Source organism: Robertmurraya sp. GLU-23 (genome assembly GCF_052983275.1).
This window is the reverse complement of record NZ_JBRKCV010000013.1, coordinates 1-56264: the sequence shown is the minus strand read 5'-3', so window position 1 is coordinate 56264 and position 56264 is coordinate 1. Positions and strand designations below refer to the sequence as shown.

The following is a 56264-nucleotide window of genomic DNA, read 5'->3' as shown; positions in this document are numbered from 1 at the left end:
AAATGGAAGGGGGAGAAACCTTTGATCTCGATAAAAGACGTAAAAAAGATTTATTCTTCAAGACAAGGAAAAGTAACGGCTGTTGATAATGTAAACTTAGAAATTACTGAAGGAGAAATCTTCGGTGTAATTGGTTATAGTGGCGCAGGGAAAAGTACGCTTATTCGTATGCTGAATGGGTTAGAAATTCCTACTGAGGGATCCGTTATTGTGGCAAATAATGAAGTATCGAAAATTAAAGGTAGTAGCCTTCGTAAAGCTAGACAGGAAATAAGCATGATATTCCAACATTTTAACCTTTTATGGTCTCGAACAGTAAGAGAAAATATTGCATTTCCACTTGAAATTGCAGGAGTTCCTAAAGGGCAAAGAATGAAAAGAGTAGACGAGCTTATTCGTTTGGTTGGATTAGAAGGAAGAGAAGACGCTTACCCTTCTCAATTGAGTGGTGGGCAAAAACAAAGAGTAGGAATTGCGAGAGCACTTGCTAACAATCCCAAAGTTCTCCTTTGTGATGAGGCAACATCTGCTCTTGATCCACAAACAACAGATTCGATTCTAGAGCTATTAGTTGATATTAATAAGCGTTTAGGTTTAACCATCGTCCTTATCACTCATGAAATGCACGTCATTAGAAAGATTTGTCATCGTGTAGCTGTTATGGAAGGTGGAAAGGTTGTTGAACTCGGCCCAGTACTTGACGTATTTAAGCATCCTAAGGAAGAAATTACGAAACGATTTGTTCAGCAAGTAACAGAACCTGAAGAAACGAAGGAAACAATTGAACACTTATTAGAACTGTATCCGCATGGTACAGTCGTTCAACTAGGTTTTGTTGGAGAAGCAGCAGAGCAACCGCTGATTACGAACCTTATTCGCCATTACCAGGTAACTGTAAATATCCTGCAAGGGAAAATATCACAAACACAAAATGGTTCTTATGGAACGCTTTTTATCCACTTAGATGGGGAAAGGGAAGAGCTTTCAAAGGCCATTGCATATATCGAATCACAACAGGTTGGAGTGGAGGTGATTTCGAATGCTTGAGACACTTTTACCAAACGTGAACTGGGAAAAAATGATTGAAGCAACGAATGAAACCCTGTATATGACAGCTATATCAGTTGTTATTACATTTGTTCTTGGTTTAATTTTAGGACTTTTATTATTTTTAACAGCTAAGGGTAATATTTGGGAAAATACATTAGTGAATAAAGTGATCAGTTCTGTCGTGAACGTCTTCCGCTCGATTCCCTTTATTATATTAATTGTTCTTTTGATTCCTTTTACAAAGCTTATACTAGATACGATGATTGGTGAGAATGCAGCTTTACCGGCTTTAATTATTGGTGCCGCTCCGTTTTACGCGAGAATGGTGGAAATCGGATTGCGTGAGATTGATAAAGGAGTTATTGAGGCAGCTAAATCAATGGGTGCTAAAACTAGCACGATTATCTTTAAGGTGCTTATTCCTGAATCATTGCCAGCTTTAGTATCTGGTATTACGGTTACGGCTATTGCTTTGGTGAGTTATACAGCAATGGCTGGTGTGATTGGTGCGGGTGGTTTAGGAAACCTAGCATATCTCGAAGGGTTCCAGAGAAGTCGTAGTGACGTAACCCTTGTGGCTACTGTTATCATTTTAATAATTGTGTTTATTATCCAATTTATTGGAGATTCTATAACATCAAAACTAGATAAAAGATAGGAGAGACAAAAATGAAGAAATTTTTAAGCTTATTTTTATCATTAGCAGTTGCTTTAGTTCTAGCAGCTTGCGGTACAGCAAATGATGATGAGTCAAACGGTGGTGAAGGTGAAGAAGCAGCAGAAACAACTGAATTAGTAGTGGGAGCTTCTAACGTACCTCATGCTGAAATTCTAGAAGAAGCAAAATCGCTTTTAGAGGAAAAAGGAATCGAATTAAAGATTGAAACGTTCCAAGATTACATCCTACCTAACCAAGCGTTAGAATCTGGTGATCTTGATGCAAACTATTTCCAACACATTCCTTACCTTGAGTCTCAAATGGCTGAGCATGGCTATGATTTTGCTAATGCTGGTGGAATTCATATCGAACCAATGGGTGTGTACTCTAAAAAGTACGAGAGCTTAGATGACCTTCCTGAAGGAGCACATATCATCATGAGCAGCTCAGTAGCAGACCACGGTCGTATTTTAACCATGCTTGAAAAAGAGGGATTAATTACTCTTAAAGAAGGCGTAAACAATGTAGAAGCAACGGTTGAAGATATCGCAGAAAACCCTAAAAACCTTCACTTTGACACAGAGTATGAAGCATCATTATTACCACAAATTTATAACAATGATGAAGGTGATGCAGTACTTATCAACTCAAACTATGCAATCGATGCAGGTCTGAACCCAATTGAAGATTCAATCGCAATCGAAGACAAAGAGTCTCCATACGTAAACGTAATCGCAGTACGTAAAGACGACGAAAACTCTGAAGCAATTAAAGCTTTAGTAGAAGTGTTACACTCAAAAGAAATTCAAGATTTCATTCTTGAAAAGTATAAAGGTGCTGTAGTACCTGTATCAGAATAATAAAAAATGCAGATGTCTCTTTAAGAGGCATCTGTTTTTTTGTAATAATTTGTGTTGTTTCAAGGATACTAACATATGTGATACTACATAACTTAAAGACTGGAGTGGGACAAATGGATCAAGGATTTATTGCAAATAATCCGAGTGAAGAAGCTCTACATGATTATAAACTAGGACTTGGCACGTTTACGCAAAAAATGCCAGATATCGCTAGCCATTTTAATTCATTTACAGAAGCATGTTTTAAAGAAGGAGTCTTGTCTCAAAAACAAAAGCAATTAATTGCATTAGGAATTAGCTTATATTCTCAGGATGAATATTGCATCATCTACCATATCAAAGGATGTATGGATCAAGGGGCAACTGAGCAAGAAATTCTTGAAGCAGTGGGCGTTACAGCAGCGTTTGGTGGTGGAGCCGCTCTGAGCCAGGCTGTTACACTTGTCCAAAATACAATGGATGATTTTAATCAATTAAAACAGTGAGTTAAGCTCCTATCGAGAGTATTTGGCTAGAAAACACTGGAAATCATAAGGTGAGTTTTTCTAACAAAGTCTTAGCTGTATACATCCTTAAATATCGTGTTTTTTCGGCTTTGTTCCAAAGAATTGACCTGTGTTACGATAGATGTGACCAAAGAAAGTCGAATAAAGCGATATTTGGAAGGGATGGATTCATTATCAGTCAACTAAGGTTGAACTACACGAGTGAGATGGAAAAGGCGATGTATGCAGCTCATGGAGTGGGATTTGAAACCTACAGTCGAAGGCATAAGGTTAGAATGAAAATTGAAAAAGCAAGGCAACAAAACTATCTGCATAGTCAAAGAATGATTGCAGATTTGGATCGTAGGGTTCATGCCTAGTAGCTTGTATATTATATAGAAGAAAAAAGAGCCAGTGGTGAATTCCACTGGTTTTTTTGTTGAGCCAGTGGTATCGTACATAGAAAAGATAGTCGGAGAAAAAAATAGGTAGGTAATATGTCGAGATGAGGTTCATAAGAGTTGATATCACATTTCATTTGTTATAAGATTGTAATGAGAATAAAATGAGAATGAAAATAAAGTTTTTATAGCAAAGAGATAACTAATTTTCTTTCAAATTATGGAGGTAATAGATATGTCAGGGTCAACTTTATCCATTAAGGATTTACATGTGTCAATCGATGAGAAAGAAATTCTAAAAGGGGTAACTCTTGAAATTAAGGGTGGAGAAATCCATGCAATCATGGGACCTAACGGAACAGGTAAATCTACTTTGTCTTCTGCAATTATGGGACATCCTAAATATGAAGTAACTTCTGGTTCCATCTCTCTTGATGGAGAAGATGTACTTGAAATGGAAGTGGATGAGCGTGCACGTGCTGGTCTATTCCTAGCGATGCAATACCCAAGTGAAATTAGTGGGGTAACAAATGCGGACTTCTTGCGTTCAGCTGTTAACAGCCGTCGTGAAGAGGGAGACGAAGTTTCTTTAATGAAATTTATCCGTCAAATGGACAAAAACATGGAGTTTTTAGAAATGGACCCAGATATGGCTCAACGTTACTTAAACGAAGGGTTCTCTGGTGGAGAAAAGAAGCGTAACGAGATTCTGCAATTAATGATGATTCAGCCAAAGATTGCAATCCTTGACGAAATCGACTCTGGATTAGATATCGACGCGTTAAAGGTTGTTTCAAAAGGAATTAACGAAATGCGTAGCTCTGAGTTTGGTTGCTTAATGATCACTCACTATCAACGTTTATTAAACTACATCACACCTGACTTCGTTCACGTAATGATGCAGGGACGTATCGTTAAATCTGGTGGCCCTGAGCTTGCTCAACGTTTAGAAGCTGAAGGATATGATTGGATTAAAAAAGAGCTTGGCATTGAGGACGAAACTGTCGGGCAAGAAGCGTAAGTTAGGGGGACCAGACATGACTACAGAAACCGTATTACCATTCGATAAGGAATATGTGACTTCTTTTTCAAAAGAGATGGGTGAGCCAGCTTGGTTAACAGAACTTCGCGTAAATGCGTTAGCCTCAGCTGATAACCTCTCATTTCCAAGACCTGATAAAACAAATATTACAAAGTGGAACTTTACTCAGTTCGATAAGCATATCGTTAAGAGTGAAGATTATTCTACTCTTGCTGATCTTCCGGAAGAAGTAAAATCATTGATCGGTACAGAAGAAGGCGAGAAAACATTATATATCCAACGTAATAACCGCCCAACAATTCTTTCTGTTTCAGAGGAATTGAAAAATCAAGGCGTGGTATTCGTAGATATCTTTACTGCTGCTCGTGAGCATGGGGATCTTTTACAAAAGTACTTCATGAAAGACGGTGTAAAGGTTGATGAGCACAAGCTTACTGCTCTTCATGCGGCATTAATGAACGGTGGAGTGTTCCTATATGTTCCTAAAAACGTAGAAGTTTCTGCACCAGTTCAAGCGGTATTTATTCATGATGACAAGGAAGCAAATGTGTTCAACCATGTTCTTGTAGTGGCTGAAGATAATAGCTCTGTGACTTATGTTGAAAACTATATTTCAACGATCGAAGAAGCAAGCTCAATTTTTAACATCGTAACGGAAGTAATTACAGGTACAAACGCGACTGTTCAATACGGTGCAGTTGATACATTAGCTAAAGGTGTAACAACGTATGTAAACCGCCGTGGAGTAACAGGACGTGACTCTCGGATTGAATGGGCACTTGGTTTAATGAATGACGGCAACACTATTTCTGATAACGTGACAAACCTTGTTGGAGATGGATCAGTTGGCGACATGAAAATGGTAACTGTTGGACGTGGGGAGCAAACACAAAACTTCACGACAAGTGTTGTTCATTGGGGCAAGCACACGGATGGCCAAATCCTTAAGCATGGTGTAACGAAAGACAGTGCTACTTCTATCTTTAATGGAATTGGAAAAATTGAGTACGGTGCAACTAAGTCAAATGCGGAGCAAGAATCACGCGTATTAATGCTTAGTGAAAAAGCACGTGGGGATGCTAACCCTATTCTTCTTATTGATGAAGATGATGTAACGGCAGGACACGCGGCTTCAGTAGGACGCGTGGATCCACTTCAACTTTACTATCTAATGAGCCGTGGAATTCCTAAAACAGAAGCAGAACGCCTTGTTATTCATGGCTTCTTAGCTCCTGTTGTTAACGAGCTTCCTATCGAAGGTGTGAAAAAGCAACTAGTGGAAGTTATCGAAAGGAAAGTAAGATAATGAATATTCAGGATATTCGCAGTCACTTTCCGATTCTACATCAAGAAGTGAACGGCAAACCATTAGTGTATCTTGATAGCGCAGCGACTTCTCAAAAGCCCATTTCGGTCATCGAATCGTTAGAGAAATATTATAAAGAATATAATTCGAATGTGCACCGAGGTGTTCATACGCTTGGGACAAAAGCAACCGACGCTTATGAAGGGGCACGTGAAAAGGTTAGAAGGTTTATTCATGCAAAATCTACCGAAGAGATAATCTTCACTCGTGGAGCAACTACAGCCTTAAACATGGTCGCCCACAGCTATGGTTCAGATAATCTTCGTGAGGGTGATGAAATTGTGATCACCTTTATGGAGCATCATGCGAATATTATTCCTTGGCAACAAGTAGCCAAAAAAACGGGTGCTACTCTTAAGTACATTCCTCTACAAGAGGACGGAACAATTAGTTTAGACGATGTAAGAGCAACCATTACGTCAAATACCAAAATTGTATCCGTGATGAAGGTTTCAAATGTTTTAGGTGTTATGAATCCGATTAAAGATATTGCCAAGATCGCTCATGAAAATGGTGCGATCATGGTGGTTGACGGTGCCCAAGCTGCTCCACATATGAAGATTGATGTACAAGATCTAGACTGCGACTTCCTAGCTTTTTCTGGCCATAAAATGTGTGGACCAACTGGAATTGGAGTTCTTTATGGGAAGAAACAGCATCTAGAAAAAATGGAGCCGGTTGAGACAGGTGGAGAAATGATCGACTTTGTAGATTTATACGAATCTACTTGGAAAGAGCTTCCTTGGAAGTTTGAGGCAGGTACTCCAATTATTGCGGGTGCTGTTGGACTTGGGGCTGCGATTGATTTCCTTGAGCAAATTGGCTTAGAAAATATAGAAGCTCACGAGCATAAGCTTGCTGCTTATGCGATGGAGAAGTTATCACGAATTGAAGGCATGACGATATATGGCCCGAAAGATCCAGGTCTTCGTGCTGGTGTGGTTACTTTCAATATCGATGATGTTCATCCGCATGATGTGGCAACAGTGCTTGATGCAGAAGGTATTGCCGTACGTGCTGGTCATCATTGTGCACAGCCACTTATGAAATGGCTTAAGGCAACGGCAACGGCTCGTGCCAGCTTTTACCTGTACAACACCGAAGAAGAGATTGATAAGCTTGTGGAAGGGCTTATCAAAACAAAGGAGTATTTTAGCGATGTCTTCTAATCATTTAGATACCCTCTATAGACAGGTAATTATGGATCATTACAAGAACCCTCGTAATAAAGGGGTTTTAGAAAACGATAGCCTAACCATCAACATGAATAATCCAACATGTGGAGACCGGATTCAGCTTACACTTAAGCTTGAGGAAGGTGTCGTGAAGGATGCGAAATTTGAAGGAGAAGGCTGCTCCATCTCTATGTCATCTGCTTCTATGATGACGCAAGCTATCAAAGGGAAAAAGCTTGATGAAGCATTAAAGCTTTCGGAAGTGTTTTCTCAAATGATGCAAGGTAAAGAGTACGACGATAGCTTAGACTTAGGTGATATAGAAGCGTTACAAGGTGTGTCCAAATTTCCAGCGCGAATCAAATGTGCGACTTTAGCTTGGAAGGCAATGGAAAAAGGCATGAAAGAAGAACAAGAATAAGGGGAAGCATAAACGCATGCTCCTACGAATGGAGGAACACGACAATGGCTAAAAAAGCGCCTGAAATCGGTGATTATAAATATGGTTTTGCCGATAAAGATGTGTCTATCTTCCGCTCGAAGCGTGGATTAACACGTGAAATCGTGGAAGAAATCTCAAAAATGAAGCAAGAGCCACAATGGATGCTTGATTTCCGTTTGAAATCACTAGAGCATTTTTACAATATGCCAATGCCACAATGGGGTGGAGATTTAGCGGCATTAAATTTTGATGAAATTACGTACTACGTAAAACCTTCAGAAAAGACAGAACGTTCTTGGGATGAAGTTCCTGAAGAAATTAAACAAACATTTGATAAGCTTGGTATTCCAGAAGCTGAACAAAAGTACTTAGCTGGAGTATCTGCTCAGTACGAATCTGAGGTTGTTTATCACAACATGCAGGAAGACCTTGAAAACTTAGGAATTGTGTTTAAGGACACTGATTCTGCCCTTCGTGAAAATGAAGACATCTTCCGTGAGCATTGGGCAAAAGTGATTCCTCCAACGGATAACAAATTTGCTGCATTAAACTCGGCTGTATGGTCAGGTGGATCTTTCATCTATGTACCAAAAGGTGTAAAAGTAGAAACTCCACTTCAAGCATATTTCCGGATCAACTCTGAAAACATGGGTCAGTTCGAGCGTACCCTTATCATTGTTGATGAAGGCGCACATGTACATTATGTAGAAGGTTGTACAGCACCTGTTTATACAACAAACTCCCTTCATAGTGCAGTTGTTGAAATCATTATCAAAAAAGATGCTTACTGCCGTTATACAACGATTCAAAACTGGGCAAACAACGTGTTTAACCTCGTTACAAAGCGTGCGGTTTGTGAAGCAAATGCAACAATGGAATGGATTGACGGAAACATCGGTTCTAAGTTGACAATGAAATACCCAGCGGTAATCCTTAAGGGTGAAGGTGCTCGTGGAATGACCTTATCTATCGCACTAGCTGGTAAAGGTCAACACCAAGACGCTGGAGCGAAGATGATTCACTTAGCTCCAAATACGTCTTCTACAATTGTTTCAAAGTCGATTTCGAAGCAAGGCGGAAAAGTAACGTACCGTGGAATCGTTCACTTTGGACGTAAAGCAGACGGAGCACGTGCGAATATCGAGTGTGACACACTAATCATGGATAACCAGTCTACTTCAGATACGATTCCTTACAACGAAATCCTAAACGATAACATCTCATTAGAGCATGAAGCGAAGGTTTCAAAGGTTTCTGAGGAGCAATTGTTCTATCTAATGAGCCGTGGTATTTCTGAAGAAGAAGCAACAGAAATGATCGTAATGGGCTTTATTGAACCATTTACGAAAGAACTTCCGATGGAATATGCAGTTGAAATGAACCGTCTAATCAAGTTCGAGATGGAAGGTTCTATCGGTTAAGAAATAAAGGAAACGTTCACCCTAGAAGGTGAACGTTTTTTCATACATATGATATGATGATGACAATAGTTGGAGGGGTGTAATGATTTATATCGGAGTGACTGGTTGGGGTGACCAGGATCGCTTGTATGGTCCACATACCTCACCTAGAAATAAGTTAAAAGAGTATGCTGGTTTTTTTCCAACTGTCGAAGTTGATTCCTCCTTTTATGCTATACAGCCTACTAAAAATGCGCAAAGATGGACCGAGGATACCCCGTCTTCCTTTCGTTTTATTGTAAAGGCATATCAAGGGATGACAGGACATTCGAGAGGAGAGATTCCTTTTGAAAGCAAAGAGCAAATGTTTCAAGGGTTTAAGGATTCTCTTACACCTTATATAGAAAGCAATAAGTTAGCTATGGTCTTGTTTCAGTTTCCGCCTTGGTTTGATTGTAAAAGGGAGCATGTTGAATACTTGCGTTGGTGCAAAAAACAGATGGGGAATATCCCATGTGCTCTCGAATTTCGTCATCAATCGTGGTTTCGTCCCTCCTTTTATGAACGAACCATTCAATTTATGAAGGAGGAAAAGTGGATTCATAGCATTTGCGATGAACCGCAATCCGGAGAGGGTTCTGTTCCTACTGTGCTCGAATCACTAGGGGAAGAGAAGCTTCTAATTCGTTTCCATGGAAGAAACGTGCATGGTTGGCAAAAACGTACAGAAAACTGGCGGGAAGTCAGATACTTATATCGGTATAATCAGAATGAATTGCGACAATGGGTAGAGCATATAAAAAAACTAGAAAAAGAAACGAAACATCTATACATTGTTTTTAATAATAATTCTGGTGGAGATGCCGCTGATAACGCGCTTGAGCTGATTGATCTACTCGGAATCGAGTATGAAAACTTAGCTCCTCGCCAGCTTGATTTGTTTTAGCATTTTTGTAAGGGGAGAGACAGTATGACCTTAGAAGATATTCATATTTATCACACGAACGACTTACATAGCCATTTCGAGCACTGGACAAGAATCAGCTCTTTCTTACAGAGAAGAAGAGACCTTCACCAAAGTGCAAACGAAGACGTTCTTCTATTTGACATAGGTGATCATATGGACCGGTGGCATCCACTTACAGATGCTACACGGGGAAAGCGGAACACCCTGTTATTAAATGAAGTGGGATACACGGCCGTAACGATTGGAAATAATGAAGGAATTACTCTCTCCTTCGAAGATTTAGACACTCTATATCAAAAGAGAACATTTGATGTGATTGTAGCCAATTTTTTTACAGCTAAAGGTACTCGTCCTAAGTGGGTAGAGCCATATCATATTTATGAGCTGAAAAATAAAGCACGCGTGGCTGTTATCGGTTTGACCGCCTACTTCTCCCATTTTTATGGACAGCTGGGCTGGGAACTATCCGAACCGATGGAAGAACTACAGCGACAGCTAGCCCTAGTAAAAAAAGAGGCAGACATCATCATTCTTCTCTCTCATTTAGGCATAAATGAAGATGAAGCTATTGCTGAACAATTTCCTGAAATTGATGTGATTTTAGGGGCGCATACCCATCATGTGTTTCATGAAGGAAAAGAAATAAATGATGTCATTCTAGGTGCTGCAGGAAAGTACGGAATGTTTGTTGGCCATATTACACTTACGATTGATAGCAAGACACTTCGCGTGATGAAAAAGCGAGCAATTGCTTATGATTCAAATAAACTTCCCTTTGTAGATAACGAAAAGGAAGAGGAGAATCGGCTGTATGAGGAAGGAAAGGCTTTGCTATTTACCGAAGTTGCTAGAATAAAAGAGCCTTACCGATCCAGGGAAGTGCTAGCACGCCTTCTTTGTGAAACTCTTCGCAGCTGGTGTAACGTCGATAGTGCCTTTTTAAATGAAGGGTTAATACTGCATGATTTACCAAGTGAAATGGTTACGGAATACGATTTATTAACAATTTGTCCACATCCCATAAATCCCACGGTGGTCGAGCTCTCAGGTGCTGAATATCAAGAAGTCATTCGACTTGCGTTAGATGAGAAGTGGAAAAATATGGTAATTAAAGGGTTTGGATTTCGTGGTACTTTCATGGGGAAAATGATCTTTGAGGGTGTCGAGGTGAAGCATGAGAATAATGGACTCTCTTTTTATATTAATGGTAAGAAAATGGAAAGAGAAACACGTTATCAATTAGCCATTCCAGACATGTTTACTTTTGGTCAGCTGTTCCCTGAGATTAGAAGAGCGGAGCATAAAGTATTCTTTTTCCCAGAATTTATGCGTGATTTATTACGCTGGAAGCTTCAAAACTTGCAATAGCTAGGCAAATGAAACTCACATTTTTTCTTCCTATTTCATAAATTGATAAGGAAGAAAGGAGAGTGTAGCAAGTGATTGAGCTTTCACCTATTGAAATCAATGGACACACTTTTTTAAGTGTATCAGTAAAACTCCCAAAAACAAATTTGCTCGTTGTGAGCAATGATAAAGGATACATCATGTGTGGTGCTCTTGATGTGGCACTTCTCAATGACAAGCTTAAGGATAGAAAAGTAATTGCCGGTAGAGCCGTTGGCGTTAAAACCATTGAGCAGCTTTTGGAGGCACCTTTAGAATCTGTAACGTTTGAAGCAGAAAATTTAGGGATTACAAAGGGTATGCTTGGAAAAGATGCCATGTTAAAAATGATTTAAAAAGGCGCAGGGTATGCGCTTTTTTTAGTTTTAATTGGAAATAATGGTAATAGGAAATTAGTTTGTTCTAATTGATAAGCAAATATAGTCAATTGACCTATTTATTTTTTAAATTAGGTACTAAAGTATGTTGATATTTAGTCGATAATAGAGTTATCTTAGTAGATAAAGTAGGAATTTGTCAGGACTTGTTGAATAATGTCAGTCTGACTAATACAGGAGAACTATAATGAGACTAGTAGCTACCGCTAATGTAGAATCTGGAACTATACTTGGAAAAACAGTTAGAAGTGATAAAGGTCAGATTTTACTAAGCGAGGGAGTAGAGTTAAATGATAAAATGCTTAATCGCTTACAACTGCTGGGCATCACCTACATATATATAAAAGATTCTGTAACAGAAGGGATCGAGTATATCGAGGTACTTCCCGATTCGATTCGCAGACAGGCTGTCCAAACGATTGAAACCACTTTCCATGAGCTTCAAATGGATAGCAAAATTAATTCTACATTTGTTATTGAAAAAGCGTCAAAAAGATTTAAAGATCTGATTCGACAGCTTTTATTTGAGTTGAAAAATAATAAAAATTTGTTAACCATGTTAGCTGATGTCTATACATATGATAACTATATCTTCACACATTCCTTACATGTGACTATGTATTCTCTAGCGATTGGAATGAAGTTAAAGTTAACTCCAAAAGAACTTGAAATACTTGGGATGGGAGCCATACTTCACGATGTAGGGAAAATGAAAGTACCATGTGAAATTCTTCAGAAACCAGGAAAATTAACAGATCAAGAATACGATGAGATTAAAAAGCATCCTGAAGAAGGATTTCAAATGCTTCGTAATGTTCCAGCGATGTCCCTTATTGTTGCTCATTGTGCGTATCAGCATCATGAACGGCTAAATGGGACTGGATATCCACGAGGCATCGAAGGCGAAGATATTCACCAGCTTGCGAAGATTATTGCGGTAGCTGATGTGTTTGATGCGGTTACCTCAAATCGAGTGTATCGTGATGCTATGCTACCCCATCATGGTCTAGAAATTTTGTTTGCAGGGTCAGGAACCCTTTTTGATCCAAAAATAATAGAGGCATTTCGTAAAGGGGTAGCCATTTACCCTGTAGGAATTACGGTGATACTTGATGATGGTCGTAAAGGAGTTGTATCCAAACAAAACATGGGAGTCAGCGACCGGCCGGTTGTAAGGATCATTGAAGAAGATGGTAAAAGCATTGACCCATACGAACTTGACCTAAGCAAAAGCTTATCAACAATGATTGTTGAATGTGATACAACCTTTCCTAAAAAAGCGTAACTAGTCTATCAAAGTTAAAAAAATTCATATTTTTGCGCTAGTTCCCTCCTTTACAGCATACATATAGCTTGTAAAGGGGGGATTTGTCTTGCGTAAATTTCGCGGTCGTCTGCCGCGGAGAGGTCCATTGCCGTTCAGATATGTTTTTTTACTTACCTTCGTGTTTTTTATTTTTTCAACAGCAGCTGGTCTTTGGATTATAAATGAGGGGCTAAAGCCTACACTTGTTAGCTATGCAAACTCACAAACTCGAAAAATTGCTTCACTCGTCATAAATAATGCAGTAAGTAAAAAAATAACAAATGTTATGGATATAAAATTCGAAGAGACCGGTGATGGCGATGTGGTGTTCCTAAACGCAGAACATCTAAACCGTGTGAAAGCAGAAGTAACTGAGTTGGTACAAGACAATATTAAAAAGGCAGAAAAAGGAGATCTCTCAGAGCTTGAATCTTTCACCGATATTGAAATCAATACGGATAAAAAGGAAAACGGTATCGTTTATTATGTTCCATTAGGTCAGGCTACCAATAATGCCCTATTAGGTAACTTAGGACCAAAAATACCAATAAAATTTAACTCAATCGGTTCTGTTACCTCCACCTTTAAGACAATAAAAGAAGAATTGGGAATTAATAATACTTGGGTGGAAATACATGTTCAAGTAGAAGTAAAGGTACAGATCATCATACCGTTTGCTACGGAAATTATTACCGTTAAAGAGGATGTGCCGGTTGCGACTGGTTTGATCAAAGGTGAGGTCCCACAGTTTTATAACGGGGGCGGCGGTGATTCTGGTGCATCAATTGAGTTGCCAATGGACAATTAATCAGTTAGTGAAAAAGTCAGAGGAAATCTGTGTTCTTCTGACTTTTTTTCTATAGAAAAGTTGAAGAAAGGGGTGGCTGAAATGGAGAGAGGAGGGAGAAAAGTATGTGAGAATAATATTCTGAAATGTTAGTTTTTTCACAATTTTCGCATCTTCTACTATATTAACGTGTTAAACAAAATTATTATTCTAAAAATAAAGTTTTGACAGATGGACAAAAACTAGCTATACTAATTTTAGATTAAATCAAATAATCAGAAAATATAAAAAGTTCCAATTATTTTCTAAAATAAGGAAAAAAGTTTGGGACTCAGTAGGAGGTCATTTTTACTATGGATAATCGTCCACAATGGGGGACTCGTGCAGGTTTTATCATGGCAGCAGTTGGATCAGCTGTAGGACTAGGAAATATCTGGCGTTTTCCCGCAGTAGCTTATGAAAATGGAGGAGGGGCATTCTTTTTACCGTACTTATTCGCTATCTTAACTGCTGGTATTCCGCTTCTCGTTCTAGAGTTTACATTAGGTCATAAATATCGCGGATCAGCTCCATTAACATTCGCTCGTCTAAACAAGAAATCTGAATGGCTTGGCTGGTGGCAAGTTGCGATTTCATTTGTTATCTCAACATATTATGCTGTTATTATCGCTTGGGCAATGTCATTTGCTTACTTCTCTTTCGGAGAAAAATGGGGCAAGGACCCAGGAGCATTCCTATTTGGTGACTATTTAAAGCTTGCTGAAGCACCAGGTCAGGTTGGAAGCATCGTTCCTAGTGTTTTTATTCCATTAGTACTAGTTTGGGTCATTGCACTAGGTGTTCTTTTCAAAGGTGTTAAAAAGGGTATTGAAGCAGCAAACAAGATCTTTATTCCGGCACTTGTTATTTTATTCCTTGTAATCGTCGTTCGCGCTGTAACATTAGATGGAGCTGCTCAAGGTTTGGATGCATTCTTCAAGCCAAACTGGAGCTTAATTGCAGAACCTAAGGTTTGGGTTGCTGCATACGGTCAGATTTTCTTCAGCTTATCGATTGGTTTTGCGATTATGGTTACGTATTCTAGTTATTTACCAAAGAAGACAGACTTAACAAATAATGCTTTTATCACAGCTTTTGCTAACTCTGGTTTTGAATTATTAGCAGGTATTGGTGTATTTGCTGCCTTAGGTTTTATGGCTCAGCAGCAAGGTGTCGCTGTTAGTGAAGTAGTTGCAGGTGGAGTAGGGTTAGCTTTCGTAGTTTTCCCGCAAATCATTAGTGAATTCCCTGCGTTTAACGGTTTATTAGGATCAATTTTCTTCTTATGTTTGGTATTAGCTGGTTTAACTTCACTAATTTCAATCATTGAAACGTATGTAGCTGGTATTCAAGACAAATTTAAAGTATCACGTAACAAGGCAGTAGCCATTGGTGGAGGAATCTCGGCGGTCATTTCGATTCTATTTGCTACTCAAGGTGGATTATACTTCCTTGATGCTGCAGACTATTTCATCAACCAGTTTGGTATCGTTGTGGCTGGATTTGTCGAAGTAGTGTTAGTAGCGTGGGTACTACGTGAAATAAAAGATCTTCAACAGCATGCTGATAGCATGTCAGATATACTATTAGGTGCATGGTGGAAAATCTGCTTAGGAGTTATTACACCAGTTGTTTTAGGATATATGATGATTCAAAACTTCATCAATAACTTAAAAGACAATTACGAAGGATATCCAACAAGCTTCCTATTATATACAGGTTGGGGAGTAGCATTAGCTGCCATTGTTGTTGGATTTGTATTCGCTGCTTTCAAGTGGCAAAAAGGTGCATTAGATTTACCTTCAACTGAAAGCAAGGGGGTTTCAAAATAATGTCAACGAGTGCGATTGTTATGATGGTTGTTGGTATGGTTATTCTTTGGGGTGGATTTGCAGCAAGTGTGGCAAATGCTTATTCTAAAGGCAAAAAAGCTAATTAATTAGAAAGAGGACTAACGGTTTGATGAATCCGTTAGTCCTCTTTTTATTTTCGTCGAGCACGTTCTTGGCGTTCCCAAAGTTTTAAATGTGGAAACGGATCATAGCTCCATTCGGTATATCCATTGTCACGATACATTCCATAATGAAGATGTGGAGGGAATTTCCCTGATGTTCCAGGAGGTCCATAACCTGAACTTCCTACACCGCCTATGACCATTCCAGGTTCAACGATTTGTCCTACCTTTAAATCCTTACTAAAGCCGCTTAAATGGGCAAAATAATGATAGTTATTGTTAATATCACGTATCCCGATTCGCCAGCCACCAAAACGGTTCCAGCCTTTCATCTCGACAATGCCATATGATGTTGCACGAACAGGAACACCATAGTGGGCAAAAATATCTGTTCCTTCATGCATGCGTCGTCCACCCCAGCCACGAGCGTCTCCCCATGTGTTTCGATAGCTATAATCGGATCTAAGTGGTACTGGAAAGGCGTGACTATCAAGATCCAGTCGACCATATTTTTTATAAACTTCGGACTTGCCGATAATAATCCCTACAGTTTTGTCTCGTTTATAATAATCCCAAAGACCAATCTTTATATTATCATGGTCGGTTCCATAAGATAGGATGAAGTTGGCAAAAGCAAAGAGAACATCTTCGTCGTCTTTCAAACTAGCCTTGCCATCCCCATTCCCATCAATTCCAAAACCGTTAAAGTACTTAATGGATATCGGATTTTCATCTTCAAGATTTGGGTTCAGCGGGCCAACCCATACCTCTGGTTTGTAGTAAATGCCAGTTAGACCTTCCGCTTTCGGCAAATCACGTCGAGATTGCCTAAGACTTCTTTCATATTGGTCAACAGCGGCCATATAGTACCAAGGAATATTGGTAGCTGCTTCAACTTCTTTATATAGCTCGAGTCGTTTGGCATAAATGGTTTGTTGATCGGTTTGGGCATGTGCATATCGATCAGAAGGTAATAAAGCAATAATAACAAGAAAAATAAAGATTCCTTTTAGCAGTTTCCGCACAATGATCCTCCTTCAAAAGAATTAACATGCTTTAGTTTGTCTTAAATCATTTAAAACAATATATATCAATTACTGGTAATAGTAAGTCTCTTGCTTGTCGTATAATCTTCATTATGTTAAAGTGATTCAGGAGTAGTCTGAAATAGCTACATAGTGTGAAAAAAACACTTATCATATAAGGATGGTGTGGGAAGTTGAGCAAAAAACAAGAACATTTACGTAAACCCGAGTGGTTGAAAATTAAATTAAACACGAACGAAAATTATACAGGCTTGAAGAAGATGATGAGAGAGAAAAAGCTTCATACCGTATGTGAAGAAGCAAAGTGCCCTAATATTCATGAATGTTGGGCCGTTAGACGTACCGCTACCTTTATGATCCTAGGAGATATTTGTACTCGTGCATGCCGTTTCTGTGCAGTAAAAACGGGTCTTCCAACAGAGCTTGATCTCCAAGAACCAGAACGTGTGGCTGATTCTGTTGTGTTAATGAATCTAAAGCATGTGGTTGTTACGGCTGTAGCGCGTGATGACTTAAAAGACGGTGGTGCAGCAGTATTTGCTGAAACCGTTCGTGCAATCCGTAGAAAGAGTCCATTTACAAGTATTGAAGTACTGCCATCAGATATGGGTGGAGTCGAAGAGAACCTTCGTATGCTAATGGATGCGCGTCCAGATATCCTGAATCATAATATTGAAACGGTGAAACGTTTATCAGATCGTGTGAGAGCACGTGCAAAATACGACCGTTCACTTGAGTTCTTAAGAAGAGCAAAAGAAATGCAACCCGATATACCTACAAAGTCTTCCATTATGATCGGTCTTGGTGAAACGAAGGAAGACCTAATTGAAGCTATGGATGATTTACGAGCAAATAACGTAGATATTTTAACAATTGGTCAGTACTTACAGCCATCTAAAAAACACTTACCAGTAGAAAAATACTACCGCCCAGAGGAATTTTCTGAACTGAAGGAAATTGCCCTAAGCAAAGGCTTTAGCCACTGTGAAGCTGGACCGCTTGTACGTTCCTCTTACCATGCAGATGAGCAGGTAAATGCAGCAGCTAAGCATAAACAATTATTAGGTGAAAAAGAAGCGAAGGAAGCATAATAAGAAAAAAGAGGCATTACGAAGTTCGTAAGCCTCTTTTTCTTATTGGTTCATTTTTGCCTTCATCTGTTGGCTTATATCATCTTTGTCCATTTTTTCATTAAGCTCTCCTTGAGCTTCACCATTCGCATTTTCACCTGTGCTCATGTTCTTCCCTTGAGGAGAGGCTAGCATTTGCTTAATGAGCTGATTGATTCCAGTTTCCGTATTTGCACTGTTCGGACCGAGATTGGCAAAATTCTCTACATTTGGCCGAAGAGCTTCATTATCACTAACATATACATGGTACCATCTAGGTACAACGGACATCGCCATACGCTTGACTTGGTCAGCTGTTAAATTGCGATCACTTGAATCGGTATGGTACACTATGAGAACTTCCTCATCTGTTACCAATGTGGAGATATCGTCTACATTAGGAACATCTGTGCAATACTCACCGATAATATCGGCCACTTTTTCACGATCAATGGCAGCATAGTGATTTTGTGACTGTGTACGAGCCATTTCGTCCTTTTTATGCCTTACATAGCCAAAATCTTTAGAGTCATTCTTATCTCGATTGTATATGTCACCAGTTGGGTCATTAACGCTTAGAGCATTGCTTCGGTCGTTCTGAAAATCATCACGACCTAAATTATTTTGACAAGCAGTAAGTGTTGTCATCGCACAAATTCCAAGGATTATCATTGATTTTTTCAAGATTTACACCCCCTCTTTTATAGAATGACCACGAGAATTCTTTTTTCCTCTTAGTAATTCATGGAGAATCAGTTATAATTTAAAATAGATGAGTTAGTGAGGTGGACAAATGATCTGTATCGGGAATATATGTTACGAAGTAGTAGAAGAACGATCAAATGGATTCAATGAAGATGCCTTTAAGGCTCGTTACAGCGATATATTAACGAAATATGACTATATCGTGGGTGATTGGGGTTACGGTCAGCTCCGTCTACGAGGGTTCTTTGAGGATAGTAATCATAAAGCAACATTTGACACGAAAATCAGTACATTAACAGAATATCTGTATGAATACTGTAACTTTGGATGTCCCTACTTTGTAGCTAAGCGTGTAAAAAATAACAATGCAATAAAAAATGACGTGTAGCGGATACACGTCATTTTTCGTCCATGAATGGATGATTGTTATAAGGAGCCTGAGTATCCCTTGTTGGATCATCGTGCGTTGGATGTGCTCCGTCCATTTGTCTAGGGAGCCCCTCATGAAGCGTTTTATTTTCGTAACTAAATGCACTATAAGAACGCTGTTCCGTTGCCCCTGCAAGTTCTTGTTTGCCTTGTAGAGGCTCGTCCGCCTTATAAGGAGAGCCATATGGACCTTCAGGTGTTTGTTGAGGAGGAATATAACTTCTTCCCACCTCTACATTTGAAAAATCTGTATACTTCTCATCACTCATGGTCTTTCCCCCTCTTTCAATAGTATGTGAGAGGATTAGGAAAGAATTCAGAACTTATACTAATTCCATTAAAAAGGAGCGTAATTCTTCCGCATCTTCCTCAGAAAGCTGAAAAGCATACTCTAAATATCCTTCTTCTTTTAAATCATCTGGACCAATAATTGCAAATCGACTACCTTGAATATCTAGAACGATATGTTTGCCATAATATCTATCTGATTGAATAATGGCTAAGTCAAATCGAGTGTTTTCACCCATAAAACTTATAAAGCGTGTTTTTGTGTTCACTAATTCATCGTATAGAAAGAAACGATCTCCCATCCTAGTCACCCCTTTTGTCTCAATGTAATGCCTACTATCATCTTAACAGAACAAACAAGCCCATACTAGATGCTTGCTTTGAAGAGAAATATAGAATAGGAAACGCCTCCGTTTTTCCTGATTTATGTTACAATGGAAATAGTTTTCACTGCGAACTTCTGAGAGGAATGAGACGAAATGGCATGGACCACGAAGTCATTAAACAACTTATTACAGTGGAGAAAGGTAGTCTGGCCTCTAAGGTCCATTCGAATGTATCCTCCACAATTCGTCGTAAGAGATCCGATTATTCAAGGGGTACAAAAAGCCTTTAATCAAGGCCATGAAGTGGCTGTTATTGTTTTTAACATATCTAATATGAAAGATATTTATGAGCATTTAAGTGAGATACAATATATAGATTTTATTAAAAAAATGAAAATGAATTTTCAACAGGTCATTCAAGAGCAAATTGAGGATGATGATCTGCTTTTATTGCACGATTACAACAGTGATGGAATCACATTATTTATTAAGGTAGATCATGAACAGCACTGTATATCTGAAATCGATCAGGTAATGAAGAAAGTCTTACGGGAAACAGAAACTAGACTAGGTAGCCAATTTCTAAGTTTATTCATTCAGTTTGAATCAGGTTATATGTTTGTCGAAAAGAAGCAATACTCCATTCAGGAAGCGATATTAAAGGCAGGACAGCAAGCGTTGGCGATGGCAGAAAAGCGTGTGCAAACGGAGTTCAATGAGCTTCTTTATAGTCTGAGCAGAATTGTCGCTCAAAAGAATATTATGCTTCTCGCCCAACCAATCTTTGATGTAGCGACAAAGGAAATTCGTGCCTGGGAAATGCTAACAAGAGGACCAAAGGGAACAGAATATGAAAATCCATTACATCTATTTTCGGTTGCGCGGCAAACAGGAATGTTATATGACTTAGAGTTAATTGTTCTAGAAAAAGCACTTCAACAAATTAATGAAACAGGCTGTACACATGATATTTTCATTAACTTTACCCCGATTACGGTGGGAAATCAAAAGTTCATTCGTGATCTAAAGAAGCTGATTGGGAAATATAAAAATATCTCTCCGACTCAAATTACGATTGAAATTACAGAGAGGGATTCCATCGATGGTATGGAATACTTTATTTATAATATCAACCTTCTAAGAAATCTTGGGTTCCGTATAGCTGTGGATGATACAGGTGCAGGGTATGCGTCATTAAACACGATTAGTGAAATTATGCCTGATATTATTAAAATTGACCGTTCCGTCATTCAGGATATTGACAAAAACTCTCTAAAAGAATCTATGCTTAAAGGACTTCTTCTTGTTGCCCGTGAGGCCGGATCCCTCGTGGTCGCTGAAGGAATTGAAAGTGAAGAGGAAGCCTCTGTATTATTCAGAAATCGTGTCGATTTAGCACAAGGATACTTATTTGCTAGGCCCGCTTCGTTAATACATGGACTAGCTTCTGTATAAACAAAAACCGTGCTATTAGAAAAGGAGCTGACACTACGTGTACTTTGTGGATAGAGAATTAATTGAGGAAAGACTACTGTATTTAGAAAAGCAAATACAGCAGTTTGAAGGAAAGAATGAGTGGAGTACGGCTCTAGAACAGGCTGCACTTGAGCGCCTTACACAAATGATGATTGAATCGATCCTTGATGTTGGCAACGCAATGATCGATGGCTTTATCATGCGTGATCCGGGTAGTTATGAGGATATTATCGATATTCTTGAGGATGAAAAGGTCATTTCGATTGATATGAGCCAGGACTTGAAAGTGATGGTTCAATATCGCAAAACCCTTGTTCAGGATTATACGAGGATTGATCATGAAGATGTGAAGAATACTTTTTCACGGATCCTTCCATCGATTAAACAGGTGTCTGAATCGGTTAGACAGTACTTAACGAACGAACTCGGTCCAGTCACCGCATTTAAAAACTAAGTAAAGCCTCTGTTGCCTGAGGCTTTGCTTAGTTTTTTCTCCGTTTTGTGCAGAATAATGATAATAAAATAATAGTACAGGAGCTAAAAAGATGAAAAAGTATAAAGGATACTTAATCGACCTTGACGGGACGATGTATAGAGGAACGGAGTTAATTCAAGAAGCAGCCGATTTTGTAAAGCAGTTAAAGGAACAAAACATCCCGTATTTATTTGTAACCAACAATTCCTCAAGAACTCCTAGTCAGGTTGCAACAAAATTACGTGATTTCGGCATACCAACGACCGATGATCAAGTATTTACAACTAGCATGGCAACAGCAAACTATATTGCTAAGCAAAAACAAGATGCAACCGTGTATTGTATAGGGGAAGAGGGACTTAAAACCGCATTAGCTGAGAAAGGATTTCAGCAAGCTGAGACAGATGTTGACTTTGTCGTATGTGGAATTGACCGCGACATTACATATGAAAAGCTTGCTACTGCGTGTTTAGCGGTTCGATCGGGGGCAACCTTTATTTCAACGAATGCAGATATTGCGATTCCAACAGAGCGTGGATTGTTGCCTGGAAACGGATCACTTACTTCGGTGATCGCTGTTTCAACCACAACAAAACCAATTTTTATTGGTAAGCCAGAGGCCATCATTATGGAGCAAGCGCTTGAGGTACTAGGAACAAGAAAAGAAGACACCATCATGGTAGGAGACTATTATGACACGGATATTATGGCTGGAATGAACGCAGGTCTAGACACATTATTAGTTCACACAGGAGTAACGACGAAGGAGCTTCTACAAGGCTACGAAAAGCAACCAACTTATGTCCTCGATTCGTTGGATCAGTGGGAAGTATAAGGGAAGGAAAGGGATGAACAATCGAGTTCATCCCTTCTTTTATTATTCCGTATGCTGTGCACGATGCGCTAATCTGCTAGAAGCAGCAGCGGCAACCGCACCAACAATGTCATCTAAGAAGGTGTGGCATTTTCCTGAAGACTTGTCATTAAGGTCTTTTAGTATCCCAGGTTTTAACTTATCAATATATCCGTAGTTTGTAAAACCGATGGAACCGTACACATTGACGATGGAGAAAGCAAGAACCTCGTCAACTCCATAAAGACCTTCATCCACCTCAATAATGGATTGCAACGGCTCTTCCATCAATTTTTTTTCAGCCATAATGTCTAACTGAATTCCGGTTAAAATGGCATTTTGTACTTCTCTTTTCGAAAGCACTCGCTCCACATTTTCAATGCAGTCTTTCATCTGTAAATCAGGATGGTACTTTTCCTGTAGAAAATAGACAAGGTCAGCAATGTCTTGAACTTCCACGCCTCGCTCGTGTAGCCATTTACGTGCTGTTTCTTCTGATAGACTCATCTTCTTCTCTTCAGCCATTCGCTTCACCTTTTCTCTCTCATTTTCACTATATATATAACTATATCATTAAAATTATGCACGGAACCAATTTTGGGTGCACGGTCTACCTTTGAAGCATTTGTCACTTTCCAATCCCTTATGCAACAAAACACAAGTTTTCTTTGCCATGAACATATACATAAGTAGTAAAACAAACAAAAGTGGGTGGATGTATGCTTCGAGAAATTTTAAATGAACATTTTCGACTTCAATTAGAAGAGCCTCTTTCGGTAGGGCGTTATGAGTCAGGAAGAATAAAAAATCAAATGTATATGCTCGTACCTGTAAGTTCACTGCCTGAGGAAGATCTATCTGAGCTCATGCAGCTGTCTTCACATGTCTTGAATCAGGGGGATCGGAACACTTGTCAGTTTCTACAAAAAGAATCAGGAGAATCGGTCATTGAGAGTCAGCAGGGGAAGTATGTGGTTCTTGTTTGTCACATGTCTACAAATAGAAATCAGCAACATATTGGTCGAAAATTGTCTAAATTCCATTACAGGGGGAGAACAATTAATTTCCAAACAAACAAAATCAACCGAATCGGAAAATGGAAGCAGTACTGGGAACAACGGCTTGATCAAATGGAACGAGTGTGGAATGATATGCTTTATAAGCAGCCAGACCATGAATTTGAACGATTGTTTTTAGAAGCATTTCCTTATTATATGGGGCTTGCCGAAAATGCTATTCAATACTTAGTTGATACGGAGCTAGATGATGATCCACAAGCGGTTGACAGTGGAACGATCTGTCATGTTCGATTTACAAAACATACATGGGGAAACCAAATTTATATGAAAAATCCATTTGATTGGGTGTTTGACCATTGTAGTCGGGATTTAGCTGAATGGACAAGAGATCGGTATTTTACCAATATTAAGCTATACGAGCCAGAGGTAAGTCAGTTCTTTCAGGATTATCAAACAGTGATGCCTCTATCCTCTTTCTCCTGGAGACTGTTGTACGCTAGATTGTTATTCCCCCTTCATTTCTTTGATCATGTCGAGGGTTACTATATCACCAGCTCCGAGCAGGAGAAAAATAGTCTACAGGATCGGTTCATTAAAAGTCTCGATCAAACAAAGGAACATGAAGAATTTTTATCTTCCTTTTATCAACTGGCAGAGGTACCGGTCCGCAGGTTGAAGATACCGAAGTTAGATTGGCTATAATATAGAAAAAATATATTTCTCGAAATAATCAAATAATACAAGGGATAAAGCGTTTTCAAATAAATTCGCTCAATAATTAACCCTTGTAATATTGAGTCCCTCCATCTATAATGTCTACTATACACAAACAACTGTTCATTCCAGAAATACACACAGGAGGGGAAAAGGATGAAAGCTATCTCAATTGGATTATTAGGTTTAGGCACGGTCGGTACGGGTGTAGTGAAAATTATTGAAAATCATCAAGATAAACTCATGCACCAAGTTGGCTGTCCTGTTCAAATAAAAAAAGTATTAGTCAAAGATATCGACAAACAAAGAGATGTAAGTTTAAATAGAGAAATGTTAACAACAAATCCTGATGATATACTACAAGATTCGGAAATCGATGTGGTTATTGAAGTAATGGGTGGTGTTGAGGAAACGAGGCAACATCTTCTATCAGCTCTAAATAATAAAAAACATGTGGTGACAGCAAACAAGGATTTAATGGCTCTCTATGGTTCCCAGCTACTCACTGCAGCTTCTGATAATGGCTGTGACTTGTTTTATGAGGCAAGTGTAGCAGGTGGAATTCCTATTTTAAGAGGTCTAGTAGATGGTTTAGCCTCTGATCGTATTACGAAGATGATGGGAATTGTAAACGGAACAACCAACTTCATTTTAACGAAAATGGCACAGGACGGAAGTGCGTATGAAGAGGTATTAAAAGAAGCGCAAGATCTTGGTTTTGCTGAAAGCGATCCAACAGCTGATGTAGAAGGGCTTGATGCGGCAAGAAAGATGGCCATCCTTTCAACACTTGGCTTTTCAATGAAAATTGATTTAGATGATGTAAAAGTAAAAGGAATTACCGATATTACTGAAGAAGACTTAGAATATGGAAAGCAGCTTGGATATACAATGAAGCTGATCGGTATCGCGGATCTTGACGATGATAAAGTGGAGGTAAGTGTTCAGCCAACATTCTTAGTAGATTCGCATCCGTTAGCATCTGTTCATAATGAATACAATGCTGTATACGTATACGGGGAAGCGGTAGGAGAAACGATGTTTTACGGACCGGGAGCTGGAAGCCTTCCAACAGCAACAGCTATTGTTTCAGATCTAGTTGGAGTGATGAAAAACATGCGTCTTGGTGTAAATGGTACAAGCGCAGTAACTCCACAATATCCGAAAAAGCTGAAAGAAGCTTATGAAATCAGGTCGAAGTATTTCTTGCGTTTATTAGTGAAAGATGAAGTAGGTGTATTTGCAAACATCACTTCTATTTTCTCAGAGCATCATGTTAGTTTTGAAAAAATTCTTCAGCTTCCAGTGAAGGAAAAAGGCTTAGCAGAAATTGTGTTAGTCACACACCATGCTTCTTTACAGGATTACGAGGATATTTTAGTAAAATTAAGAGACCTAGAAACAACAAAGCAAATCAAGAGCTCGTATCGAGTGGAAGGGAGCAAGTAAAACATGAGGTGGCAAGGGTTAATCCAAGAATATAAAGAGTTTCTTCCTGTAAGTGAGAACACTCCGAAATTAACATTAAACGAAGGAAATACTCCATTAATTTATCTTGAGAATCTTTCAAAAGAGTGGGGAGTAGAACTTTACGTTAAGACAGAGGGAACAAATCCAACGGGTTCTTTTAAAGACCGTGGGATGGTTATGGCAGTTGCTAAGGCGAAGGAAGAAGGCAGCGATACAGTTATCTGTGCTTCTACAGGAAATACGTCTGCAGCAGCTGCAGCATACGCTGCAAGAGCTGGCATGCGTTGTATCGTTGTCATTCCTGAAGGTAAGATTGCAATGGGTAAGTTAGCACAAGCAATCATGTACGGAGCAGAGATTATCTCTATCGAAGGAAACTTTGACCAAGCTTTAGCAATGGTACGTAAAATCAGTGAAACGGAGCCTGTTACATTAGTTAACTCGGTGAATCCATACCGACTTGAAGGGCAAAAGACTGCTGCATTTGAAGTGTGCGACCAGTTAGGTGGAGCTCCGGATATTTTAGCGATTCCTGTTGGAAATGCGGGAAATATCAGTGCGTACTGGAAAGGCTTTAAGGAATACCATGAGGCCAAAGGAACGGCCCTACCAAAGATGCATGGTTTTGAAGCAGAAGGGGCAGCAGCAATCGTTCATAACCGCGTGTTTGAAAACCCTGAAACCATTGCAACTGCGATTCGTATCGGAAATCCAGCAAGCTGGCATTTAGCTTCTGCTGCTGTTGAAGAATCAGCAGGGAAAATTGATGAAGTAAGCGATGAAGAAATTCTGGCTGCTTATCAAAAGCTTGCCTCTACAGAAGGGGTATTTGCTGAGCCTGCATCATGTGCGTCTATTGCTGGTGTATATAAGCAATTGCAAAATGGAACAATCGCCAAGGGAAGTAAAATTGTTGCAATACTAACTGGAAATGGATTAAAGGATCCTAATACAGCAATCGAATGCAGCCCAATTAAGCCAGTGTTGCTACCAAATGATGAACAAGCTGTTGCTAACCACATTCGAGGGGTTGTTCATCAATGAGTGAAGAAGCTGTACTTATCATCGATGTACCAGCAAGTACGGCCAATTTAGGACCTGGCTTTGATTCTGTCGGGTTAGCCTTAAATCTTTATTTATCACTTGAAGTAGAAAAAGCAGAGAAATGGAAAGTTGAAATGCTTTCAGAGGAGCTTGAGGTATTTCCGAAGGATGAAACAAACTTTATTGTTTCTACCGCCATTGAAATTGCTAAGACATATGGAAAGAGTTTAACTCCATGTTTGATTAAAATGAAAAGTGATATTCCATTAGCTAGAGGTTTGGGTTCAAGTGCTGCAGCGATTGTTGCAGCGATTGAACTCGCTGACCACGTAGGCGAACTAGGACTTTCAGATGAGGAAAAAATGAAGATTGCTTCTGTCATGGAGGGGCATCCAGATAATGCAGGTGCAGCTCTTTACGGTGGTTTGATTGTAGGAACGCAGATCGGGGAAGAGGTTGATTTTTTAACCTATTCAGATCTTGCTTTTGATATTGTCATGGTCGTACCAAAAGAAGAGTTGCTGACAAAAGCCTCTCGAGGCGTCTTGCCTTCAGAGCTTTCATATGCAACAGCAGTACGTGCTAGTTCTGTGTCTAACGTGCTAGTGGCCGCTCTTTTACAAGGGAATTTACCATTGGCAGGTAAAATGATGAGCAAGGACTTGTTTCATCAGCCTTATCGCAAATCAATAGTGCCTGAACTCGAGCAAGTTGAAGACTTAGCGCTTCAATACGGTGCCTTTGGAGTTGCACTAAGTGGTGCTGGTCCAAGTGTCATCTGCTTTGTAGAAAAGGGGCTTGGGCAAGAGGTAATCGGTCGTATGGAGCCCTATTTGCCTCATGTCTCGTTCTACTCTTTGCAAATTGACAAAGACGGAAGTCGTGTGCAAAAAAAGGTCAAGAGACTAGAAAAATAAGAAAAAGCGATTTCGAAGGAAATCGCTTTTTTCTTCAATCATTAAAATACTTGTTCTACTTCCACTACGCCTGGAACTTCCTCTAATAGAGCACGCTCAATTCCAGCTTTTAGAGTAATTGTTGAGCTTGGGCAGCTACCGCATGCGCCTAACAAACGAAGCTTAACAATGCCATCCTCAACGTCTACTAATTCACAGTCCCCACCATCACGAAGAAGGAATGGACGTAATTTATTTAGTACCTCTTGAACTTGTTCAAACATTTCTTGCTCTGCCATATAAATCGCTCCCTTCATACCCCTTATTATAATCATTTTAATTAAAAAAATCTATTGGTAATACTCAAATCCAAAAATCGTCAAACTAGTTGTTCTGTTCCTTTTATCATGTAAAATAGACATAGTGAGTAAAAGGGGGAAGGAACATGATTGAGCTTGTAGTATACGGGGCAGAAGTACTTTGCCCAAGCTGTGTGAATTTACCATCATCTAAAGAAACCTACGAGTGGTTGGAAGCGGCAATTGGAAGAAAATACCCAAACCAACCATTTCAAATAACTTATGTAGATATATACCAACCACCAAACGATGAAAAAAAGCAAGCCTTTGCTGAACGTGTCATTGAGGAAGATATGTTTTATCCGGTTGTTGTCCTAGAAGATGAAGTGGTAGGGGAAGGGAACCCGAAGCTAAAAACAATCTATGCGGCAATGGAGAGGCACGGGTATAAGGCAAGCGAATAGAGAGGAGACTTGAGTTTTGATTGATCAAGCAGTGCATTTACTCCAATCATATTTTGGATATTCCAGCTTTCGAAAGGGTCAAGAACAAATTATTCAAACGGTGCTTAACGGGAATGATGGAATTTGTATTATGCCAACAGGTGGAGGAAAATCACTTTGTTATCAGATACCAGCCCTACTGTTTGAAGGAACAACGATCGTTATTTCCCCTTTGATATCTTTAATGAAGGATCAAGTAGACACGCTTCTACAGGCAGGCGTGTCTGCGACCTACATTAACAGTTCATTGACGAACAAAGAGATCCAAGAAAGGCTGACTGGAGCGAAGGAAGGAAAATATAAACTTTTGTATCTTGCCCCAGAACGGCTGGAATCAAGTGAATTCCTCTTAAGTCTACAAATGATACGGATTCCGTTTATCGCGATTGATGAGGCACACTGTATCTCACAATGGGGGCACGATTTTCGACCGAGTTATTTACAAATTCAAAAGTTCATTCGCAGCTTACAAGAAAGACCGGTCGTTTTAGCATTAACGGCGACTGCGACACCACAAGTAAGAGAAGACATATGCAAAACCTTACACATAAACGATGCCAACAGTGTGATTACAGGATTTGAGCGTGAGAATCTAACTTTTTCGGTTGTCAAAGGTCAAGATCGAAATGCCTTTATAAAGAGCTATGTAAAGAAAAACAAAAAAGAAAGTGGTATTATCTATGCTGCCACGAGAAAAATGGTCGATCAGCTATATGAGCGACTAAAGAAAGAAAAAATTTCAGTCACACGTTATCATGCGGGGATGAGTGATGAGGAACGGAATTCAGAACAGGAATTATTTTTAAAAGATGAAAGTAGTGTGATGATTGCTACCTCCGCTTTTGGGATGGGGATCGATAAGTCGAATATTCGATATGTGCTTCACTATCAGCTTCCGAAAAATATGGAAAGCTATTATCAAGAAGCCGGACGTGCAGGTAGAGATGGTCTTAAAAGTGAATGTGTCGTTTTATATTCTCCTCAAGATGTTCAAATTCAGCGGTTTTTAATTGATCAATCTGCTGATCGCAGCCGCATGAGTCAGGAGCTCGAAAAGCTTCAATCAATGATCGACTATTGCCATACAGAAGAATGCCTGCACTCACATATATTAGAGTACTTTGGTGAAGAAGAGGCAACTGATTGTGGAAGATGTGGAAACTGTAAAGATACGAGAACGAGCGTGGATGTTACAAAGGAAGCGCAAATGATTTTATCGTGTATCATTCGTATGGGGCAGAAATACGGAAAAAATCTAGTAGCTCAAGTACTAACTGGTTCAAAAAATAAAAAGGTCTATGACTTTCGTTTTGACCAGTTGAGCACATACGGAATATTAAAGACAAAAAGTGCGAAAGAGGTTAGTGAGGAGATTGAGTTTCTCATTACTCGAGAACTGATTGGTGTGGAGCATGGATCTTATCCAACGATATATGTCACTCCTGCTGGAAGAGAAGTGTTAGTTGGGAATGAGAAAGTACTCAGAAAGGAAGCCGTAAAGACGAGTACCATTACGGAGGTGGACAACCCTTTATTCGAAGAGCTTCGTGCCAAAAGAAGAAGCTTGGCTGAGAAAGAAAAAGTTCCACCGTTTGTCGTTTTCTCGGATGCTACTTTGAAGGACATGTGTGCAAAAATGCCTCAAACACCGGAAGAGTTTTTAAACGTTAACGGTGTGGGTCAAAATAAGCTGAACAAGTATGGAGAAGTGTTTATAGAAGTGATTCGTAGCTTTTCTAGTAAAGTACCTGCTCAATAAAAGAAGCTCTCCTATCATGGTAGGAGAGCACTTTTGTATTAGCCATTGTGATATTTATACATCCATAGAATACCTGATTTTAATAGTCTTGCCACTCGTCCTGTGATTGGACGTTCTGCTACTAAACCAAAGCCATGTTTTTTACCTAAAGAGCCGAGAACTCCCTTTAACTTAATAATCGGCATTGTTTCTGGAAGCGGTTCATTTGCCCATCTTTTTAAGAGAATTTGTACAATCTGTTCCGCTTGTCCTTCAGCTAATTGAGCGCTAGGTGCGTGCGGTAGACTTGCGCAGTCGCCCACGACATACACATGTTCATCATTAGGTAAATTGTGATGAACAGTTAGCACCACACGCCCTTGATGATCTTTTTCAACATCAAGGTTTCTGATAATTTCTACTGGCTGAATGCCTGCAGTCCATACAATCGCATCTGAGTGTAGTGGTTCATCGTGATTGTATAGAGTATTTTCTTCTACCTTTGTGATATGTGAATTGTTAACAATTTCTACTCCGTGATTATCAAACCAATTTTCCACATACGTCCCTAAACGAACAGGGAAGGCGGATAAGATATGATTTCCGCGGTCGAATAGCTTAACGTTTAAATCGGGTCTGCTTTCATTTAATTCACTTGCTAGTTCTACACCGCTCAAACCAGCCCCAACAATGCTGACTACAGAGCCAGGGGCTAAGTTATTCAATGCTTGATACGTTGTTCTGGACTTCTCAATCGATTGAATGCTATACGTATAACGGTCTGCCCCTGGGACATTGTGGTATTTGTCTTCACAACCTAGACCAATAACTAATTCATCGTAAGTGATCTGATCATTATTCACGAGAACGGTTTTCTCTTCAAGATTAATATCTTTAACCTCTCCGTATTTGATGGTAAGCCTAGGGTGCTCAGGGAAAGCTACCCGTACATGCTGATCGGAAATCGTGCCAGCTGCAAGAGCGTAATATTCTGTTTTTAAACAGTGATAAGGAATTTTATCAACTAGCGTGATGGTTACATCGTCTGGAAGTTGAGAGGGTAATAAGCGTGCGAGTATTCTCATTCCCCCGTAGCCTCCGCCGAGAATAACGAGATTCTTCATAATCAATTTCCCCTTTTTCTCTACAGTTGAGTTGCTATTCTCTCTTATAAAAACGTTTGCAATATGATGACATATTAAAATAGAAAAACATTATATATGTTTAAAAACACCATAAAAAGTATAACGAAATTGTGACAAAACCACAACATATTCAGTACAATTTCTTGACATTTAATATTTTTGGAAGGAATCTACCTACTTGAACTTTTTGGTTGGACAAGGTACATTTACTTAGTAGAGGTGGGAGAAATGATAAAACCAATTATAGAGTTTTGTATAAGTAATTTAGCAAGTGGGGCTCAAAAAGCACTTGAACAGCTAGAAAAGGATTATGACCTAGATATCATTGAATATGGATGTCTTGGCTATTGTGGCAAATGTGCATCAACACTATTTGCACTAGTAAATGGAGAAGTGGTCTCCGGGGATACACCTGATGAGCTGGTAGAAAATATTTATCAGTATTTAGAAGAAAATCCGATGTTTTAACAGGGCTCTTTTCTAAAACATTGTTGCTATATACACACTTTTTAGGAAAATTAACATATGTTTCAACAGCCAATCAGAATATTTTCATCTTTAGAAAAGAGCTACTCTCCAAATAGACCAATAAACCCAGCGTTATGCGGGGGAAAATCCGGCTTTTGGGATTTTTCCAAAACAACAAACTTTACGAAGACAGCCTTTAACATACAAAAAAGGGTCACCTTATCGGTAGACCCTTTTTATATTTTTGTTTTTTGCGCTTCGCGTATTTCCTGCCAACGATCTCTGGCCATTTCAACGATCTTTGCCTCATTATAGCTTCCTTGTTTTTCAATAACCTTTGAAAAATATTTCACGGATTGGTCGATCTGACCTGTTCGTCTAGAAAGCTCCGCAATCATATAGAGAAGCCGAAGCTCGGTCATTTGCGTTCCACGATAATCATCAGTGATATATGCTTCCATATATTCGTCCACAGCCAGCTTCATAAATCGTTGCTCCTGCTCGTGGTCTAGAAGTGCTCTGTATATCCAAGTCAGTCTCATATACAAACCTGCAATTGATACATGCTTTTCTTTTTTCAATGTTCCACAATAGGCGGCAAGTTTGATGGTTTTTGCGGCCTCTGGGTACGTCCTAACTTCACCAAAACTACGGGGGTGCCACTGTTGGGCTATTTTAGAATCAATGATTTCCTTGCTGCCTGGTGGAAAATAAGGCGTAAAGTCATCTGTAAAAGAAAATCCGCATTTCGGACATACCGTAACAAAATAAAGGTTAGGATCATTTTCTATATTCTCATACGTAGGGGCAAAGTCAGTATCATAGGACTTTACTACTACAAAACGTGAGCGAAGCTTTTTTGTCGTAAACTTGGTTTTACACATCATACATTCACATTTTTTATCATAAAGCGGCTGTAGTTCAGTCATATTCACACACACCCCTTTTATTTTTTTAATGATTTTTATAATACTATTGTACCTTATTATTTGTGATAAAAGAACTATAAAAACATAATATTTGAAAAGAAGTAGGTTTAGTTTCAGTGAGATGAGGAACTAAAACAATTCCATTTTTCTAAGTCCGTTCAGTTGAGTATAAAGACATTGCTGTATATACTAAAAGTAAAGATGTTCGAAGGAGGAAGGAATAATCATGAAAGATATTATTACTGTGACAGATGCGGCTGCACTTCAAATAAAAGATATGATGAAAGAGAACGAAGAGGAAAATGCGTACTTACGCGTAGCGATTAAAGGTGGCGGCTGTAGTGGCCTATCGTATGGTCTTGGATTTGCTCACGAGGTAGAAGAAGGGGACACGAAGCTTGTTCAACATGGAATTACGTTCTTAGTTGATAAAGAAAGTGCACCTGCGTTAGCAGGAACCGTTATTGACTATAAGCAATCCCTAATGGGTGGCGGCTTCACCATCGAAAACCCTAACGCCATTGCTTCATGTGGATGTGGTTCCTCTTTCCGTACAGCAACGAACCAAGGTACACCGGAAGAATGCTAAAAAGTGCAAGGATCATCCTTGCACTTTTTTCTTTTCTCTGTCCAGCTCCGCCTCTTTGACTTATGCTTGTCGGGTCAGAGCAGTCGGATCCGCTTTTCTACTTAAACATCGATGAACTATGCAATGGCTGTGCTTTTGCCTTTGGGTCAATAAATGTTTTCGCGTTGTTCACGGCTGTGGGTGCTTCACCGAAGCCGCAGGCAATCAGCTTTACTTTCCCTTCATACGTACAGATATCTCCCGCTGCATAAATGCCGGGAATATTCGTTTCCATTTTTGAATTTACCATGATGGAGTTTTTTGAAATCACAAGTCCCCATTCCTTGATGGGACCAAGGGACGATACGAATCCGTAGTTACAAATCACAGCATCTACATCGACGGTTTCTTCTGTTTTATCATTCACATTCTTTAGCACAACTTGTGCAATATCTCCTTCACCATTTGAAAGTAAATTAGCAGGCACGTAGGGAGTTTTTATCTCCACCTTGGAATGTTTTAAATTTTGTACACTGTGCTCGTGAGCCCGGAACTTATCACGACGGTGGACAATCGTTACTTTTTCGGCAATGGGTTCGAGCATTAAAGCCCAATCAACGGCTGAATCTCCACCGCCAAATACGACCACCTTTTGATTAGCAAATTGATGAAGATCGTCAATAAAGTAATATAGATTTTTCCCTTCGTATTGGGAGGAGTTTTCTAACTCTAATCTGCGGGGTTGAAAGGCTCCATTGCCTGCGGTGATGATGATTGTTTTTGAAAAATGGACTTCTTTATTGGTTGTTAGCTTAAAGATTCCATCCGTTTGTTTCTCGATTTTTTCAACGGATTGCTCTAAACAAACCGTTTGATTAAAGGTAGCCATTTGCTCCTTCAGGTTATTGACTAACTGCTGGGCCCGGACTTTAGGAAATCCAGCAACATCATAGATATACTTTTCAGGGTATAAAGCGGATAATTGCCCACCTAACTGTGGCAAGCTTTCGATCAATTTAACAGTTGCTTGTCTCATTCCCCCATAGAAGGCAGTAAATAGTCCAGTAGGTCCTCCGCCAATAATGGTAATGTCGTAAACTGTCTGGTCCTCTTTCATTCTATATCCTCCTCACTATGTGTAGGGATTTATCAATTCATACTACCAAAAGTATTAAAAACGGCTCGGAGTTATGACTAAATAATGAAATTCACTCAGGGAAGTCACTAACAGCATGAATATTGTCAGAAAAGTTTACCATTTAAATGATCGTTTTTTGGTAGATTTTCTGCTTGAAAAAGTGAATAAAAAGGAATATGATGATATGTAGACATATTGTTAACTTTTTGTGTCATTTTTTCAACATTTTCTTGTCTTCTTTCGTGAAAAACATCACAAACTTTTTCGTTATTATTATAAAATAAATTCCTTTATAGAAGCGGAAGATAAAAAAAACACAAAAAACTATATATAAAAAAGGTGGGTTTGAACGTCTTGAGAAAGCCAAAAATCGTAGTATTAGGTGCCGGATACGGTGGATTAATGACAGTAACAAGATTACAAAAGCAAGTTGGAGTAAATGAAGCGGATATCGTCCTTATTAACAAAAATGATTACCACTATGAAACAACATGGTTACATGAAGCGTCAGCTGGTACATTACACCATGACCGTGTACGTTACAATGTAACAGATGTTATTGACACAAATAAAGTAGAATTCATTAAAGGTACGGTTCTTTCTATTAACCACGAAGAGAAGAAAGTGGTTCTTGAAAAAGGTGAGGTTGAGTACGATTACCTTGTGGTATCACTTGGTGCAGAGCCAGAAACGTTCGGAATTAAAGGTTTGAAAGAGCATGCATTTGCGATTGCTAATATCAATGCTGCACGTCAACTTCGTGAACATATTGAATATCAATTCGCTACGTACAATATGGAAGAAGAAAAGAAAGATGAAAGATTAACCATCGTTGTTGGTGGTGCTGGATTTACAGGTATTGAATTCTTAGGAGAATTAACAAACCGTATTCCTGAACTTTGCCGCGAGTACGATATTGATTTCGGTAAAGTAAAACTAATTTGTGTAGAGGCTGCTCCAATGGTACTTCCTGGATTTGATCCAGAACTAGTTAACTACGCAACAGCTCAATTAGAGCGTAAAGGTGTAACATTCATGATCGGTACGGCTATTAAAGAAGCGACTGAAAATGGAATTGTTGTTGGTAAAGGCGAAGACGAAGTAGAAGAAATTAAGGCTGCAACAGTGGTTTGGGCTGCGGGAGTTCGCGGTAGCTCAATCATTGAAAACTCTGGATTTGAAGCAATGAGAGGTCGCGTAAAGGTTCAACCTGACCTAAGAGTGCCAGGACACGACAACGTATTCATTATCGGTGATTGCTCACTAATCATCGACGAGAAGGTGAATCGTCCATACCCACCAACAGCTCAAATTGCGATGCAACAAGGTGAACTATGTGCAAGCAATATTGTCGCTCTTATTCGCGACAAAGGTGAGTTAGGTCACTTTACATTCGATAACAAAGGAACAGTGTGCTCACTTGGACACGACGATGCAATCGGAGTAGCCTTTGGCAAGAAAATGACTGGTGGAACGGCTTCATTCATGAAGAAGATGGTTGATAACCGTGCATTATTCATGATCGGTGGACCTTCACTTGTTCTGAAAAAAGGTAAATTCAACGTTCTATAATAGACGAGAAAGAACAAGCTGAACAAACAGCTTGTTCTTTTTTTGATATTATCGGTGATATAATTATTGTATAAGTGGGGTGTGGGATGTGAAGAAATCGGAAAGAGGAAAGGTCTGGCTAGCAGTGGCTGGTTTGGTTATTAATGAACATGGCGAATGGCTTGTGGTAAAAAAGAAGTATGGGGGATTAAAAGGGAAGTGGTCCTTACCCGCTGGATTTGTAGATGAAGGGGAAACAGCCGACGAGGCTGTTATTCGAGAGGTAAAAGAAGAAACAGGATTAACCTGCCGTGTTGAACAGTTGCTTGGAGTACGAACAGGAGTCATTAAGCATGAAATTAGTGACAATATGATCATGTTTCTTTTGCACCAAATAAAACCAGAGGAAAGCATTGTCATTCAAGAAAATGAGCTCTATGAGGCTGCTTTTATCCTTCCAGACCAGTTGCTAGATGAAAATAAAGCTTCTATTATGCTCGCGTATATGATTGAAGCGATGAAATCTGAAGAGAGAATAAAAGTCGATCATATTGATCCAGGACAGCAGTTTGGATACACGTCTTATAAATTATTTTTATAATTATTAAAATATTTAGAAACAGTATGGAAAATAGAGAAAAAAATACTTGTATGCGTTACCACTCTCTGTTTTTGGAAGATTTTCTTACTTTCTTTTTTGGAATTTTCATGATATATTATCTGAAAATTCAGTCGTTTGGGAAGGTTGAGGAAAATGAATGTGGTGAAGGTTGAAACAAAGGAATGTCTTTATTGTTCAGGCACGGGCTACTTCCAGCTTTTACTTGGTGGTTCAGAAACATGCCCAAGCTGTGGGGGAACTGGAAAACAGAAAGAATCAAAATGACCAAATTTCCTCCGTATATGATGCGGAGTATTTTTTTGCCTTCTTTCCTCCCCTCATTTTATTGACGAAAAACGATTGCTTTTAGTACACTAAAAGTTGATGTGTGAAGGGGGAAACAACCAAATGCCAATGACGATATTTGTTCTACCAATATCGATGCTTTTGTTTTTTGTTTTATTTTTTGGAATCGGATTCATCTTAAATATGCTACTAAGAATGTCGTGGATTATGGCAATCATATATCCAATTGTTTCGATCCTCATTGTGGATGTAGTTAGCTTCAGTGAATATTTTACAAATAGCTCGGCTTCATTTCAAGACTTGGGGAACCGATTTATGAATCTAGCACTTGCAGACATTCTAATTTTAAGCAGTGGAATGGCAGGAGCTATACTTGCAGGAATAACGATAAAAATGTTAAGAAATAGAGGATACCGCATGTTTTAGCCTTCACATTAGTGGAGGTTTTTTTGTTTTATATGGAGGTTTGTTAAAAAATACCAAAGTCTATTAATTCACTAAAATATGAATACTTCTTTCAGAAATGGGAAATGACTAGTTTTGGGAGGAGTGAAAAAAAGATGAAAATAGTGAAATTGTTTATAAGGCGTGTCATGTTGATGGTGTTGTTTATTGGAGCATTAGGTGCAACATTTCAAAGTATTTCAGGTGTAAAAGCTGAATCGCTACTGGCAAATACAAATTATGGTGACGAAGTGGACACTGAGGATTCTGTTTTTGATCACACCGTAAAAAAAATTGGATTGGCATTTAAATTCTTAAATAATATAGCTAGTGAAGAAACATTAATCTCATCAAGTGAAGAAGTGATCGGGGCGCCGCCAAAGCTTGAAGAAGCATTTGATTGGGGACAATACCCGAAAGCAACGGTAACAGCCACTGGCTACACTGCAGGAGTTGAATCGACTGGGAAGAACCCTGGGCATCCGGAGTTTGGAATTACATATTCAGGTGTGAAGGTGACGAGAGACTTATTTTCAACAGTAGCTGCGGATTTAAATGTTTTTCCAATTGGAACGATTCTCTTTATTCCTGGTTATGGATACGGAGTTGTTGCCGATAAAGGTGGAGCGATCAAAGGCAATAAAGTAGATCTTTATTATGAAACAGTTGAAGATGTGTACAACAACTGGGGTAAGAAAACACTAGAAGTGTATGTGATTGAAAGAGGCAATGGAAAATTAACTGAAGAAGAGCTTCGTGCCTTAAATGAGGACAAGGCATTACAAGTATTTCGTCAGCAATATACGAGCTCAGAAAGTAAATAAGAAAAAGGCGAGTTACTCAGATGAGGAACTTGCCTTTTTAGTTTTCCACAATATCCTGAATAGTTAAGTGGAAATATTATCTTTGTTTATGTAGTGATGAACCGTAGGAAGAACGCAACGAGTACACCGGTGATTCCTCCAAAGAATACTTCAATTGGTTTGTGCCCAAGGAGTTCTTTTAACTCTTTTCGTTTCTCTTGTTCAGGCTTATTCGGCCAACCTTTTGCTTCATCTATAAATTTATGAAAGTCATGTACAAGCTGATTTAATACAATAGCCTGTTCTCCAGCTTGCCTTCGCACACCTGTAGCATCAAACATGGTTATAATAGCAAACACAGCTGAAACAGCGAATATAGCGGAGTCAATCCCAGCTTCGAAAGCGACACCGGTAGATAGGGCGGTTACAGCGGCCGAATGGGAGCTAGGCATTCCTCCTGTACTGGTAAGCAGGGACCAATCAATCTTTCGTGTAGCGAGATACTGAATTGGAACCTTTACAAATTGAGCAAAAAAGATTGCGATCAAGGAAGCGATAAACGGGAAGTTAAATAAAAATTCCATAAATATATACCTCTTTTCTCCATCATGAATCCATTCACAAAAATTCTAGGGTTTGACATGATTTTCCCATTTTCCTTTGCTAAGATAGTGGTAAATGGAGCATCATTTAGGGGGGAAGTCATTGTCACACTATCCAGCTGAATATTATGAGTTTTTTATTTCATTTAATGAAGGCGATTATTATACTTGTCACGATTTACTGGAAGAAATGTGGATGACTGATAAAGGAAATTACTTTTTAAAGGGCTTATTACAAATGAGTGTAGCCATTTATCATTACGAGTATGGTAATGTTGTTGGTGCAAGATTAATGATGAAGGTGGCTTATGAATATTTAGACTCGTATCGTCCGATGCACTGGGGTCTGGATGTTGAAAAGCTCCATGCATTTATTTACCAGTGTCTTACTATTATACCACAACATATTGATCGAATTCCCTTTGAAAAAGTAGGGACTCTTCCAAGACTACCTCAGTACTACTTATTTTTAGAAGAAGATAATTAGATATTCGAAATATTTTTTTATATAATAGGTTTATAACTAGGAGGTGACGGTATGTTTTCCGTACATGATAAAATGGATTTATCCGTGAAATTGGACGCATTAGTCATTGGATTATTTGATAAGCCAGTAAAGTTTGACGGTGAATTAAAAGAGTTAGATGATCAATTTGATGGCTATTTAACCGAATTAGTGAAAAGCGGTGACTTGTCAGCAAAGAAGAAGAGTTTAACGAAAATACATACATTTGGAAAAATTGGAGCTAGAAATTTATATATTGTTGGACTTGGAAAAGAGGATCAAGCTACCTTTGCTTCCATCCGTGAAGCATTTGGAGCGGTGTGTAAACAAATTCAATCAGCAAGGCTAACTGAGATAGCTGTTCACTTAGATTCTTTCATAGGGAAAGAACTAGACGCGTTGGATGTGGCTCATGCTGTCGGAGAAGCACTTGCTTTAGCTACGTATGAGTTTAAAGGATATAAGCAAAAATCGAATGAGCCGGAAAAAAAGATTGAAAATGTCCATGTGTACAGTGAACAGGTAGAAAAGGAAGATCATCAGGCTGCGTTAACCGTAGGATATGTATACGGCAAAGGAACCAATTCTGCTCGTACACTAGTAAACTTACCTGGAAATATGCTAACGGCTACCGATATGGCTAATTACGCAAAGGCACTAGGAGAAAAATACGAATTCGAAATAGAAATTCTTGAAAAGGAAGATATGCTAAAGCTTGGTATGGGTGCAATGTTAGCCGTTAACCAAGGATCAACTGAGCCGCCAAAGATGATTGTTCTAAAGTATCAAGGGAAAGAGGAATGGACAGATGTGATTGGTTTAGTCGGTAAGGGGATTACCTTTGATACGGGCGGATACTCGATCAAGCCTAAGGATGGCATTGTTGGGATGAAAACCGATATGGGTGGAGCTGCTGCCGTACTTGGAGCGATGGAAATCATCGGTGAATTACGTCCTGAGCAAAATGTGGTTGCCGTCATTCCTTCGACTGATAACATGATTAGTGGTACAGCCTTTAAACCAGATGATGTGATTACGTCTATGAGTGGGAAAACGATTGAAGTATTAAACACAGATGCAGAAGGCAGATTAGTATTGGCAGATGCTGTCACATACGCTAAGTTCCATGGAGCACATTATTTGGTTGATATAGCAACGCTTACTGGTGGAGTGATCATCGCGCTCGGTACAGATACGACTGGTGCGATTACGAATCATGAAGGATTATTTGAGCAAGTACTTGAAGCCTCTTCTGAAGCGGGTGAACCTATGTGGCGTCTTCCTCTTTTCGAAAAGGATAAAGAAAGAGTTAGAAATAGTAAGATTGCTGATCTGAACAATTCACCTGGTCGAGAAGGTCATGCGATCATGGGTGGAGCTTTTGTCGGTGAGTTTGCCGAAAATACCCCATGGGTACATTTAGATATTGCGGGTACAGCTACCACTTCTAAAGCGTCAGACTTAGGGCCAGACGGAGCAACAGGTGTCATGACAAGAACACTCGCTCTCTTCGTTGAACGATTTGAAGCAATTAAATAATTGGTAAAAAAACATTAGGTGTAAAAGTCTAACGGGTTCGGTTTTCAAGACTTAACTAACAAACAGATTAGCAGTCCAATTCGCAACTGAATTGGACTGCATTTTTTTTGAAAATCAAGGCTTTCCAGGAATTTATAGGCGGAGAAATTCCGGTTAATGAGTATAGTAGGGGCTCAAGAAGCAGATATAAGCGGAAATTTTCCGATTAACTGCTTTATTTATACCTAAATCTAGAGTTTAGGTTCATATAAGCGGAAAAACTCCGCTTATTTTGCGGGAAATGTTGGTATTTCCCAAAATAAACGGAATTTCTCCTTTTATTTTTCAGACTTAGTGAAAACAATGTTCCAAGCATTTTCGCTTATCAAATTGCACGGTTACTTCTAATTTTGAACTTCAAGTAAACGTCCTTAGAGTTTTTTATTTCCTTGACAGGCTTTGAATTTCTGTGCTATTTTAATTCTTGTGTTTTATTACTCTACCAATTTACCAAACTAAAGGATTTTTTTGAAAGGAGCACTTATACAACATGAATGCAGTCATCCTTGCCGTGCTTGTAATGTTAATATTAAGTTTATTTCGCGTAAATGTCGTGTTATCCCTCATTATCGGAGCGATCGTTGGTGGGTTAACCGGTGGATTATCGATTGAAAAAACAATTGAAGTCTTCTCTGGAGGATTAGGAGGAAGTGCGGAGGTTGCCTTAAGTTACGCTTTATTAGGTGGATTCGCTATTGCCATATCAAAAACTGGGCTACCAAATGTATTGGTCGATGCCGTCTTAAAAATGGTTCAAAAGAATGGTGACTCGAAAGCCAAAGTTTATTCAAAAGCGCTGATTGTTTTTGCGATTTTATTAATGGCTTGCTTCTCGCAAAACCTGATTCCTATCCATATTGCGTTTATTCCTATTTTAATTCCACCACTATTAAATGTGATGAATGAGTTGAAAATAGATAGAAGACTAATAGCGTCTGTATTAACATTCGGGTTAACAGCCCCTTATATCCTTTTACCAGCAGGGTTTGGAAAAATCTTTCACGATATACTAGCTACTAATATGTCTGATAGTGGATTAACGATTGACCCTAGTGATATTCCGACAGCAATGCTAATCCCGACAGCGGGTCTTTTAGTAGGATTATTAATTGCTATTTTCTTCTCTTACCGTAAAGGGAGAAACTATGTAACACATGACTTAATTAATGTAGAAAAAAATGAACAAAGTAAGTTAGCAATTGTCTTTGCTGCACTAGCGATTATTGGTGCATTAATCGTGCAAATTCTCCTCGATTCAATGATTATCGGTGCTCTTGCAGGGATCATCATTATTTACTTGAGTGGTTCCGTGAAGTGGCGTGAGGCGGACGAGCTTCTAACAGATGGAATGAAAATGATGGCCTTTATCGGATTTGTAATGTTATCGGCCTTTGGGTTTGCCGAAGTATTAAAAGCAACTGGAGCAGTGGATGAACTTGTTCAACAGTCTGCGAATGTGATTGGTGGAAATCAGGGGCTGGCTGCTTTATTGATGCTAGTAGTAGGGTTGCTAGTAACTATGGGAATTGGATCTTCTTTCTCTACCATCCCCATCATTGCTACCATTTTCGTGCCACTTTGTATGGAACTAGGCTTTAGTCCGATGGCTACGATCGCATTAGTAGGTACAGCAGCAGCACTAGGAGATGCCGGTTCTCCAGCTTCTGATAGTACGCTGGGTCCTACAGCAGGATTGAATGCAGATGGTCAGCATAATCATATTTGGGACACCTGTGTGCCAACCTTTATTCATTACAATATACCACTTGTCATTTTCGGTTGGATCGCGGCTATGGTATTATAATAGGTGAAAGTGCAGCTTTCTTAAAGAAGGCTGCATTTTTTGATTCGCTTATACATATTAACAATAGGGGAGTGCTTGTATGTACTTTGGAAAAGTAAGCAAGAAGACAAACGACCGTGTTCCTCCTAACCAAAATGTAACAACCACTTTTCCTGTGGTACATCATGGGAATGTACCATATTATAAAAACTTAAATGAATGGACTCTTCGTTTATTTGGTGAAGTGAAAAAGGAAGTAGTTTTCACTTTTCCTGAGCTTATGGAGTTACCACAAACAGAATATAAAAACGATATTCATTGTGTGACTGGGTGGTCGAAACTTGATAATACATGGAGTGGAATAAGTACGTGTACTGTGCTCGATGCGGTTGATTTGTTAGAGGGAGTTGAACATGTCATTTTTCATGCGGAAGAAGGCTGGTCAGCTAATATTCCTTTTGAAGACTTTGCAAAAGAGACAAGTTTGCTCGCTCACAGCTTTAATGGAGTGTCGCTCACACCTGAGCATGGATATCCGCTGCGTGCGGTGATCCCACATTTGTACTTTTGGAAAAGTGCCAAATGGCTTCGGGCAATCGAGTTTTCCAAAAGTGATCAACCAGGCTTTTGGGAGAAAAATGGCTATCACAACTATGGGAACCCATGGAAGGAAGAACGTTTTACTTGGGATTAGAAGAGGGAAATTCATCCATATTCTAAAAAGAAGGTAGACAGGGCATTGCCCCAATGATTACAATTATGAAGTTGAAGACAGATCTTATTTGTGTTTGAAAAGAGTTGTTGGTAAGGAGGAAATTATGGAAGAATGGATTTTTAATATTATTGAAAACTATGGGTATCTTGGCGTATTTCTAATTATTGTAATAGAAAATGTATTCCCGCCAATCCCTTCTGAACTTGTTTTACCCTTTAGTGGATTTATGACAACAAAGACTGAATTGTCAGTAGCGATGATGATTGTTGCATCAACGGCCGGATCTGTGGTTGGTGGGACGATTCTATATTATATTGGTACAATTCTCGATGTTGAACGACTGGAAAAAATTGTGGACCGCTGGGGGAAATATCTTCAACTAAAAAGAGAAGATGTACACAAAGCAGATGCTTGGTTTGATCGTTACGGAATTTGGACTGTATTCTTTTGCCGAATGGTACCGTTACTAAGAAGTCTTATTTCTGTGCCAGCTGGGATGTCTAATATGAAAATGCCTTTATTCCTACTCTTTACTCTGTTAGGAACTGCCATTTGGAACACGCTTCTGATTGTTATTGGTGCGAAGCTTGGAGAAAATTGGACACAGATTTTAAATTACACAGAAGTGTATTCAGATATTATCTATGTAGTAGGTGCTATTGCGATTGTAGCGGTAATGTTCTTTTTTGGAAGAAGAATCTTCTATAAAAAGTAGACGATACTATACATGGTCATACGAATTAAAAGAAATTGAGGTTTTTATTTTATGAATGTATGGGATATATTTGTTGCGATTATTTTAGGATTTGTTGAAGGGTTAACGGAATTTGCTCCAGTTTCCTCAACCGGTCATATGATTATTGTGGATGATATGCTTTTTAAATCAAAAGAATTGTTCGGCAGTGAAGTGGCTAACACATTCAAGGTTGTCATTCAGCTTGGTTCCATTTTGGCAGTTGTCATTGTGTTCAAAGACCGCTTTATTCAGTTATTGGGACTTTCATCAAGAAAAACGAAGCAAGAGTATGGTGGGAAAAAGCTAAGACTTTCTCAAGTAATCGTTGGCCTGCTTCCAGCTGGGATACTGGGTTTGTTATTTGATGACTATATTGATGAGCATCTTTTTACAACAGAAACGGTATTAATCGGACTCGTTGCTGGTGCTGTACTGATGATTATTGCAGACCTCATGCCAAAGGATAAAAAGCCAAAGGTGGAAACGGTCGATCAGATTTCGTACAAGCAAGCGATTATCATTGGATTGTTCCAATGTATTGCATTATGGCCAGGTTTTTCTCGTTCAGGATCGACAATGTCTGGAGGAGTCATCCTAGGATTAAGCCACCGTGCAGCGGCTGACTTTACATTCATTATGGCTGTTCCAATCATGGCTGGTGCAAGCTTAATTTCTCTTTTAAATAGCTGGGAATACTTCACAATGGATGCACTGCCATTCTTTATTGCAGGCTTTATTAGTGCGTTCGTATTCGCTCTTATCTCTATTCGTTTTTTCCTGGCATTAATCAATAAGGTTCAATTAATTCCATTTGCGATTTATCGAATTGTGCTTGCTACAATTATCTTTGTTGTATTTATTTTATAATAGTGAAAGGCCTCCAAGTGGGGGCCTTTTCCTTTAGTCAAAAAAATCGAAATAAAACACATCGTTTCCTCTATCAAAAAACATTTGAAATACAATATAAGCAAACCCAAGATACTCATAAACTCCATCATATATTCCCATTTCCAATTTAGTTTACCTCCTCGCTTTCTATGTGTAGTGGATGAGAGCGTTTTGCTAACCAGCGGAAAAAATCGATTGGCAATCCTGCTCCGGATGCAATTCCGGTATGTCCATTTGGCAACAGAATAAGCTCCTTATCTTGGCTCCGTGCTAGTGTCATCATAGGCAAAGCCTGCTCTAGTGGTACAAGTTCATCATTGGTTGAAGCAATAACTAAAAGGTTAGCGGAGATTTGTTGCAATCGGGCTGATTCTCCTCCAATCTTATATTTTCCTGTCATTAACTTATTGTGAATGATCAAGTCATTCACGATTTGTTTAAGGGCGGCACCCGGAAAGGCAATATGCTCCTTTGTCCATTGATTGAATAGTGACCATTTGTGTGCATAGTCCTTGTTATGTCCTTTTTCTAATAGTGATAAATACGGAGAAATATAAACAGGGGATGTGATTAGTCGAACTCCGTATTGGATAAAGGCTGCTGGTATAATTCCTAGCCCATCAATGAGTGGTGATAGGTTGATTGTTTCATCCTTGATGGCTTGATGCAGGAGATCAAACTTTGGAACATACGAAAAGTCGACAGGAGTAACAAAGAGAATAAGATTCTCGATGGGTTCATTGGCAATGGCCGCGTATATCGCAGCGAGTGTTCCTCCAAGGCAAAATCCGATGACACTAATGCTATCGCTATTGGAGTGTTTCAGAGCGATCCTTGCACCTGGCTGTATATACTTGAGCACATAATCGTCGATGGTCATGTCGCGATCTTCGTATCTTGGAATTCCGAAGTCGATCAGATACACTTCATAGCCAGCATTGGTAAGAGCCCCGATTAAACTTGTATTTGGCATTAAATCTAATATCGTTGGTTGATTCACTAAGGAGTAAATCAAATAAAGCGGTGTATGATATTTTTTAACGGGGGCAGGGTAGTACCATAAAGTGGCTTTGTTTCTTTTCCAGAGAGCTTGTCTAGGTGTTGCTGCTGTGATGGAAGCTCCGTCAGTAAGTGCACGGAACAGTGAACTCCATCGAGCTTTCTCTAATGAAAATCGTTCAGCATCCATCTTACTCACCAAGCTTTGACTGATTTAATAAAGCATCTGAGAGCCTTGCAAGGTTTTCTTGAACAAGCTTTGCTCTTTCTTTACGGTCAAGGGGTCTTCTGCTTGTTTTTTGTAAGGGGGCTTTGTTAGAAGGAGGTCTTGTGCCCATTGCAGCTTCTAATCGCTGTAGAGTGGTTTCTATTTGTGCTAATCTTTGCTGAATATCCTCCAGCCGATCTTCATTTTGAATCGTCAGTTTGGCGACACTTGCCACATCTCTTTTGGTAGGAATGTTCAAGGGGACCGAGGCCGTTTCTACAGCGTCTTGAACCTCCTTTATAAGCTTTCCATACCATTGGGTTCTTCTACCTAGTAGACCAACGATGTCCTCTTTGTTTACTCGATTTTTTATCCAATCGTTTAATAAAGTTTCCGCTTTCGATCCAGTTAATTTAATTTGGCTATATAAATCATCAAGCTGTTCGCTGCGCAATCATCTCAGCTCCCTTTTGTAATGTACGAAAAATATCACTATATATTATAGACAGGCATTAAGAGAAGGTGCGAAAAATGGATATTAGCCTCTGCCTTATTTTTAATTGTCAAGAAAATGCCATTACTTTGTGCCGTGGAAAAGCATATTCTCCTGTAAAAGGTAAATAATATCTCCGTACCATATATAAGGAGGTTTTATTCATGCAGAAGAATGCTAGAGGATACGTTCAAGATTCAGTTAGTGCCTTATCAGAAGCAAAGGATTGCTTACAAAATGCTTTAAATACAGTGGAAAAGGGATCTAACCGTGACCGTATCGAGCAAACTTTGCAACAAGTAAACTCAGCCCTTCAATCATGTGACCAAACAGCTGGAATTTTAGGTCAGGAATAAAGGGTACACACGTGAATTCTTTTAGAATTCACGTTTTTTACTTTTTAAAGGGTGAAACAGGAGGAGATTGGGACATTTAGTAGGTATGAAGATCAAAATTCACGAAGATCCAGATAGAAATGAAGTTCATCGAGCTTATGAAGATCGAAACGATTGAAGATCTAAGGAGAAATGGTCTTCATCACCTTGATGAAGACCAAAATCAGCAAGCATAAACGGAAAACGATCTTTCCCTCAAACCACTATACTAAGACTCCACCTCCTTACAATCCTAACATTATAAAAAGCCCACCTTATATTATCTTTCTATATCGTGGACATTAGCCTATTCCAACTAGGTGTTTGTTGCATATGAAGTAGAGTAGGGAAGTATAGACACGAAAAGGAGGTATACGAATGCAACATCATTACGTTGGGCCACATCATCGTGGAGAGAGATTCTTCTTTGGTGCTCCATTTGCGGCTGGATTATTAGGCGGTTTTGCTGGAGGGTTACTAGGTGGCGCATTTTATCGGCCAAGACCATTTTATCCATATTATCCACCACCACCACCATTCTATGGATACGGATATGGCGGATACGGTGGATATGGAGGACCGTTCTTCTATTAAAATGTTATGTTACAAAACTAAATCAACAATCAAAAGGTTGAAATCATAACGAATGATTTCAACCTTTTATTATGCAGTCACCCTTACATCCACCTGACTGTAAGAGTCAAGTTACAGCAATTCATCGTATCTATATCCCTGCTGAAGACTAGTTTTAAACCATCCGGTGTATAGCTAATAACAGGGATGTTCTGAATTCCTGTATGTTTAATTTGATCCTCGACAAGCTTCTGCTTCGATTCTTGTGCGTTGCTCATAAGCTGTTTGGCAAACTCCTTTGAATCGGCCATTCTTTCAAGAAGCACACTTGCATCTTTCATCAGTGATTGCATATATTTAGCTGAAGTCATAAATAACTGTGGATTTACCTCTTGAAAAGGTCTGACGTAATAATTGGGTTGATAATAGAAAGATGACTGACGTGCACCTACGGAGTAATAGGGTAGATAGACTTGAAAGGGTACGGAATAGTATGGAAAGCTTCTGGGATCGTAACAATACAACCATTTCACATCCTTTATTAGAAAATAGGGCATATTTCCACCTTAATATATGCGTCCGAAAGAATGTCTGATGATAACATTACAAAAATGTTAAAATGACCTAGTTGGGTCTATATTTTGCTATAATGAATTTACTTAGTTACCAATGTTGCAAAAGTGGTCTTGGGAGGTGAAAGAATGGAGTTAGATTTTATTCTTGATATAATTGAGGAAAATGGATATTTAGGGCTGTTCCTTTGGCTTTGGTTTGGGGTAGTAGGCATGCCTGTACCTAATGAAATAATCGCCATGACGGTCGGTTTAGCGGCTTCCCTAGGTACGTTAAATCCAGTATGCATCTTTCTTTCTACGTATCTAGGAATAGTTGCTGCACTAACGACAAGCTACCTCGCAGGAAAGTACATAGGTGTTAGACTCCTTCCATTCTTTCGAAAGAGCAAACGGATGGCTCGAACCATTGACCGTTCCTTCCAATCGATTGAAAAGTACCATGCTTTTTCCCTTCTGTTTAGTTACTTTATCCCTGGATTACGAAACTTTGTGCCATTTATTTACGGACTAAGCAAGTTGTCCTATAAAGTGTTTGCTCTGTTTGCCTACAGTGGGGCTTTTATTTGGTTGAGTATCGTTTTTTCGCTTGGATATTGGTTTGGTGATCAGAAGGAAATCCTTGTCGAGTATGAAACAGAATTACTCCTTATGGGAAGTATCGTTTTTGTATGTGCGTTTCTATTAATAAAAGTGATTAATCGGAAAAAAGTAAAAAAGCTTAGGAGGTCTTCAAGTCTATGAAGGGAAACTCATTAATTCAAACACTAGGAATTGAATTTATACAGATTGAAAAAGGAAGAGTCGTCGCTACAATGCCTGTAGATGACCGCACACGTCAACCGTTTGGCCTTCTCCACGGAGGTGCTTCAGTAGCACTTGCAGAAAGCGTTGCATCAATCGGAGCGTACGAATTGGTTAATAAGGAAAAGGAAGTTGTCGTTGGATTAGAAATCAATGCCAATCATATTAAAGCTAAAAGAGACGGTATTGTAACCGCTACTGGAACAGTGCTTCATCAAGGTCGGACCACAATGGTATGGGATATTAAAATAACAGACGAACAAAACCAACTTATTAGTGTCTCACGGTGTACAATAGCTGTAATTGAAAAAAGATAAAAAATCCATGTGTGAAAGTCACACATGGATTTTTACTATTCCCTAGCACGTTCTTTTTTCACTGAAGCTAAATCGTCCTGAACACTTTTTTCCCAAAGCTTCACATTCGTATTGTACGCAGCTCTAGCGATAAGATGTCCGGCTACAGGTGAGGTCATAAAAATAAACACAATTCCAAGAATCAGCCGAGAATTCATATGGCCTTCTAATAGGTAGAAGTATAAAAAGGTACCTGCTAAAACAAACATAACTCCTAATGTAGCGGCTTTAGACGCAGCATGTGTGCGTGTATACACATCTGGTAATCTAATAAGACCGACTGCTGTAACGACGGTTAGGAGTGCTCCAAGTGCGATGCATATCCCGATAATAACCTTAACTATTTCGATCACGTTCAAGGATGACCCCCTTTTCTAAATACTTGGAGAAGGCAACTGTACCAATAAAAGCTAAAATTCCAATCAACAAGATAACTTCTAGGAAAGCATTTGATTTTAACATAATTGATACAAGCGCGATGATGGCAACTAAACAGATACCAAGTGCATCAAGTGCAACCACCCGATCTGGTGTTGTAGGACCTTTAATGACCCGGTACACCATAGCAAGCATAGATAAGGTAATACATACTAAAGAAATGGTTATAACCCACTGTAACATTACCTGCTCACCTCCATGATTGCTTTTTCAAAAGTATTTTTGATGCTAGAGATGGCTGCCTCCACATCTGAAGCATCCATCGCATGGATATAAAGAGTCTTATTATCATCAGAGATATCTACCACTAATGTCCCAGGTGTTAATGTAATCAGATTGGATAATAAGGTGATTTCCCAATCATTTTTTAGTTCAGTATGAAGAGCAAAAATTCCTGGCTGGATATCAAGCTTTGGTTTAATGATGACCTTTAAAACAGCTATATTGGATAAAAGAAGCTCTTTAATAAAGATGGCGATCAGGTTGATTACTGCTACCACTCTTAATAAATAAAAGCGGGATGGGAAAAAACGTCGAAAGGTAAAGACGAGCAATAACCCGAAAAAGTAGCCAACAAAGAAATCGATCGGTTCATTAGAAACCTTTAAAAACATCCAAACAAGAGCTAGAAAAACATTTAATAAAATTTGAAATGCCATTGTTATCACTCCTTCATGACGGCATTGATGTAGGTGGAAGGATTAGCAAGTGTTTCCGCAGCTTCTAAAATATACGGGTAAACCAGCTCCGCTCCAACTCCATACAACACAGAAATAATCACTAAAATAGCGGGAGAGATAAGCAACCAGCTAACAGGAGCTTTTTCTTCCTTTTCGTATGTGCGATGGATGCCCCAGAACCCATTAATAAAGATTTTCATAACAGAAAAAAGAACAAGGAGACTCGACATTAACACGATTCCAGCCCCCCAATAGGCTTCTGCACCAAAACCACTTCTGATAATCAACAGTTTGCCGACAAAGCCACTAAGTGGGGGAATTCCTGCTAAAGCAAGGGCAGATAGTAAGAACATCCAGCCTAATAAGGGATAATTCTTAATCAACCCACTGATCTTCTTTAAGTTGCTCGTTCCTGTAATTGCAATGACTACTCCAACCAGCAGGAATAGCGCTGCTTTAGTAAGCATGTCATGAATCAAATAAAAAATTGCACCTGTCAAGGATTCCGTTGTATTTATCGATACCCCAAACAAAATAACGCCAACAGCAATAATAATGTTATAAATAATAATCTTCTTAATATCCCAGTACGCTAATGCTCCGATAATGCCAACAATAATCGTAATGATCGCAAGTGCCCCTAAGAGTTCATGAGTATAGCCTGGGTCATGAGGGAAAAAGAGTGTATACGTCCTCATGATAGAGTAGACCCCAACTTTGGTTAAGAGCGCCCCGAACAATGCCAAAACAGGAGCAGGAGGAGCATAATATGAGCCAGGTAGCCAGAAATAAAGCGGGAAAATGGCTCCTTTTAAGCCGAAAACGATTAAAAATAACACAGCAATGACTGTTAAAATACCAGGCTGTCCCACTTCTGCAATCCTAGTGGAGATATGTGCCATATTTAACGTTCCTACCACTGCATATAAGTAAGCAACGGTAATAACAAACAACGAACTAGAAATAATATTCACTAAAATATATTTTACCGATTCGCGAAGCTGAGCCTTTGTTCCACCCAGGACCAATAGCACGTAGGAGCTCATAAGCATCACTTCAAAGAAGACGAAAAGGTTGAAAATATCTCCAGTTGTAAATGCACCATTAATCCCGACAATCAGGAATTGCAAAATAGAATAATAGTAGAATTTTTCTCTTTCCTCTCCAATTGCTCGGAAGGAATAGAGACAGCAAGCAAATGCAATGACACTTGTTGTCAAAACAAGAAGGGCAGAAAGCATGTCAGATACTAATGTAATCCCAAAAGGTGCTTCCCAACTTCCTAAGTTTAATGTTTGAATGCCATCTGTTCGAACCTTTTGAAATAGCAGAATAGACGCAAATACGGTGGATAAGAAAGATAAAACGGATACCCACCTAGAGGCTATTGTAAAGCGATTCAAAAAGATTAATATGACCGCTGTTATAAGCGGAATCAGTATAGGTAATAAAAGCAAATTATTCATTTATTTTCGTCCCTCTCAAGCGATCCATGTTGTCCGTTCCTAGCTCCTGGTACGCGCGATAAGCTAATACTAGAAAAAAGGAAGTAACACCAAAGGCAATAACGATAGCTGTTAATATTAATGCCTGTGGCAATGGATCATTGTACCCGGCTGCATGTTCTCCAAGTAAGGGAGCAGCGCCATTTTTTAGGCCTCCCATAGTTAAAACCAATAAATGTGTGCCATGACTTAAAAGTCCCGTTCCGATAATAATTCGAAGTAAGCTTTTAGAAAGCATTAAATAAGTGGCGGCCATAAAAATAATACCAACAACAAACGCCATAACGATTTCCATTATTCGTCCTCCCCTATTGTTTGAATAATGGTCATTGTGACACCGATAACAACAAGATACACACCGATATCAAATAACACAGCTGTGTGCAACGATGTTTTGCCAAGGATAGGTAAATATACATCATTAAATGCATGAGTTAAAAATGGAACATTAAACAGCAATGCACCAGCTCCTGTTCCAATGGAAAAAAGAAGCCCAATTGCCGTCATAATGCGGTAATTGACGGGTAAAATATTCGCTACCGTCTTCATATCAAACGCTAGCAGCAAGAGTACTAGAGCTCCTGCCGTCATCAATCCTCCAATGAATCCTCCACCCGGATAATAATGTCCAGCAAAGAAAAGATGAATAGAGAAGAGGAGAATGATGAACAAAATCACTTTTGTTACGGTTTGTAGAATGAGGTCGTTCGTTCTCATCCTTCTTTCCCCCTTGTTAGACGTAGTTTAATCATGGCAAAAATACCAAGTGATGCAATCGCAAGTACACAAATTTCAAATAGCGTATCAAAGCCACGGAAGTCAACGAGAATGACGTTAACCATATTTTTCCCTGCCGCACGGATATACGTATTGTCCACGTAAAAATGTGAGATCGAATCAAATAGCTTTGTACTATAAGAAGAAAGTGCAATGGCGGTAACAATCGCACCCACACCGATAGAAATAAGAGCATTTGTGAGCTTAAACGGAATTTTTGATTCTTCCTTTTTAAATTTCGGTAAATGATAGAAACAAAGTAGAAACAATGCGACTGACACCGTTTCAATGACCAACTGAGTAAGTGCTAAATCCGGCGCACGGAAAACGACAAAGAATAAAGCAACCGTATACCCAACTGCTCCTAACAAGATAATGGAGGTGAGTCTTGATTTAGCAAACAGAATGGTAATGGTGGTTACGACTATGAGCAAGGAGAGAACCAGCTCATAAAAGCCGATGCTAGATACTTTTGCTGTATCGATCACAAACGCGTCTTTCTTATAAAGCGTATAGCCCAAAATCAGAATGAAAAAGGCAAAAATATAAACCAAATACGTTCGGATATAACCATTCATATAAAATCTTGTCAGCTTAAACGAACCAGACTGAATCGATTCCATTCCTCTGTCATACAGCTTGTTTAAAGTTAATTTTTCAGGCAGTAGATGATAGGCTTTTTCCCATTTTGGTAACGTCAAATACAGAAGAATCCCAAGTATCACGACCGCAATGGTCATAAATAATTCGATGTTTGGTCCGTGCCAGAAGTAAATATGAACGTCAAACATATCTCCTGGAGAAAGCAGGCTAGGTAAAATCGAAGCCATCGCCGGTGATATTAAGTTATGGGAAAGGATATTTGGAAACAATCCAAAGATAATGACTAAAGAGCCGAGTATAACTGGTGAAATGAGCATTCCAAGCGGCGCCTCATGTGGCTTCTTCTTTAATTGTTCCGGTTTGTATTTACCCATAAATGTTCTAAACACAAGCTTCATGCTGTAAATGAACGTAAATACACTGGCGATCCAAGCAAGGACAGGAAATAATATTCCCCATGTGCTTAGAGAGAAAAGGTCCAATTTCAAAATATTTACCATACCGGTAAAAAACATTTCTTTACTTAAAAATCCGTTAAATGGTGGCAGGCCGGCCATAGAAAACGCACCGATAATTGCAAGCGTAAAGGTAATCGGCATCAAATGCATCAATCCGCCAAGCTTCCGTATATCACGTGTTCCTGTTTCATGGTCAACAATTCCTACGACCATGAACAAGCTTCCTTTGAAGGTAGCATGATTAATTAAGTGAAAGACAGCAGCTGTCGTTGCCACGGTAAACACATTATCGTCTATTCCATCATAGTGTAGGGCAGCAGCACCAACACCTAACAGAGACATAATCAACCCTAATTGGCTCACAGTAGAGAAGGCGAGTATGCTCTTTAGGTCTGTCTGTTTGACGGCTGAAAAAGAACCCCAGAACAATGTAACAATCCCGAAACCTCCGACAAGCCAGAGCCAAACAGGTGATTCAGCAAACACAGGGCTCATTCTTGCTACGAGATAAATCCCCGCCTTAACCATGGTTGCCGAATGTAGATAGGCACTAACAGGTGTTGGAGCTTCCATTGCATCAGGTAACCAAATATGGAATGGAAACTGAGCTGATTTAGTAAAAGCACCGAGTAAAAAGCAGAGTATTGCTGGAATAAGTAAAGTGTGCTCTAACACAACGTCTGATTGTGCGACAATTTCTGTAATGCTAAAGGATCCTGTCATGATGTATAGCAGGACGATGCCTCCTAACATGGCAAGTCCCCCGAAAACGGTGATTAACATAGACTTTTGTGCACCATATCTCGACTTTTCTCGATGGTACCAGTAGCCGATAAGTAAGAAAGAAGAAATACTAGTCAGCTCCCAAAAGCCGTACATAACAATTAAATTATCGGATAGGACCACACCGAGCATCGCTCCCATAAAGAGTAGAAGATACACGTAGAAGCTTCCAAGCTGTTCCTTATCTTTTGCTAAATAATAAATCGAATAAAGGACAACTAAAGACCCAATTCCAGAAATAAGCAAAGCAAAGAGCAATCCAAGTCCATCTATTTTAGCTGCGAAATTAATGCCAAGAGAAGGAATCCACTCAAAGCTTTCATATACTGTACCTTGGTGCGAAGTGGTACTAATAAACGAAAGAAAATAGCTAAATAATACAACTGGTAATGGTAGTACAAACCAGCCAGTATGTATTTGTCTAATGCTTTTGGAAAAAATAGGTATGATGACCGCAAGCAATAGAGGTGAAACAATGGCCAAGTGTAGCAAAGACAAAACAAAACCCCCTCTTTATATGTAAATAACAACTGTTTTTTTAAAAGTAATACTGCCTATTACTATTTCCATATTTTTCTCCGAACATGCTTCCACATTCTTTTACCGAAACAGCCATAAAAAAAGTATAACGCAAAAAAACAGACCTTGCATGCCTCAAGCGTACATCATCCCTTATTTGAAGCAAAACTAATAAATAGGTAGAAACGCAGATGAATTGGTGAAAAATTTTTATTTATTTTGAATAAAATCAGACTTTTATCCTCAAAATAATTTTAAAGTGAGGTGTGAGGATGAAAAAGAAAATACTAGCGTCATTGTCCATTTTTCTCCTCTTAGTGTCTTTGGCATGGACAATAGATAAAAAAGATAAGCGTGAATTTTATAGTCCTGATGAGGAGGGAGAAGTGGTTCAAATTTTTACCACTGACCCAGGCTTAAATAATATTCAGAAAAAGAAGTATCGCATGTTTAAGGCAAGGGAATATGTAAGAATTGAAAGACCATAAAGACTTGTAATATGTTCTCCTATCTTTCATAATAATGGAAGACAAAATCATATGTGGAGAATTCAATGAAAAATACGTATTTAACAAGTTACTTTCCTTTGGTTTCTATCTTATTATTTAGCTTGTCCTTTGCGATGCTAGTTGAGGTGCATCTTTTTAAATTTTTAAATGCTACTGGCATTTATGTAGGAATGCTAGAATTCTTTTCTAGAAGTGGAATCAAGCTTGCGTTGCTTATCTTATTGCTTGTTGTCTTTTTTATGGTATTTGCGGCTTTAAAGCTGATTGCTGATACGGTCAATGAGCTTTCTTTACTCTTTTTCTCAAAGGATTTTAACGGGGAAAGCTTAAAAGATGTTCGTGCAGGAGCGATTATTTATTTTTCAGGCTCTGTCTTATCGCTTTTAGGCTCTGCTCATGTAACCATACTAGCTATCGTTTTTTCCCTTACAACGATAAGTTACTTTGTCTTTTTTGTGTATAAGGTGAGCTCGAAGCTATCACTTTCTGGAATTATTGGACTGATTTTTTTTCAAGTACTTACCTGGTCAACGCTCGTGTTAGGTGTCGTATTTATTGCGTTAAAAGTATACAACAGCATCGTTGCTAGTTTACCAGTATAAGAAACCCCGGATGAAGAACTTGAACTGACCCGTAAAAGTGAGACTTAGAAAAAACACCTATGCTGCCTGTCCCCTATATTCAAGTGGGGACAGGTAGTTTAGTTTTGCCTGAATACGTACATGATTATATCGATACATATATTGA

The 56264-nt window shown here is 39.1% G+C and carries 67 protein-coding genes and 1 pseudogene; 47 read left to right on the top strand and 21 right to left on the bottom strand.

What is annotated here, in order from left to right:
* Positions 1-21 precede the first annotated feature (21 nt).
* The 17 genes from ACVBAX_RS18260 to ACVBAX_RS18180 all read left to right on the top strand — a co-directional run bounded on the left by ACVBAX_RS18260 (position 22) and on the right by ACVBAX_RS18180 (position 15701).
* Positions 22-1047, top strand: coding sequence for a methionine ABC transporter ATP-binding protein (locus tag ACVBAX_RS18260; RefSeq protein ID WP_447118275.1), 1026 nt, complete (start codon positions 22-24; stop codon positions 1045-1047).
* Positions 1040-1708 carry a methionine ABC transporter permease gene (locus ACVBAX_RS18255; protein WP_447118274.1) on the top strand — a complete coding sequence of 223 codons (669 nt, stop codon included), beginning with the start codon at positions 1040-1042 and terminating at the stop codon, positions 1706-1708. Before ACVBAX_RS18260 ends, ACVBAX_RS18255 begins: the two co-directional genes overlap by 8 nt.
* An 11-nt stretch (positions 1709-1719) precedes the next feature.
* Positions 1720-2568 carry a MetQ/NlpA family ABC transporter substrate-binding protein gene (locus ACVBAX_RS18250; protein ID WP_430775046.1) on the top strand — a complete coding sequence of 283 codons (849 nt, stop codon included), beginning with the start codon at positions 1720-1722 and terminating at the stop codon, positions 2566-2568.
* Between the two features lie 113 nt (positions 2569-2681).
* Positions 2682-3053: a carboxymuconolactone decarboxylase family protein gene (locus ACVBAX_RS18245; RefSeq protein WP_430775047.1), complete on the top strand. Its 372-nt coding sequence runs from the start codon at positions 2682-2684 to the stop codon at positions 3051-3053.
* Positions 3054-3103: 50 nt separating this feature from the next.
* The gene (locus ACVBAX_RS18240) at positions 3104-3433 is read left to right on the top strand and encodes a hypothetical protein (RefSeq protein WP_447118273.1); all 330 of its coding nucleotides are present in this window, start codon (positions 3104-3106) and stop codon (positions 3431-3433) included.
* A 256-nt stretch (positions 3434-3689) separates the two neighbouring features.
* A complete protein-coding gene (sufC, locus tag ACVBAX_RS18235; RefSeq protein ID WP_430775049.1) occupies positions 3690-4475 on the top strand; it encodes a Fe-S cluster assembly ATPase SufC in 786 nt (261 codons plus the stop codon).
* Positions 4476-4491: 16 nt separating this feature from the next.
* Complete coding sequence (gene sufD, locus ACVBAX_RS18230) at positions 4492-5802, top strand: Fe-S cluster assembly protein SufD (protein ID WP_430775050.1); 1311 nt, start codon at positions 4492-4494, stop codon at positions 5800-5802.
* Positions 5802-7031, top strand: a complete 1230-nt coding sequence (locus ACVBAX_RS18225; RefSeq protein WP_430775051.1) for a cysteine desulfurase — start codon at positions 5802-5804, stop codon at positions 7029-7031. Before sufD ends, ACVBAX_RS18225 begins: the two co-directional genes overlap by 1 nt.
* Positions 7021-7458, top strand: a complete 438-nt coding sequence (sufU, locus tag ACVBAX_RS18220; protein ID WP_430775052.1) for a Fe-S cluster assembly sulfur transfer protein SufU — start codon at positions 7021-7023, stop codon at positions 7456-7458. The genes ACVBAX_RS18225 and sufU overlap by 11 nt, the downstream gene beginning before the upstream one ends.
* Before the next feature lie 44 nt (positions 7459-7502).
* Positions 7503-8900, top strand: a complete 1398-nt coding sequence (gene sufB / locus ACVBAX_RS18215) for a Fe-S cluster assembly protein SufB (RefSeq protein ID WP_119709820.1) — start codon at positions 7503-7505, stop codon at positions 8898-8900.
* 82 nt (positions 8901-8982) lie between these two features.
* The gene (locus tag ACVBAX_RS18210) at positions 8983-9825 is read left to right on the top strand and encodes a DUF72 domain-containing protein (protein WP_447118272.1); all 843 of its coding nucleotides are present in this window, start codon (positions 8983-8985) and stop codon (positions 9823-9825) included.
* Positions 9826-9849: 24 nt separating this feature from the next.
* Entirely contained in the window at positions 9850-11214 is a 1365-nt protein-coding gene (locus ACVBAX_RS18205) for a bifunctional metallophosphatase/5'-nucleotidase (protein WP_447118271.1), read from the top strand.
* 71 nt (positions 11215-11285) lie between these two features.
* Complete coding sequence (locus ACVBAX_RS18200) at positions 11286-11588, top strand: YunC family protein (RefSeq protein ID WP_430775054.1); 303 nt, start codon at positions 11286-11288, stop codon at positions 11586-11588.
* 229 nt (positions 11589-11817) lie between these two features.
* Positions 11818-12915 (top strand): HD-GYP domain-containing protein, encoded by a 1098-nt coding sequence (locus tag ACVBAX_RS18195; protein ID WP_447118270.1) that lies wholly within the window; start codon positions 11818-11820, stop codon positions 12913-12915.
* Positions 12916-13003: 88 nt separating this feature from the next.
* Positions 13004-13744: a sporulation protein YunB gene (gene yunB, locus ACVBAX_RS18190; protein ID WP_430775056.1), complete on the top strand. Its 741-nt coding sequence runs from the start codon at positions 13004-13006 to the stop codon at positions 13742-13744.
* Positions 13745-14076: 332 nt separating this feature from the next.
* A complete protein-coding gene (locus ACVBAX_RS18185) occupies positions 14077-15594 on the top strand; it encodes a sodium-dependent transporter (RefSeq protein ID WP_447118269.1) in 1518 nt (505 codons plus the stop codon).
* Positions 15594-15701 carry a methionine/alanine import family NSS transporter small subunit gene (locus tag ACVBAX_RS18180; protein ID WP_430775058.1) on the top strand — a complete coding sequence of 36 codons (108 nt, stop codon included), beginning with the start codon at positions 15594-15596 and terminating at the stop codon, positions 15699-15701. Before ACVBAX_RS18185 ends, ACVBAX_RS18180 begins: the two co-directional genes overlap by 1 nt.
* A gap of 44 nt (positions 15702-15745) precedes the next feature.
* Here ACVBAX_RS18180 and ACVBAX_RS18175 read toward each other — a convergent pair whose 3' ends face one another.
* The gene (locus ACVBAX_RS18175) at positions 15746-16744 is read right to left on the bottom strand and encodes a M23 family metallopeptidase (RefSeq protein ID WP_447118328.1); all 999 of its coding nucleotides are present in this window, start codon (positions 16742-16744) and stop codon (positions 15746-15748) included.
* 191 nt (positions 16745-16935) lie between these two features.
* Here ACVBAX_RS18175 and lipA point away from each other — a divergent pair, with 191 nt between their 5' ends.
* A complete protein-coding gene (gene lipA, locus ACVBAX_RS18170; protein WP_430775059.1) occupies positions 16936-17853 on the top strand; it encodes a lipoyl synthase in 918 nt (305 codons plus the stop codon).
* 42 nt (positions 17854-17895) lie between these two features.
* On the opposite strand, the gene ACVBAX_RS18165 is transcribed toward lipA, so the two are convergent.
* Complete coding sequence (locus ACVBAX_RS18165; RefSeq protein ID WP_447118268.1) at positions 17896-18555, bottom strand: YhcN/YlaJ family sporulation lipoprotein; 660 nt, start codon at positions 18553-18555, stop codon at positions 17896-17898.
* 109 nt (positions 18556-18664) lie between these two features.
* Here ACVBAX_RS18165 and ACVBAX_RS18160 point away from each other — a divergent pair, with 109 nt between their 5' ends.
* Positions 18665-18964 (top strand): YutD family protein, encoded by a 300-nt coding sequence (locus ACVBAX_RS18160; RefSeq protein ID WP_447118267.1) that lies wholly within the window; start codon positions 18665-18667, stop codon positions 18962-18964.
* Positions 18965-18974: 10 nt separating this feature from the next.
* Here the strand turns inward: ACVBAX_RS18160 and ACVBAX_RS18155 are convergent, their stop codons facing one another.
* Positions 18975-19274, bottom strand: coding sequence for a cytosolic protein (locus tag ACVBAX_RS18155; protein WP_447118266.1), 300 nt, complete (start codon positions 19272-19274; stop codon positions 18975-18977).
* 54 nt (positions 19275-19328) lie between these two features.
* A complete protein-coding gene (locus tag ACVBAX_RS18150; RefSeq protein ID WP_160546256.1) occupies positions 19329-19595 on the bottom strand; it encodes a DUF3055 domain-containing protein in 267 nt (88 codons plus the stop codon).
* A 177-nt stretch (positions 19596-19772) separates the two neighbouring features.
* Between ACVBAX_RS18150 and ACVBAX_RS18145 the strand changes: the two genes are divergently transcribed.
* The 3 genes from ACVBAX_RS18145 (at position 19773) to ACVBAX_RS18135 (ending at position 22405) form a co-directional block, all read left to right on the top strand.
* Positions 19773-21074, top strand: coding sequence for an EAL domain-containing protein (locus ACVBAX_RS18145; RefSeq protein ID WP_447118265.1), 1302 nt, complete (start codon positions 19773-19775; stop codon positions 21072-21074).
* Between the two features lie 37 nt (positions 21075-21111).
* Positions 21112-21549, top strand: coding sequence for a type VII toxin-antitoxin system HepT family RNase toxin (gene hepT / locus ACVBAX_RS18140; protein WP_447118264.1), 438 nt, complete (start codon positions 21112-21114; stop codon positions 21547-21549).
* A gap of 91 nt (positions 21550-21640) precedes the next feature.
* Positions 21641-22405 carry a TIGR01457 family HAD-type hydrolase gene (locus tag ACVBAX_RS18135; protein ID WP_447118263.1) on the top strand — a complete coding sequence of 255 codons (765 nt, stop codon included), beginning with the start codon at positions 21641-21643 and terminating at the stop codon, positions 22403-22405.
* A 42-nt stretch (positions 22406-22447) separates the two neighbouring features.
* Here ACVBAX_RS18135 and ACVBAX_RS18130 read toward each other — a convergent pair whose 3' ends face one another.
* Positions 22448-22948, bottom strand: coding sequence for a phosphatidylglycerophosphatase A family protein (locus tag ACVBAX_RS18130; protein WP_430775066.1), 501 nt, complete (start codon positions 22946-22948; stop codon positions 22448-22450).
* Between the two features lie 194 nt (positions 22949-23142).
* Between ACVBAX_RS18130 and yutH the strand changes: the two genes are divergently transcribed.
* The 4 genes from yutH (at position 23143) to thrB (ending at position 27587) form a co-directional block, all read left to right on the top strand.
* Positions 23143-24144 carry a spore coat putative kinase YutH gene (yutH, locus tag ACVBAX_RS18125; RefSeq protein WP_447118262.1) on the top strand — a complete coding sequence of 334 codons (1002 nt, stop codon included), beginning with the start codon at positions 23143-23145 and terminating at the stop codon, positions 24142-24144.
* Positions 24145-24312: 168 nt separating this feature from the next.
* Positions 24313-25605, top strand: a complete 1293-nt coding sequence (locus ACVBAX_RS18120; protein WP_447118261.1) for a homoserine dehydrogenase — start codon at positions 24313-24315, stop codon at positions 25603-25605.
* A gap of 3 nt (positions 25606-25608) precedes the next feature.
* Entirely contained in the window at positions 25609-26670 is a 1062-nt protein-coding gene (gene thrC / locus ACVBAX_RS18115; protein WP_447118260.1) for a threonine synthase, read from the top strand.
* Positions 26667-27587 (top strand): homoserine kinase, encoded by a 921-nt coding sequence (thrB, locus tag ACVBAX_RS18110; protein WP_447118259.1) that lies wholly within the window; start codon positions 26667-26669, stop codon positions 27585-27587. Before thrC ends, thrB begins: the two co-directional genes overlap by 4 nt.
* A 41-nt stretch (positions 27588-27628) precedes the next feature.
* Here the strand turns inward: thrB and ACVBAX_RS18105 are convergent, their stop codons facing one another.
* Entirely contained in the window at positions 27629-27901 is a 273-nt protein-coding gene (locus tag ACVBAX_RS18105) for a NifU family protein (protein ID WP_447118258.1), read from the bottom strand.
* Positions 27902-28011: 110 nt separating this feature from the next.
* On the opposite strand from ACVBAX_RS18105, the gene ACVBAX_RS18100 reads away from it, so the two are divergent.
* The gene (locus ACVBAX_RS18100; protein ID WP_119709798.1) at positions 28012-28329 is read left to right on the top strand and encodes a YuzD family protein; all 318 of its coding nucleotides are present in this window, start codon (positions 28012-28014) and stop codon (positions 28327-28329) included.
* A 16-nt stretch (positions 28330-28345) separates the two neighbouring features.
* Positions 28346-30118 (top strand): annotated as a pseudogene (gene recQ / locus ACVBAX_RS18095) (DNA helicase RecQ); the annotation flags it as partial.
* 47 nt (positions 30119-30165) lie between these two features.
* Here the strand turns inward: recQ and ACVBAX_RS18090 are convergent.
* Positions 30166-31230 carry an NAD(P)/FAD-dependent oxidoreductase gene (locus ACVBAX_RS18090; protein ID WP_447118257.1) on the bottom strand — a complete coding sequence of 355 codons (1065 nt, stop codon included), beginning with the start codon at positions 31228-31230 and terminating at the stop codon, positions 30166-30168.
* Positions 31231-31479: 249 nt separating this feature from the next.
* Between ACVBAX_RS18090 and ACVBAX_RS18085 the strand changes: the two genes are divergently transcribed.
* Entirely contained in the window at positions 31480-31719 is a 240-nt protein-coding gene (locus ACVBAX_RS18085; protein WP_447118256.1) for a YuzB family protein, read from the top strand.
* Between the two features lie 236 nt (positions 31720-31955).
* On the opposite strand, the gene ACVBAX_RS18080 is transcribed toward ACVBAX_RS18085, so the two are convergent.
* Positions 31956-32648: a DUF2225 domain-containing protein gene (locus ACVBAX_RS18080; RefSeq protein ID WP_447118255.1), complete on the bottom strand. Its 693-nt coding sequence runs from the start codon at positions 32646-32648 to the stop codon at positions 31956-31958.
* Positions 32649-32874: 226 nt separating this feature from the next.
* Here ACVBAX_RS18080 and ACVBAX_RS18075 point away from each other — a divergent pair, with 226 nt between their 5' ends.
* Entirely contained in the window at positions 32875-33237 is a 363-nt protein-coding gene (locus ACVBAX_RS18075; RefSeq protein WP_430775074.1) for a HesB/IscA family protein, read from the top strand.
* A 97-nt stretch (positions 33238-33334) separates the two neighbouring features.
* Here the strand turns inward: ACVBAX_RS18075 and ACVBAX_RS18070 are convergent, their stop codons facing one another.
* Entirely contained in the window at positions 33335-34333 is a 999-nt protein-coding gene (locus tag ACVBAX_RS18070) for an NAD(P)/FAD-dependent oxidoreductase (protein WP_447118254.1), read from the bottom strand.
* 375 nt (positions 34334-34708) lie between these two features.
* Here ACVBAX_RS18070 and ACVBAX_RS18065 point away from each other — a divergent pair, with 375 nt between their 5' ends.
* The 5 genes from ACVBAX_RS18065 (at position 34709) to ACVBAX_RS18045 (ending at position 38080) form a co-directional block, all read left to right on the top strand.
* A complete protein-coding gene (locus ACVBAX_RS18065) occupies positions 34709-35926 on the top strand; it encodes an NAD(P)/FAD-dependent oxidoreductase (protein WP_447118253.1) in 1218 nt (405 codons plus the stop codon).
* Positions 35927-36014: 88 nt separating this feature from the next.
* On the top strand, positions 36015-36506 hold the full coding sequence (locus ACVBAX_RS18060) for an NUDIX domain-containing protein (RefSeq protein WP_447118252.1): 492 nt from the start codon (positions 36015-36017) through the stop codon (positions 36504-36506).
* 153 nt (positions 36507-36659) lie between these two features.
* On the top strand, positions 36660-36791 hold the full coding sequence (locus ACVBAX_RS18055; RefSeq protein WP_430775078.1) for a YuiA family protein: 132 nt from the start codon (positions 36660-36662) through the stop codon (positions 36789-36791).
* 123 nt (positions 36792-36914) lie between these two features.
* The gene (locus ACVBAX_RS18050; RefSeq protein ID WP_447118251.1) at positions 36915-37238 is read left to right on the top strand and encodes a YuiB family protein; all 324 of its coding nucleotides are present in this window, start codon (positions 36915-36917) and stop codon (positions 37236-37238) included.
* Positions 37239-37372: 134 nt separating this feature from the next.
* A complete protein-coding gene (locus tag ACVBAX_RS18045) occupies positions 37373-38080 on the top strand; it encodes a 3D domain-containing protein (RefSeq protein WP_447118250.1) in 708 nt (235 codons plus the stop codon).
* An 86-nt stretch (positions 38081-38166) separates the two neighbouring features.
* On the opposite strand, the gene ACVBAX_RS18040 is transcribed toward ACVBAX_RS18045, so the two are convergent.
* A complete protein-coding gene (locus ACVBAX_RS18040) occupies positions 38167-38643 on the bottom strand; it encodes a divergent PAP2 family protein (RefSeq protein ID WP_430775080.1) in 477 nt (158 codons plus the stop codon).
* A 121-nt stretch (positions 38644-38764) separates the two neighbouring features.
* On the opposite strand from ACVBAX_RS18040, the gene ACVBAX_RS18035 reads away from it, so the two are divergent.
* The 6 genes from ACVBAX_RS18035 (at position 38765) to ACVBAX_RS18010 (ending at position 44845) form a co-directional block, all read left to right on the top strand.
* Positions 38765-39148, top strand: coding sequence for a DUF309 domain-containing protein (locus ACVBAX_RS18035; RefSeq protein WP_430775081.1), 384 nt, complete (start codon positions 38765-38767; stop codon positions 39146-39148).
* A gap of 51 nt (positions 39149-39199) precedes the next feature.
* Positions 39200-40705 (top strand): leucyl aminopeptidase, encoded by a 1506-nt coding sequence (locus ACVBAX_RS18030; RefSeq protein WP_447118249.1) that lies wholly within the window; start codon positions 39200-39202, stop codon positions 40703-40705.
* Positions 40706-41234: 529 nt separating this feature from the next.
* Entirely contained in the window at positions 41235-42548 is a 1314-nt protein-coding gene (locus tag ACVBAX_RS18025) for a Na+/H+ antiporter family protein (protein WP_447118248.1), read from the top strand.
* A gap of 79 nt (positions 42549-42627) precedes the next feature.
* Positions 42628-43221 carry a sulfite oxidase-like oxidoreductase gene (locus ACVBAX_RS18020; protein ID WP_447118247.1) on the top strand — a complete coding sequence of 198 codons (594 nt, stop codon included), beginning with the start codon at positions 42628-42630 and terminating at the stop codon, positions 43219-43221.
* A gap of 124 nt (positions 43222-43345) precedes the next feature.
* The gene (locus ACVBAX_RS18015; RefSeq protein ID WP_447118246.1) at positions 43346-43957 is read left to right on the top strand and encodes a DedA family protein; all 612 of its coding nucleotides are present in this window, start codon (positions 43346-43348) and stop codon (positions 43955-43957) included.
* Between the two features lie 51 nt (positions 43958-44008).
* On the top strand, positions 44009-44845 hold the full coding sequence (locus tag ACVBAX_RS18010; RefSeq protein WP_430775086.1) for an undecaprenyl-diphosphate phosphatase: 837 nt from the start codon (positions 44009-44011) through the stop codon (positions 44843-44845).
* A 148-nt stretch (positions 44846-44993) separates the two neighbouring features.
* On the opposite strand, the gene ACVBAX_RS18005 is transcribed toward ACVBAX_RS18010, so the two are convergent.
* Together ACVBAX_RS18005 and ACVBAX_RS18000 are read right to left on the bottom strand one after the other, a co-directional pair.
* Positions 44994-46055, bottom strand: coding sequence for an alpha/beta fold hydrolase (locus tag ACVBAX_RS18005; RefSeq protein ID WP_447118245.1), 1062 nt, complete (start codon positions 46053-46055; stop codon positions 44994-44996).
* Between the two features lies 1 nt (position 46056).
* A complete protein-coding gene (locus ACVBAX_RS18000; RefSeq protein WP_447118244.1) occupies positions 46057-46527 on the bottom strand; it encodes a hypothetical protein in 471 nt (156 codons plus the stop codon).
* Between the two features lie 203 nt (positions 46528-46730).
* Between ACVBAX_RS18000 and ACVBAX_RS17995 the strand changes: the two genes are divergently transcribed.
* Positions 46731-46922 carry a hypothetical protein gene (locus ACVBAX_RS17995; protein ID WP_251516954.1) on the top strand — a complete coding sequence of 64 codons (192 nt, stop codon included), beginning with the start codon at positions 46731-46733 and terminating at the stop codon, positions 46920-46922.
* A 396-nt stretch (positions 46923-47318) separates the two neighbouring features.
* Positions 47319-47534: a hypothetical protein gene (locus tag ACVBAX_RS17990; protein ID WP_430775090.1), complete on the top strand. Its 216-nt coding sequence runs from the start codon at positions 47319-47321 to the stop codon at positions 47532-47534.
* 83 nt (positions 47535-47617) lie between these two features.
* Here ACVBAX_RS17990 and ACVBAX_RS17985 read toward each other — a convergent pair whose 3' ends face one another.
* On the bottom strand, positions 47618-48070 hold the full coding sequence (locus tag ACVBAX_RS17985) for a hypothetical protein (RefSeq protein ID WP_447118243.1): 453 nt from the start codon (positions 48068-48070) through the stop codon (positions 47618-47620).
* Positions 48071-48214: 144 nt separating this feature from the next.
* Here ACVBAX_RS17985 and ACVBAX_RS17980 point away from each other — a divergent pair, with 144 nt between their 5' ends.
* Both ACVBAX_RS17980 and ACVBAX_RS17975 read left to right on the top strand, forming a co-directional pair.
* Entirely contained in the window at positions 48215-48829 is a 615-nt protein-coding gene (locus ACVBAX_RS17980; protein WP_447118242.1) for a DedA family protein, read from the top strand.
* Positions 48826-49206, top strand: coding sequence for a PaaI family thioesterase (locus tag ACVBAX_RS17975; RefSeq protein ID WP_447118241.1), 381 nt, complete (start codon positions 48826-48828; stop codon positions 49204-49206). The genes ACVBAX_RS17980 and ACVBAX_RS17975 overlap by 4 nt, the downstream gene beginning before the upstream one ends.
* 35 nt (positions 49207-49241) lie before the next feature.
* Here the strand turns inward: ACVBAX_RS17975 and mnhG are convergent, their stop codons facing one another.
* The 7 genes from mnhG to ACVBAX_RS17940 are packed head-to-tail and all read right to left on the bottom strand — an operon-like array spanning position 49242 to position 54987.
* Positions 49242-49598 carry a monovalent cation/H(+) antiporter subunit G gene (gene mnhG / locus ACVBAX_RS17970; RefSeq protein WP_447118327.1) on the bottom strand — a complete coding sequence of 119 codons (357 nt, stop codon included), beginning with the start codon at positions 49596-49598 and terminating at the stop codon, positions 49242-49244.
* Complete coding sequence (locus tag ACVBAX_RS17965; protein ID WP_119709774.1) at positions 49582-49866, bottom strand: Na(+)/H(+) antiporter subunit F1; 285 nt, start codon at positions 49864-49866, stop codon at positions 49582-49584. Before ACVBAX_RS17965 ends, mnhG begins: the two co-directional genes overlap by 17 nt.
* Positions 49866-50342 (bottom strand): Na+/H+ antiporter subunit E, encoded by a 477-nt coding sequence (locus ACVBAX_RS17960; protein ID WP_430775094.1) that lies wholly within the window; start codon positions 50340-50342, stop codon positions 49866-49868. The genes ACVBAX_RS17965 and ACVBAX_RS17960 overlap by 1 nt, the downstream gene beginning before the upstream one ends.
* A 5-nt stretch (positions 50343-50347) precedes the next feature.
* Positions 50348-51829: a Na+/H+ antiporter subunit D gene (locus ACVBAX_RS17955; protein ID WP_447118239.1), complete on the bottom strand. Its 1482-nt coding sequence runs from the start codon at positions 51827-51829 to the stop codon at positions 50348-50350.
* Complete coding sequence (locus ACVBAX_RS17950; RefSeq protein WP_119709771.1) at positions 51822-52163, bottom strand: Na(+)/H(+) antiporter subunit C; 342 nt, start codon at positions 52161-52163, stop codon at positions 51822-51824. Before ACVBAX_RS17950 ends, ACVBAX_RS17955 begins: the two co-directional genes overlap by 8 nt.
* Positions 52163-52585 carry a Na(+)/H(+) antiporter subunit B gene (locus ACVBAX_RS17945; RefSeq protein WP_430775096.1) on the bottom strand — a complete coding sequence of 141 codons (423 nt, stop codon included), beginning with the start codon at positions 52583-52585 and terminating at the stop codon, positions 52163-52165. Before ACVBAX_RS17945 ends, ACVBAX_RS17950 begins: the two co-directional genes overlap by 1 nt.
* Positions 52582-54987, bottom strand: coding sequence for a Na+/H+ antiporter subunit A (locus ACVBAX_RS17940; protein ID WP_447118238.1), 2406 nt, complete (start codon positions 54985-54987; stop codon positions 52582-52584). Before ACVBAX_RS17940 ends, ACVBAX_RS17945 begins: the two co-directional genes overlap by 4 nt.
* A gap of 293 nt (positions 54988-55280) precedes the next feature.
* Here ACVBAX_RS17940 and ACVBAX_RS17935 point away from each other — a divergent pair, with 293 nt between their 5' ends.
* A complete protein-coding gene (locus tag ACVBAX_RS17935; protein WP_447118237.1) occupies positions 55281-55496 on the top strand; it encodes a hypothetical protein in 216 nt (71 codons plus the stop codon).
* Positions 55497-55561: 65 nt separating this feature from the next.
* On the top strand, positions 55562-56119 hold the full coding sequence (locus ACVBAX_RS17930; protein ID WP_430775099.1) for a DUF5366 family protein: 558 nt from the start codon (positions 55562-55564) through the stop codon (positions 56117-56119).
* A 57-nt stretch (positions 56120-56176) separates the two neighbouring features.
* Here ACVBAX_RS17930 and ACVBAX_RS17925 read toward each other — a convergent pair whose 3' ends face one another.
* Positions 56177-56257 (bottom strand): IS3 family transposase, encoded by an 81-nt coding sequence (locus ACVBAX_RS17925; protein WP_369075157.1) that lies wholly within the window; start codon positions 56255-56257, stop codon positions 56177-56179.
* Positions 56258-56264: the final 7 nt, after the last annotated feature.

Coding starts and splice junctions, on each gene's coding strand:
- sufC (WP_430775049.1), top strand. CDS start 3,690: ATGTCAGGGTCAACTTTATCCATTAAGGATTTACATGTGTCAATCGAT.
- ACVBAX_RS18055 (WP_430775078.1), top strand. CDS start 36,660: ATGAATGTGGTGAAGGTTGAAACAAAGGAATGTCTTTATTGTTCAGGC.
- ACVBAX_RS18015 (WP_447118246.1), top strand. CDS start 43,346: ATGGAAGAATGGATTTTTAATATTATTGAAAACTATGGGTATCTTGGC.
- ACVBAX_RS18255 (WP_447118274.1), top strand. CDS start 1,040: ATGCTTGAGACACTTTTACCAAACGTGAACTGGGAAAAAATGATTGAA.
- ACVBAX_RS17965 (WP_119709774.1), bottom strand. CDS start 49,866: ATGTTACAGTGGGTTATAACCATTTCTTTAGTATGTATTACCTTATCT.
- sufU (WP_430775052.1), top strand. CDS start 7,021: ATGTCTTCTAATCATTTAGATACCCTCTATAGACAGGTAATTATGGAT.
- ACVBAX_RS18005 (WP_447118245.1), bottom strand. CDS start 46,055: ATGGATGCTGAACGATTTTCATTAGAGAAAGCTCGATGGAGTTCACTG.
- ACVBAX_RS18185 (WP_447118269.1), top strand. CDS start 14,077: ATGGATAATCGTCCACAATGGGGGACTCGTGCAGGTTTTATCATGGCA.
- ACVBAX_RS18130 (WP_430775066.1), bottom strand. CDS start 22,948: ATGGCTGAAGAGAAGAAGATGAGTCTATCAGAAGAAACAGCACGTAAA.
- ACVBAX_RS18195 (WP_447118270.1), top strand. CDS start 11,818: ATGAGACTAGTAGCTACCGCTAATGTAGAATCTGGAACTATACTTGGA.
- ACVBAX_RS18020 (WP_447118247.1), top strand. CDS start 42,628: ATGTACTTTGGAAAAGTAAGCAAGAAGACAAACGACCGTGTTCCTCCT.
- sufD (WP_430775050.1), top strand. CDS start 4,492: ATGACTACAGAAACCGTATTACCATTCGATAAGGAATATGTGACTTCT.
- ACVBAX_RS18135 (WP_447118263.1), top strand. CDS start 21,641: ATGAAAAAGTATAAAGGATACTTAATCGACCTTGACGGGACGATGTAT.
- yutH (WP_447118262.1), top strand. CDS start 23,143: ATGCTTCGAGAAATTTTAAATGAACATTTTCGACTTCAATTAGAAGAG.
- ACVBAX_RS18155 (WP_447118266.1), bottom strand. CDS start 19,274: ATGAGTGATGAGAAGTATACAGATTTTTCAAATGTAGAGGTGGGAAGA.
- ACVBAX_RS18120 (WP_447118261.1), top strand. CDS start 24,313: ATGAAAGCTATCTCAATTGGATTATTAGGTTTAGGCACGGTCGGTACG.
- ACVBAX_RS18045 (WP_447118250.1), top strand. CDS start 37,373: ATGAAAATAGTGAAATTGTTTATAAGGCGTGTCATGTTGATGGTGTTG.
- ACVBAX_RS17950 (WP_119709771.1), bottom strand. CDS start 52,163: ATGGAAATCGTTATGGCGTTTGTTGTTGGTATTATTTTTATGGCCGCC.
- ACVBAX_RS18080 (WP_447118255.1), bottom strand. CDS start 32,648: ATGACTGAACTACAGCCGCTTTATGATAAAAAATGTGAATGTATGATG.
- ACVBAX_RS18050 (WP_447118251.1), top strand. CDS start 36,915: ATGCCAATGACGATATTTGTTCTACCAATATCGATGCTTTTGTTTTTT.
- ACVBAX_RS18010 (WP_430775086.1), top strand. CDS start 44,009: ATGAATGTATGGGATATATTTGTTGCGATTATTTTAGGATTTGTTGAA.
- ACVBAX_RS17960 (WP_430775094.1), bottom strand. CDS start 50,342: ATGGCATTTCAAATTTTATTAAATGTTTTTCTAGCTCTTGTTTGGATG.
- ACVBAX_RS18025 (WP_447118248.1), top strand. CDS start 41,235: ATGAATGCAGTCATCCTTGCCGTGCTTGTAATGTTAATATTAAGTTTA.
- ACVBAX_RS18070 (WP_447118254.1), bottom strand. CDS start 34,333: ATGAAAGAGGACCAGACAGTTTACGACATTACCATTATTGGCGGAGGA.
- ACVBAX_RS17945 (WP_430775096.1), bottom strand. CDS start 52,585: ATGAGAACGAACGACCTCATTCTACAAACCGTAACAAAAGTGATTTTG.
- ACVBAX_RS18245 (WP_430775047.1), top strand. CDS start 2,682: ATGGATCAAGGATTTATTGCAAATAATCCGAGTGAAGAAGCTCTACAT.
- sufB (WP_119709820.1), top strand. CDS start 7,503: ATGGCTAAAAAAGCGCCTGAAATCGGTGATTATAAATATGGTTTTGCC.
- ACVBAX_RS18180 (WP_430775058.1), top strand. CDS start 15,594: ATGTCAACGAGTGCGATTGTTATGATGGTTGTTGGTATGGTTATTCTT.
- ACVBAX_RS18040 (WP_430775080.1), bottom strand. CDS start 38,643: ATGGAATTTTTATTTAACTTCCCGTTTATCGCTTCCTTGATCGCAATC.
- ACVBAX_RS18150 (WP_160546256.1), bottom strand. CDS start 19,595: ATGGGAGATCGTTTCTTTCTATACGATGAATTAGTGAACACAAAAACA.
- ACVBAX_RS17985 (WP_447118243.1), bottom strand. CDS start 48,070: ATGCCCTATTTTCTAATAAAGGATGTGAAATGGTTGTATTGTTACGAT.
- ACVBAX_RS17990 (WP_430775090.1), top strand. CDS start 47,319: ATGCAACATCATTACGTTGGGCCACATCATCGTGGAGAGAGATTCTTC.
- ACVBAX_RS18085 (WP_447118256.1), top strand. CDS start 31,480: ATGATAAAACCAATTATAGAGTTTTGTATAAGTAATTTAGCAAGTGGG.
- ACVBAX_RS17975 (WP_447118241.1), top strand. CDS start 48,826: ATGAAGGGAAACTCATTAATTCAAACACTAGGAATTGAATTTATACAG.
- ACVBAX_RS18210 (WP_447118272.1), top strand. CDS start 8,983: ATGATTTATATCGGAGTGACTGGTTGGGGTGACCAGGATCGCTTGTAT.
- ACVBAX_RS18030 (WP_447118249.1), top strand. CDS start 39,200: ATGTTTTCCGTACATGATAAAATGGATTTATCCGTGAAATTGGACGCA.
- ACVBAX_RS18160 (WP_447118267.1), top strand. CDS start 18,665: ATGATCTGTATCGGGAATATATGTTACGAAGTAGTAGAAGAACGATCA.
- ACVBAX_RS17925 (WP_369075157.1), bottom strand. CDS start 56,257: ATGTATCGATATAATCATGTACGTATTCAGGCAAAACTAAACTACCTG.
- ACVBAX_RS18105 (WP_447118258.1), bottom strand. CDS start 27,901: ATGATTATAATAAGGGGTATGAAGGGAGCGATTTATATGGCAGAGCAA.
- ACVBAX_RS18100 (WP_119709798.1), top strand. CDS start 28,012: ATGATTGAGCTTGTAGTATACGGGGCAGAAGTACTTTGCCCAAGCTGT.
- thrC (WP_447118260.1), top strand. CDS start 25,609: ATGAGGTGGCAAGGGTTAATCCAAGAATATAAAGAGTTTCTTCCTGTA.
- ACVBAX_RS18205 (WP_447118271.1), top strand. CDS start 9,850: ATGACCTTAGAAGATATTCATATTTATCACACGAACGACTTACATAGC.
- ACVBAX_RS18225 (WP_430775051.1), top strand. CDS start 5,802: ATGAATATTCAGGATATTCGCAGTCACTTTCCGATTCTACATCAAGAA.
- ACVBAX_RS18075 (WP_430775074.1), top strand. CDS start 32,875: ATGAAAGATATTATTACTGTGACAGATGCGGCTGCACTTCAAATAAAA.
- thrB (WP_447118259.1), top strand. CDS start 26,667: ATGAGTGAAGAAGCTGTACTTATCATCGATGTACCAGCAAGTACGGCC.
- ACVBAX_RS17955 (WP_447118239.1), bottom strand. CDS start 51,829: ATGAATAATTTGCTTTTATTACCTATACTGATTCCGCTTATAACAGCG.
- ACVBAX_RS17935 (WP_447118237.1), top strand. CDS start 55,281: ATGAAAAAGAAAATACTAGCGTCATTGTCCATTTTTCTCCTCTTAGTG.
- ACVBAX_RS17995 (WP_251516954.1), top strand. CDS start 46,731: ATGCAGAAGAATGCTAGAGGATACGTTCAAGATTCAGTTAGTGCCTTA.
- ACVBAX_RS17980 (WP_447118242.1), top strand. CDS start 48,215: ATGGAGTTAGATTTTATTCTTGATATAATTGAGGAAAATGGATATTTA.
- ACVBAX_RS18090 (WP_447118257.1), bottom strand. CDS start 31,230: ATGAAGAATCTCGTTATTCTCGGCGGAGGCTACGGGGGAATGAGAATA.
- ACVBAX_RS18250 (WP_430775046.1), top strand. CDS start 1,720: ATGAAGAAATTTTTAAGCTTATTTTTATCATTAGCAGTTGCTTTAGTT.
- ACVBAX_RS17930 (WP_430775099.1), top strand. CDS start 55,562: ATGAAAAATACGTATTTAACAAGTTACTTTCCTTTGGTTTCTATCTTA.
- ACVBAX_RS18145 (WP_447118265.1), top strand. CDS start 19,773: ATGGCATGGACCACGAAGTCATTAAACAACTTATTACAGTGGAGAAAG.